Source organism: Stutzerimonas sp. Brlt_14, from assembly GCF_051948915.1.
Classification (GTDB): Bacteria; Pseudomonadota; Gammaproteobacteria; order Pseudomonadales; family Pseudomonadaceae; genus Stutzerimonas; species Stutzerimonas stutzeri.
On record NZ_JAYJLM010000008.1, the window covers coordinates 1 to 57054 of the forward strand.

Annotated in this window: 53 protein-coding genes (1 of these 53 only partly in view); 33 read left to right on the top strand and 20 right to left on the bottom strand. The window is 65.2% G+C overall.

Annotation, left to right across the window (positions count from 1 at the left end):
- Positions 1-44: 44 nt before the first annotated feature.
- From VF716_RS18790 to VF716_RS18810, 5 genes are all read right to left on the bottom strand, one after another.
- Positions 45-497 carry a PA2169 family four-helix-bundle protein gene (locus tag VF716_RS18790; protein WP_017245850.1) on the bottom strand — a complete coding sequence of 151 codons (453 nt, stop codon included), beginning with the start codon at positions 495-497 and terminating at the stop codon, positions 45-47.
- A 135-nt stretch (positions 498-632) separates the two neighbouring features.
- Positions 633-1886, bottom strand: coding sequence for a sensor domain-containing phosphodiesterase (locus VF716_RS18795; protein WP_017245851.1), 1254 nt, complete (start codon positions 1884-1886; stop codon positions 633-635).
- A gap of 136 nt (positions 1887-2022) precedes the next feature.
- Complete coding sequence (xth, locus tag VF716_RS18800) at positions 2023-2814, bottom strand: exodeoxyribonuclease III (protein WP_013983700.1); 792 nt, start codon at positions 2812-2814, stop codon at positions 2023-2025.
- Between the two features lie 75 nt (positions 2815-2889).
- Positions 2890-4248: a heavy metal sensor histidine kinase gene (locus VF716_RS18805; RefSeq protein ID WP_125921219.1), complete on the bottom strand. Its 1359-nt coding sequence runs from the start codon at positions 4246-4248 to the stop codon at positions 2890-2892.
- A complete protein-coding gene (locus VF716_RS18810) occupies positions 4245-4919 on the bottom strand; it encodes a heavy metal response regulator transcription factor (protein ID WP_049325683.1) in 675 nt (224 codons plus the stop codon). Before VF716_RS18810 ends, VF716_RS18805 begins: the two co-directional genes overlap by 4 nt.
- Positions 4920-5059: 140 nt before the next feature.
- On the opposite strand from VF716_RS18810, the gene VF716_RS18815 reads away from it, so the two are divergent.
- On the top strand, positions 5060-5563 hold the full coding sequence (locus VF716_RS18815; RefSeq protein WP_045633289.1) for a GlcG/HbpS family heme-binding protein: 504 nt from the start codon (positions 5060-5062) through the stop codon (positions 5561-5563).
- 16 nt (positions 5564-5579) lie between these two features.
- The gene (gene uraH, locus VF716_RS18820) at positions 5580-5990 is read left to right on the top strand and encodes a hydroxyisourate hydrolase (protein ID WP_125921218.1); all 411 of its coding nucleotides are present in this window, start codon (positions 5580-5582) and stop codon (positions 5988-5990) included.
- A 5-nt stretch (positions 5991-5995) separates the two neighbouring features.
- On the opposite strand, the gene VF716_RS18825 is transcribed toward uraH, so the two are convergent.
- Complete coding sequence (locus VF716_RS18825) at positions 5996-6904, bottom strand: LysR family transcriptional regulator (protein WP_013983705.1); 909 nt, start codon at positions 6902-6904, stop codon at positions 5996-5998.
- Positions 6905-7018: 114 nt separating this feature from the next.
- Between VF716_RS18825 and gcl the strand changes: the two genes are divergently transcribed.
- From gcl to VF716_RS18855, 6 genes are all read left to right on the top strand, one after another.
- Positions 7019-8800: a glyoxylate carboligase gene (gene gcl / locus VF716_RS18830; protein WP_014597455.1), complete on the top strand. Its 1782-nt coding sequence runs from the start codon at positions 7019-7021 to the stop codon at positions 8798-8800.
- A 173-nt stretch (positions 8801-8973) separates the two neighbouring features.
- Positions 8974-9756 (top strand): hydroxypyruvate isomerase, encoded by a 783-nt coding sequence (gene hyi / locus VF716_RS18835; protein WP_011914205.1) that lies wholly within the window; start codon positions 8974-8976, stop codon positions 9754-9756.
- 72 nt (positions 9757-9828) lie between these two features.
- A complete protein-coding gene (locus VF716_RS18840; protein ID WP_049325681.1) occupies positions 9829-10719 on the top strand; it encodes a 2-hydroxy-3-oxopropionate reductase in 891 nt (296 codons plus the stop codon).
- A gap of 328 nt (positions 10720-11047) precedes the next feature.
- A complete protein-coding gene (locus tag VF716_RS18845; protein ID WP_125877119.1) occupies positions 11048-12319 on the top strand; it encodes a glycerate kinase type-2 family protein in 1272 nt (423 codons plus the stop codon).
- Positions 12320-12375: 56 nt separating this feature from the next.
- Complete coding sequence (gene pyk / locus VF716_RS18850; protein ID WP_020308775.1) at positions 12376-13791, top strand: pyruvate kinase; 1416 nt, start codon at positions 12376-12378, stop codon at positions 13789-13791.
- A gap of 93 nt (positions 13792-13884) precedes the next feature.
- Positions 13885-14733 (top strand): urea transporter, encoded by an 849-nt coding sequence (locus tag VF716_RS18855; protein ID WP_125877121.1) that lies wholly within the window; start codon positions 13885-13887, stop codon positions 14731-14733.
- Between the two features lie 13 nt (positions 14734-14746).
- On the opposite strand, the gene VF716_RS18860 is transcribed toward VF716_RS18855, so the two are convergent.
- Positions 14747-14971, bottom strand: a complete 225-nt coding sequence (locus VF716_RS18860; protein ID WP_041755667.1) for a DUF2188 domain-containing protein — start codon at positions 14969-14971, stop codon at positions 14747-14749.
- A gap of 253 nt (positions 14972-15224) precedes the next feature.
- Here VF716_RS18860 and hmpA point away from each other — a divergent pair, with 253 nt between their 5' ends.
- From hmpA to pncB, 4 genes are all read left to right on the top strand, one after another.
- Positions 15225-16403, top strand: a complete 1179-nt coding sequence (gene hmpA / locus VF716_RS18865) for an NO-inducible flavohemoprotein (protein ID WP_095461018.1) — start codon at positions 15225-15227, stop codon at positions 16401-16403.
- 49 nt (positions 16404-16452) lie between these two features.
- Positions 16453-16683 carry a hypothetical protein gene (locus VF716_RS18870; protein WP_049338962.1) on the top strand — a complete coding sequence of 77 codons (231 nt, stop codon included), beginning with the start codon at positions 16453-16455 and terminating at the stop codon, positions 16681-16683.
- 240 nt (positions 16684-16923) lie between these two features.
- The gene (locus VF716_RS18875; RefSeq protein ID WP_003290130.1) at positions 16924-17094 is read left to right on the top strand and encodes a general stress protein; all 171 of its coding nucleotides are present in this window, start codon (positions 16924-16926) and stop codon (positions 17092-17094) included.
- 403 nt (positions 17095-17497) lie between these two features.
- Positions 17498-18697: a nicotinate phosphoribosyltransferase gene (gene pncB, locus VF716_RS18880; protein ID WP_013983717.1), complete on the top strand. Its 1200-nt coding sequence runs from the start codon at positions 17498-17500 to the stop codon at positions 18695-18697.
- A 28-nt stretch (positions 18698-18725) separates the two neighbouring features.
- Here pncB and VF716_RS18885 read toward each other — a convergent pair whose 3' ends face one another.
- On the bottom strand, positions 18726-19922 hold the full coding sequence (locus tag VF716_RS18885; protein WP_440552847.1) for a diguanylate cyclase: 1197 nt from the start codon (positions 19920-19922) through the stop codon (positions 18726-18728).
- A gap of 356 nt (positions 19923-20278) precedes the next feature.
- Between VF716_RS18885 and VF716_RS18890 the strand changes: the two genes are divergently transcribed.
- Entirely contained in the window at positions 20279-22189 is a 1911-nt protein-coding gene (locus VF716_RS18890; protein WP_440552848.1) for an autotransporter domain-containing protein, read from the top strand.
- A 57-nt stretch (positions 22190-22246) separates the two neighbouring features.
- Here VF716_RS18890 and VF716_RS18895 read toward each other — a convergent pair whose 3' ends face one another.
- Positions 22247-23146, bottom strand: coding sequence for an ATPase (locus VF716_RS18895; protein WP_125882596.1), 900 nt, complete (start codon positions 23144-23146; stop codon positions 22247-22249).
- 360 nt (positions 23147-23506) lie between these two features.
- Between VF716_RS18895 and VF716_RS18900 the strand changes: the two genes are divergently transcribed.
- On the top strand, positions 23507-23779 hold the full coding sequence (locus VF716_RS18900) for a hypothetical protein (RefSeq protein WP_049326092.1): 273 nt from the start codon (positions 23507-23509) through the stop codon (positions 23777-23779).
- A 10-nt stretch (positions 23780-23789) separates the two neighbouring features.
- On the opposite strand, the gene VF716_RS18905 is transcribed toward VF716_RS18900, so the two are convergent.
- Positions 23790-24680 (bottom strand): LysR family transcriptional regulator ArgP, encoded by an 891-nt coding sequence (locus VF716_RS18905; protein WP_049326093.1) that lies wholly within the window; start codon positions 24678-24680, stop codon positions 23790-23792.
- Between the two features lie 92 nt (positions 24681-24772).
- On the opposite strand from VF716_RS18905, the gene VF716_RS18910 reads away from it, so the two are divergent.
- From VF716_RS18910 to VF716_RS18925, 4 genes are all read left to right on the top strand, one after another.
- A complete protein-coding gene (locus VF716_RS18910) occupies positions 24773-25381 on the top strand; it encodes a LysE/ArgO family amino acid transporter (RefSeq protein WP_049326094.1) in 609 nt (202 codons plus the stop codon).
- Between the two features lie 401 nt (positions 25382-25782).
- Positions 25783-26364, top strand: coding sequence for a superoxide dismutase (locus tag VF716_RS18915; protein WP_003299885.1), 582 nt, complete (start codon positions 25783-25785; stop codon positions 26362-26364).
- A 290-nt stretch (positions 26365-26654) separates the two neighbouring features.
- Positions 26655-28715, top strand: a complete 2061-nt coding sequence (locus VF716_RS18920; RefSeq protein WP_013983724.1) for a putative bifunctional diguanylate cyclase/phosphodiesterase — start codon at positions 26655-26657, stop codon at positions 28713-28715.
- A 105-nt stretch (positions 28716-28820) separates the two neighbouring features.
- A complete protein-coding gene (locus tag VF716_RS18925) occupies positions 28821-29504 on the top strand; it encodes a spermidine synthase (RefSeq protein WP_011914222.1) in 684 nt (227 codons plus the stop codon).
- Between the two features lie 5 nt (positions 29505-29509).
- Here VF716_RS18925 and VF716_RS18930 read toward each other — a convergent pair whose 3' ends face one another.
- Both VF716_RS18930 and VF716_RS18935 read right to left on the bottom strand, forming a co-directional pair.
- Positions 29510-30403, bottom strand: a complete 894-nt coding sequence (locus tag VF716_RS18930) for a GIDE domain-containing protein (protein WP_049326095.1) — start codon at positions 30401-30403, stop codon at positions 29510-29512.
- 1 nt (position 30404) lies between these two features.
- The gene (locus VF716_RS18935) at positions 30405-30977 is read right to left on the bottom strand and encodes a LemA family protein (protein WP_019406971.1); all 573 of its coding nucleotides are present in this window, start codon (positions 30975-30977) and stop codon (positions 30405-30407) included.
- Between the two features lie 167 nt (positions 30978-31144).
- Here VF716_RS18935 and VF716_RS18940 point away from each other — a divergent pair, with 167 nt between their 5' ends.
- The 7 genes from VF716_RS18940 to VF716_RS18970 all read left to right on the top strand — a co-directional run bounded on the left by VF716_RS18940 (position 31145) and on the right by VF716_RS18970 (position 42482).
- On the top strand, positions 31145-32479 hold the full coding sequence (locus tag VF716_RS18940) for an imelysin family protein (protein WP_011914225.1): 1335 nt from the start codon (positions 31145-31147) through the stop codon (positions 32477-32479).
- Between the two features lie 168 nt (positions 32480-32647).
- Positions 32648-34066: a di-heme oxidoreductase family protein gene (locus VF716_RS18945; RefSeq protein WP_049326096.1), complete on the top strand. Its 1419-nt coding sequence runs from the start codon at positions 32648-32650 to the stop codon at positions 34064-34066.
- 68 nt (positions 34067-34134) lie between these two features.
- Positions 34135-35211, top strand: a complete 1077-nt coding sequence (locus VF716_RS18950; protein ID WP_049326110.1) for an imelysin family protein — start codon at positions 34135-34137, stop codon at positions 35209-35211.
- A gap of 1 nt (position 35212) precedes the next feature.
- On the top strand, positions 35213-36307 hold the full coding sequence (locus tag VF716_RS18955) for a DUF1513 domain-containing protein (protein ID WP_049326097.1): 1095 nt from the start codon (positions 35213-35215) through the stop codon (positions 36305-36307).
- Positions 36308-36392: 85 nt separating this feature from the next.
- Positions 36393-38015 carry a methyl-accepting chemotaxis protein gene (locus tag VF716_RS18960; RefSeq protein WP_095461020.1) on the top strand — a complete coding sequence of 541 codons (1623 nt, stop codon included), beginning with the start codon at positions 36393-36395 and terminating at the stop codon, positions 38013-38015.
- A gap of 222 nt (positions 38016-38237) precedes the next feature.
- Positions 38238-39371, top strand: a complete 1134-nt coding sequence (locus VF716_RS18965; RefSeq protein ID WP_049326099.1) for an efflux RND transporter periplasmic adaptor subunit — start codon at positions 38238-38240, stop codon at positions 39369-39371.
- A gap of 54 nt (positions 39372-39425) precedes the next feature.
- Positions 39426-42482, top strand: a complete 3057-nt coding sequence (locus VF716_RS18970; RefSeq protein WP_049326100.1) for a multidrug efflux RND transporter permease subunit — start codon at positions 39426-39428, stop codon at positions 42480-42482.
- Between the two features lie 11 nt (positions 42483-42493).
- Here the strand turns inward: VF716_RS18970 and VF716_RS18975 are convergent, their stop codons facing one another.
- The 5 genes from VF716_RS18975 to VF716_RS18995 form a co-directional block, all read right to left on the bottom strand.
- The gene (locus tag VF716_RS18975; protein WP_049326101.1) at positions 42494-42715 is read right to left on the bottom strand and encodes a hypothetical protein; all 222 of its coding nucleotides are present in this window, start codon (positions 42713-42715) and stop codon (positions 42494-42496) included.
- Between the two features lie 158 nt (positions 42716-42873).
- A complete protein-coding gene (groL, locus tag VF716_RS18980) occupies positions 42874-44514 on the bottom strand; it encodes a chaperonin GroEL (RefSeq protein ID WP_049326102.1) in 1641 nt (546 codons plus the stop codon).
- Positions 44515-44561: 47 nt separating this feature from the next.
- Positions 44562-44855, bottom strand: a complete 294-nt coding sequence (locus VF716_RS18985; protein ID WP_011914234.1) for a co-chaperone GroES — start codon at positions 44853-44855, stop codon at positions 44562-44564.
- 248 nt (positions 44856-45103) lie between these two features.
- Positions 45104-45562 (bottom strand): FxsA family protein, encoded by a 459-nt coding sequence (locus VF716_RS18990; RefSeq protein ID WP_020308760.1) that lies wholly within the window; start codon positions 45560-45562, stop codon positions 45104-45106.
- 131 nt (positions 45563-45693) lie between these two features.
- Positions 45694-46401: a HugZ family pyridoxamine 5'-phosphate oxidase gene (locus VF716_RS18995; protein ID WP_126526162.1), complete on the bottom strand. Its 708-nt coding sequence runs from the start codon at positions 46399-46401 to the stop codon at positions 45694-45696.
- Between the two features lie 100 nt (positions 46402-46501).
- On the opposite strand from VF716_RS18995, the gene VF716_RS19000 reads away from it, so the two are divergent.
- On the top strand, positions 46502-47260 hold the full coding sequence (locus VF716_RS19000; RefSeq protein ID WP_434758188.1) for an SDR family oxidoreductase: 759 nt from the start codon (positions 46502-46504) through the stop codon (positions 47258-47260).
- A 184-nt stretch (positions 47261-47444) separates the two neighbouring features.
- Here VF716_RS19000 and VF716_RS19005 read toward each other — a convergent pair whose 3' ends face one another.
- A complete protein-coding gene (locus tag VF716_RS19005; protein ID WP_440552849.1) occupies positions 47445-48449 on the bottom strand; it encodes a DUF481 domain-containing protein in 1005 nt (334 codons plus the stop codon).
- 135 nt (positions 48450-48584) lie between these two features.
- Between VF716_RS19005 and VF716_RS19010 the strand changes: the two genes are divergently transcribed.
- Both VF716_RS19010 and VF716_RS19015 read left to right on the top strand, forming a co-directional pair.
- Positions 48585-48944, top strand: a complete 360-nt coding sequence (locus VF716_RS19010) for an MGMT family protein (RefSeq protein WP_026012566.1) — start codon at positions 48585-48587, stop codon at positions 48942-48944.
- Between the two features lie 38 nt (positions 48945-48982).
- Positions 48983-50683: an AmpG family muropeptide MFS transporter gene (locus VF716_RS19015; protein WP_440552850.1), complete on the top strand. Its 1701-nt coding sequence runs from the start codon at positions 48983-48985 to the stop codon at positions 50681-50683.
- Between the two features lie 49 nt (positions 50684-50732).
- Here VF716_RS19015 and VF716_RS19020 read toward each other — a convergent pair whose 3' ends face one another.
- Together VF716_RS19020 and VF716_RS19025 are read right to left on the bottom strand one after the other, a co-directional pair.
- Positions 50733-51557 carry a mechanosensitive ion channel family protein gene (locus tag VF716_RS19020; protein WP_011914240.1) on the bottom strand — a complete coding sequence of 275 codons (825 nt, stop codon included), beginning with the start codon at positions 51555-51557 and terminating at the stop codon, positions 50733-50735.
- A gap of 89 nt (positions 51558-51646) precedes the next feature.
- Positions 51647-52126, bottom strand: a complete 480-nt coding sequence (locus VF716_RS19025) for a YajQ family cyclic di-GMP-binding protein (protein WP_011914241.1) — start codon at positions 52124-52126, stop codon at positions 51647-51649.
- Between the two features lie 150 nt (positions 52127-52276).
- On the opposite strand from VF716_RS19025, the gene VF716_RS19030 reads away from it, so the two are divergent.
- The 5 genes in view from VF716_RS19030 to VF716_RS19050 are tightly spaced (at most 46 nt apart) and all read left to right on the top strand, a layout consistent with a single transcriptional unit that may run on beyond the window.
- Positions 52277-53242 (top strand): response regulator, encoded by a 966-nt coding sequence (locus VF716_RS19030; protein WP_014597479.1) that lies wholly within the window; start codon positions 52277-52279, stop codon positions 53240-53242.
- Between the two features lie 4 nt (positions 53243-53246).
- Positions 53247-54158, top strand: a complete 912-nt coding sequence (locus VF716_RS19035) for a putative 2-dehydropantoate 2-reductase (RefSeq protein ID WP_014597480.1) — start codon at positions 53247-53249, stop codon at positions 54156-54158.
- Between the two features lie 46 nt (positions 54159-54204).
- Positions 54205-56220, top strand: coding sequence for a sensor histidine kinase (locus tag VF716_RS19040; RefSeq protein WP_108242211.1), 2016 nt, complete (start codon positions 54205-54207; stop codon positions 56218-56220).
- 13 nt (positions 56221-56233) lie between these two features.
- Entirely contained in the window at positions 56234-56824 is a 591-nt protein-coding gene (locus VF716_RS19045) for a cob(I)yrinic acid a,c-diamide adenosyltransferase (RefSeq protein ID WP_019406959.1), read from the top strand.
- Positions 56817-57054 carry the 5' end (the start) of a hypothetical protein gene (locus tag VF716_RS19050; protein WP_026012565.1) on the top strand. 791 nt of this gene lie beyond the right edge of the window, so the window shows 238 of its 1029 coding nt (coding positions 1-238); its start codon is at positions 56817-56819; its stop codon lies off the right edge, out of view. Before VF716_RS19045 ends, VF716_RS19050 begins: the two co-directional genes overlap by 8 nt.

The window sequence follows — 57054 nt, forward strand, 5'->3', positions numbered from 1 at the left end:
ACGCCAGCAAGGGCTGGCGTTTCGTGCAGACGGGTAACGCGCGATCAGCCGCGTGCGCGAGCGGCGTCACGCAGTGCCTTGACCTGATCATGGTTGCGTTGCACGCCCTGGTACTGGCGTTCCACAACGATCCGCACCTCGGCTGGCAGATCTTTTTCCAGCGCCTTGCGGTAGCTCTTCACCGCCACGTCCTCGCCACGTTCGCATTCGTTGAGAATCGCCTCGTCGTCCTTGCCGGTGATCATCGCCTTGAGGTTGACCCAGCGGCGGTGCATGTCGGCCGAGAGGCTGGTGCTGGTCTCCGGATCGCCACCCATCGAGCGCACCAGTTGCTGCAGTTCCGCTGCGGCGGTGGCGCAATCGCGCGAGCGCTGGTTCATGGTGCTCTTGAGCTGCGGGTCGCGCAGATCCTCGGCACATTCGAGAAAGCCCTTTTCCCCATCCTTGCAGGTCTCTATCAGATCGTTGAGCACGGAAATCGTCTCTTTCGTATCCATCTTGTACCTCCTGGCAAGTCGACTCGAAGGGCCAAAAGCAATGGCCCGTGTTAAAAATCGACTGCCCGCGCACCATAAAGGTTCAGCGAAACCGCCCGAAGGCGCAGGCACGCCGAGACAGTGCGGAACAGCCGCTCAGCCCGTTGCCACGCGAGCGCTGAGTGCGGACGGTCGGCCGAGCAGATAGCCCTGGGCCTTGTTCACTGCCAAACGCCGCAGCATCGCCAGCTCCTCCTGCGTCTCGACACCCTCGGCGACCACCTTGCAGCCAGTCTCCTCGGCGAAGCGGATCAGCGCCGCGGCCAGGGCGCGACAGCCGGTGTCGCTGTCGACGTTGCGGATCAGACTGGCGTCGAGCTTGATGACGTCCGGCTTGAGTTTGAGGATGTGGCGGAAGCTCGCGTAGCCGGCGCCGGCATCGTCCACGGCGAGCCGCAGGCCCTCGCGGCGCAGCGGTTCCAGTGCCTCGGCGAGCCGCTCGTAGTCCTGCACCAGGGCATGTTCGGTGACTTCCAGCATCAGCCGGTCCAGTGGCTGGCTGGCGAGCACCTCGCCGACCGCCCCGGCCAGGATGGTTTCGGGCGAGACATTGAGCGACAGGTAGCTGTCGGCCGGTAAACGGTCGAAGCCCTGCAGCGCGGCCTCGATCAGGGCGATCTCCAGTTCCTTCTGCAGCCCGACCTGACCCGCTTCATCGAACCATTTGTCCGGCGTGCGCTGCGGGTCGGCGCGGAAGCGCGCCAGCGCCTCGTGGCCGACGATGCGGTTCTCCACCAGATGCACGATGGGCTGGTAGACCACCCCATAGCTCCGCTCGGCCAGCACGCTCTCGATCCGGCTGCGCTTGCTGGCGCAGCTCTGCTGGCTTTTCGCCTGAGTCTCCAGCAGCCGCCCGGCGAAGGCGGCGAACAGCCGCAGCGTGTTGAGATCGCGCTCGTTCAGGCTGCCATCCGGCCGCGTGCTGAAGCAGCAGAAGGTGCCGTACACACCACCGTCGCTGAAACGGATCGGCACACTCAGGTGCGCACCGACCGGCAGTTCCCGGGTAACCGGCAGCTCCAGCGCCGCAGGCAGCTGGGTGGCGTCGTTGATCAATTCCGGCAGGCGGCCATCGACGACGCGCTGGCAGTAGCTCTCTTCCAGCGGATTGGAGTCGCCGACACACAGCACCAGGTGCTCGGTCCGCCCATCGACATGGCGGAACACCCGGGCCCCCTCGCTGAACTCGGCGATAAACGCAACTTCCATTCCGAGGTGGCTGCGCACCGCATGCAGCGCCTCGCACAGCATGGAGCCGATCGGCACATTGCCGGCTTCGAGCTTCGCCAGCACGGCAACCGGGTCGATCAGGTCCTCAACGGCCGCAACCGGCCTCAAATGTCCGAGCATCCATACCTCCGGGGTCTACGCCTGCAACATAACCCGCCGGCCCTGACGACCGGCCGGCCACAACCGCTGCGCGCCAGCCAGCGGCCGCGCAGCCTCACCTCCAGCGGTCACACGCACGTCGCGACCGCCTTGGCCATCAGTCCGCCTCGCGCGCCAGGCTGACCCAGGTCGGCGCATGGTCGCTGGCGTGCTCCTGACCACGCACCCAACGATCGACACCGGCCGTCTGCAGGCACGGCGCAAGATCGGGGCTGAGCAGCAGATGGTCGATGCGCAGCCCGGAATTCTTCTGCCAGTGCTGACGGAAATAGTCCCAGAAGGTATAGACCGGTTCGTCCGGAAACTGGGCGCGCAAGGCATCGGTCCAGCCCTGAGCCAGCAGGCGCTCGTAGCACGCGCGGCTTTCCGGCTGCAGCAGCGCATCCTTGCGCCAGGAGCGCGGGTTGTAGATGTCTTCGTCAGTGGGCACCACGTTGTAGTCGCCGGCGAGCACCACCGGATGCCCGCTGGCGAGCAAGCCTGCGGCGTGCTCGATCAGCCGCTCGAACCAGGCCAGCTTGTAGTCGAACTTCGGCCCGGGCTGGGGGTTGCCGTTGGGCAGATAGAGGCTGGCGACGATCACCCCGTGCACCGCGGCCTCCAGATAGCGGCTGTGGCTGTCGTCCGGGTCGCCGGGCAGGCCGCGGCGGATCTCCAGCGGCTCGCTGTCACGGGCGAGTATCGCTACGCCGTTCCAGGACTTTTGCCCGTGCCAGATGGCGCCATAGCCGGCGCCGCGGATGTCGTCGATGGGGAAGTCGGCATCCTGCGCCTTGAGTTCCTGCAGACAGACCACGTCGGGCTGCTCGCGCTCGAGCCATTCGAGCAGGTTGGGCAGGCGCGCCCGGATGCCGTTGATGTTGAAGGTGGCGATTTTCAGACGATCCACAAGCGCCTCTCTGCTCAGCTGGTGATATTCACCTTAGCTGTGACCTCACGGGCCGGCATCCGTCCTTGGGCGCCGTCAGTCGGGATCAGCCGGCAAGCACAGGGTGAAGCGGGTCGCGCTGGCGTCGCTGTGCACCTCCACCTCGCCGCCATGCAGCTGCGCGATCGAACGTACGATGGCCAGCCCCAGTCCACCGGAGTCGCCCGGCTCGGCGCGCGAAGGGTCGCAGCGGTAGAAGCGGTCGAACAGGCGTGGCAGATGCTCCGGGGCGATGGGCGAGCCCTGGTTGATCACGCTGACGCGCCGCCAGCCGTCCCCCGTAGCGCTGACGATGCGCACCGGGCTGTCGGCCGCGCCGTAGCGCAGCGCGTTGGCGACGAGATTGGCCAGCGCCCGGCGGATCAGTTCGGGGTCGCCGCACAGCTCGCCCTCGGTCTCGTCGAGCAGCTGGATGCCGCGCTCTTCGGCGACGCCTTCGAAGTAGTCGCACAGTTGCTCGACCAGTGCCGGCAGTGCAAAGCGCTGCCGCTCGATGGCCGCCGCCGGCTGCTCGGCACGCGCGATGAACAGCATGTTGTCGATCATCCGCGCCAGGCGCTCGTACTCCTCCTGATTGGAGACCAGCAGCGCCTGGTAATCCTCCACCGAGCGGGCACGGTGCAGCAGCTGCTGGGTCTGGCCCATGAGGTTGCCCAATGGCGTGCGCATCTCGTGGGCCAGGTCCTCGCTGAAGCGCGACAGGCGGGCGAAACCCTGCTCCAGCCGGGCCAGCATCTGGTTCAGCGCCGCACGCAGCGGTTCCAGCTCGCTCGGCACGGTCGAGTCGTCGAGGCGCAGGTGCAGGTGTTGCACGTCGATCGCCAGGGCCTGACGCGTCAGCCGGCGCACCGGGCGCAGCGCACGCCGGCTGATCAACCAGCCGAGCACGGATGCCAGCAGCGCGCCGACACTCAGCGCCCACCACAGCTTGGTGCGATAGGCACCCAGCATCTGTTCGCGCTCGCTCAGCAGGCGCCCGGCCACCAGCGTCAGCCCCGCCTCGCCGGGCAGCTGCCGCCAGGCCAGACGCGCCTCGCCGATATCCTGCAGCGCCACCGGATCGGCGGCCGGCAGTGGCGGAATCGCCAGACGGGTCGGGTTGATCTCGATCAGTGCACGCCCCTGGGCATCCAGCAGCCAGAGCAGGCTGTCGCGGTTGCCCAGCATGTTCTCGTACAGCTGCGGCCGCTGGCGCAGCGCGTCGACGCTGGCGCTGTCGTCCAGCAGCGCCTGCATGCGCTCCAGCCGGCCGAGCAGCGCCTGGTCGTCGCGCCAGACGATCTCGCGTTCCAGCGAGCGGTAAAGGTAGAGGCCGATGGCGCCGAGCAGCACCACCGCGACGAGGGCGAAGGCCAGTGCCAGGCGCAGGCTGAGTGAGCGTGGCAACAGACTCATGCCGAGATGTCCAGCACGTAGCCCATGCCGCGCACGGTGTGGATGAGCTTGAGCGGGTACGGATCGTCGACCTTGGCGCGCAGCCGGCGGATCGCCACGTCGACCACATTGGTGTCGCTGTCGAAGTTCATCTGCCAGACCTGCGAAGCGATCTGCGCACGGGAAAGCACCTCGCCCTGACGACTGAGCAGCAGGTGCAGCAAGGCGAACTCCTTGTTGGTCAGGTTGATGCGCTCGCCCTGACGGGTGACGCGGCGGCGCAGCAGGTCCAGCTCCAGGTCGGCGACGTGGAAATGCTCGACTTCCCGCGGCGGGCCGCGACGCAGCAGCGTGCGCACCCGCGCCAGCAGCTCGGCGTAGGAAAAGGGTTTGATGAGGTAGTCGTCGGCGCCCAGTTCCAGACCGCGCACCCGGTCTTCCACCGCATCGCGGGCGGTGAGGAACAGCACCGGCGTGTGCGCCGAACGCTGGCGCACCACCTGCACCAGCTGCCAGCCATCGAGCCCGGGCAGCATGACGTCGAGGATTACCAGATCGAACGTTTCCTCCTCGATCAGGTGTTTGCCGTCGACGCCGTTGCGCGCGACCTCCACCCGGTAGCCGGACTCCTCCAACCCACGCTTGAGGTAGTCGGCCGTCTTGGCCTCGTCCTCCACCACCAGAATTCGCATCGGATCACCTCATTGATGGCGCATAGGTTATGGGGCCGTCGGCTTCGCAGCCATTACAAAAGCGTAATGCGCAGGCAACGGTTCTGACGGTCGGCGGGCGGCAGCATGCGCCTCGAAATCCAGCCACCGGAGAAATCGATATGCGTATCGCCGCCACACTGTCACTGCTGGCCCTGGCAGTGCTTACCCCGGCCCTGAGCGCCAACGCCGCCACGCCGACACCGATCACCCAGCAGAACGTCTCGCTGGCGCTGGCCGACGGCCTGATCCAACAGACCCTGGATGCCTGCCACGCACAGAACCGCACCGCGGTAGTCGCCGTGGTCGATCGCGGCGGCAACCTGGTCGCCCTGCGCCGCGACGACAACGTCGGTCCGCACAACACCCTGGCCGCGCAGCGCAAGGCCTACACCGCGCTGTCGAGCAAGACGCCGACCCGGCTGTTCGCCGAACGCGCCGCCAGCACGCCGGATGCCGCCAACCTCAACAGCCTGGACGAACTGCTGCTGCTCGGCGGTGGCGTGCCGCTGAAGGTCGGCGACGAGGTGATCGGTGCCATCGGCGTGGCCGGTGCCGGCGGTGCCAAGAACGACGAGGCCTGCGCCGTGGCCGCCATCGAGAAACTGCTGCCCTCCTCCCACTGAAGAAAAGGAAAACACCATGAAAGCACTACGTTCAATCGCCGCCGGCTTGATGCTCAGTGGCCTGTCCGGTCTCACCCTCGCAGCTGGCAACCCGCTCAGCGTGCACGTGCTGAACCTGGAAAACGGTCTGCCCTCGCCGGATGTGCGCGTCACCCTGGAACAACGTCAGGGTGACACCTGGAAATCACTCAACAGCGGCGAGACCAACGCGCAGGGTCGGATCACCGCGCTCTACCCGGAAGGCAAGGCGCTGGAGAAAGGCACCTACCGCGTCACCTTCAAGACCGGCGACTGGTTCGCCACGCAGAAGACCAGCACCTTTTTCCCCGAAGTTCCGGTGATCTTCGAAGCCGATGGCAGCGTCGAGCACTACCACATCCCGCTGCTGCTGAGCCCCTACGGCTTCTCCACCTACCGCGGCAACTGAGCCGCTCAGCGCACTTCCCAGTAGCCCGGTGCGTTGTAGATGTCCTTCAGGTAGTCGATGAAGAAACGCACCTTGGCCGGCAGGTAGCGCTGCTGCGGGTAGACGGCCTGGATGTCGTAGGCCGGCAGCGCGTACTCGTCGAGTACCGTGACCAGCTCGCCGCGCTTGAGCTCGGCCTGGATCTCCCAGGTCGAGCGCCAGCCGATGCCCAGGCCCTGCTTGACCCAGTCGAACAGCAGCTCACCGTCATTGCAGTCCAGATTGCCAGCCACGCGGATGGCCACCTGCCGACCGTCGCGCAGAAAGGTCCAGCCGCGCTGCTGACCGCCCTGCAGGTTGAAAGCCAGGCAGTTGTGCTCGGTCAGTTCCTCCAGCGTCGTCGGCGTACCATGGCGGGCGAAGTACTCGGGCGAGCCGCAGACCACCCGCCTGTTGGGGAACAGCCGCACCGCCACATAGTTGGGGTCGGTCACCTCGCCGATGCGAATGCCCATGTCGTAACCGTGACGCACCAGGTCGACCACGCTGTCGGTGAAGTTGAACGACAGTTGCAGGTCCGGGTAGCGCGCCTGGAACGCCGGTGCGTGCGGGCCGATATGCCGCCGCCCGAATGCCGCCGGCGCCGACACCACCAGGTGGCCGCGTACCGAGGTGCGGTCGTGGCTGATGCTGGCATCCACCTCATCGAAGTCCTTGAGCAGCCCGCGGGCGCGCTCCAGATACTGCTCGCCCAGATCAGTCAGCGACAGGCCGCGGGTGGAGCGGTGCATCAGCTTGACGCCCAGATGCCGCTCCAGCGCATCCAGCCGCCGCCCCATCACCACCGGGGTGACGTTCTCCTTGTGCGCGGCGGCGGCGAAGCTGCCGCAGTCGGCCACCAGCACGAAGCTGCGCAGGGTCGTATAGCGATCCATTCGATACTCCTGATATCGACAGAAGTGAAGTCTCGGCCAATTCCGCCACGGAATCCAGGTCGGCATGCTTGCGCCACGTATAAAAACTATCGAGTTACCCAGGAGGAACGATCCATGGCCCGAATGAGAGCAATCGATGCCGCCGTCGCGGTGTTGCGCAAGGAAGGCATCGACACCGCCTTCGGCATCCCCGGAGCCGCGATCAATCCGCTGTATTCCGCCCTGCGGGCCGATGGCGGCATCCGTCATATCCTCGCCCGCCACGTCGAGGGTGCCTCGCACATGGCCGAGGGCTATACCCGTGCCAAGCCAGGCAACATCGGCGTGTGCATCGGCACCTCCGGCCCGGCCGGCACCGACATGATCACCGGCCTGTACTCGGCATCCGCCGACTCCATTCCGATCCTCTGCATCACCGGGCAAGCGCCGCGTGCCCGCCTGCACAAGGAAGATTTCCAGGCCGTGGACATCGAGTCCATCGCCAAGCCTGTCACCAAGTGGGCGGTCACGGTACTCGAGCCGGCTCTGGTCCCGCGCGTGTTCCAGCAGGCCTTCCACGTGATGCGCTCCGGCCGCCCCGGCCCGGTGCTGATCGACCTGCCGTTCGACGTGCAGATGGCCGAGATCGAGTTCGACGTCGACACCTACGAGCCGCTGCCGGTCTATAAGCCGGCGGCAACCCGCAAGCAGATCGAGAAAGCCATCGACATGCTCTGCGCCGCCGAGCGCCCGCTGATCGTCGCCGGTGGCGGCATCTACAACGCCGCGGCCGAGGCCTTGCTGGTGGAATTCGCCGAGACCGTGGGCGTGCCGGTGATCCCGACGCTGATGGGCTGGGGCTCGATCCCCGACGACCATCCGCTGATGGCCGGGATGTGCGGGCTGCAGACCAGCCACCGCTACGGCAACGCGACCCTGCTCGAATCCGACTTCGTGCTCGGCATCGGCAACCGCTGGGCCAACCGTCACACCGGCTCCGTGGAGACCTATACCAAGGGCCGCACCTTCGTCCACGTCGACATCGAGCCGACCCAGATCGGTCGGGTGTTCGCGCCGGACTACGGCATCGTCTCCGATGCCCGCGCCGCACTGGAGCTGTTCGTCGACGTGGCCAAGGCGCGCAAGGCCGAAGGGCGTCTGCCGGATCGCCGCGCCTGGGCCGCCGACTGCCTGGAACGCAAGCGCACGATGTTGCGCAAGACCAACTTCGACAGCGTGCCGATGAAGCCGCAGCGCGTGTACCAGTGCATGAACAACGCCTTCGGCAAGGACACCTGCTACGTCAGCACCATCGGCCTGTCGCAGATCGCCGCCGCGCAGTTCCTGCACGTCTACCAGCCACGCCACTGGATCAACTGCGGCCAGGCCGGTCCGCTCGGCTGGACAATTCCGGCGGCGCTCGGTGTGGTTGCCGCGGACCCGACCCGCAAGGTGGTGGCGCTGTCCGGCGACTACGACTTCCAGTTCATGATCGAGGAACTGGCCGTCGGCGCGCAGTTCAAGCTGCCCTACCTGCACATCCTGGTGAACAACGCCTACCTCGGGCTGATCCGCCAGGCGCAGCGCGGCTTCGACATGGATTACTGCGTGCAGCTGGGCTTCGAGAACATCAATGCCGACCAGAGCGGCATGGAAGGCTACGGCGTCGATCACGTCGCGGTGGTCGAGGGACTGGGCTGCAAGGCGCTGCGCGTGTTCAAGCAGGAAGACCTGCGCCCGGCCATCGAGCAGGCCCAGGCGTGGATGGCCGAACACCGCGTGCCGGTGGTGATCGAGGTGATCCTCGAGCGGGTGACCAACATCGCCATGGGCACCGAGATCGACGCGATCAACGAGTTCGAGGCGCTGGCCGCAGGTCGGGAAGATGCCCCGACCGCGGTCGGATTGCTGGACTGATTCAACCGTAACCAGACGCGTGGAAGACGCTTCGCGGTCTTCCATCCTACGAACACTTCGGACCGTAGGGTGGCTGTCGCGAAGCATATCCACCGCAAACGCAACACCCAGGGTGGCCACCACACCACCGCAATGCGAAACCGAATGCGATCCCTACAGATCAGGAGAAAACCATGCCCCGCTTTGCCGCCAACCTGTCGATGCTGTTCACCGAGCAGGACTTCATGGACCGCTTCGCCGCTGCCGCCCAGGCCGGCTTTTCCGGTGTCGAGTACCTGTTCCCCTATGACTTCCCTGCCGAGCAGATCAAGGCTCAGCTGGATGCCAGCAAGCTGACCCAGGTGCTGTTCAACCTGCCGGCCGGTGACTGGGCCGGCGGCGAACGTGGCATCGCCATCCTGCCGGAGCGGGTCGAGGAGTTCCGCGCCGGCGTGGACAAGGCCATCGCCTACGCCAAGGTGCTGGGCAACACCCAGGTCAACTGCCTGGCCGGCATCGCCCCGCGTGGCGCCGATCTCGGCCAGCTGGAAATCACCTTTATCGAAAACCTGCGCTACGCCGCGCAGAAGCTCGAGGAGGCCGGCATCCGCCTGGTGATGGAGATGATCAACACCCGCGACATTCCGCGCTTCTTCCTCAACAACACCTCCCAGGCGCAGGAGATCCGCGGCAAGGTCGGTCACGCCAACCTGTTCCTGCAGTACGACATCTACCACATGCAGATCATGGAGGGAGACCTGGCGCGCACCATCGAGAACAACCTGGCGGCGATCAACCATATCCAGCTGGCGGACAACCCCGGACGCAACGAGCCAGGCACCGGCGAGATCAACTATCGCTTCCTGTTCGAGCATCTGGATCGCATCGGCTACCAGGGCTGGGTCGGCTGCGAATACAAGCCGGCCACCACCACCGAAGCCGGCCTTGGCTGGCTGAAAAGCCACAACGCCATCTGATCAACAGCGCGCCGCCCAGGCAGCAACGCGGGCCGCACAGCGGCCTGCACCACAGAATCGAGGAGAACACTCATGGCTAAAATCGGATTCATCGGCACCGGCATCATGGGCAAGCCCATGGCAATCAACCTGCAGAAGGCCGGCCACCAGATCTTCCTGTCCCAGCACCACGACCAGGCACCGGCCGAACTGACCGAAGCCGGCGCCATCGGCCTGGCCAATCCGCAGGAAGTCGCCCAGGAAGCCGAGTTCATCATCGTCATGGTGCCGGACACCCCGCAGGTCGAAGACGTGCTGTTCCGTGCCGATGGCGTGGCCGCCGGCGTCGGCGCCGGCAAGGTGGTGATCGACATGAGTTCGATCTCCCCAACTGCCACCAAGCAGTTCGCCGAGAAGATCAAGGCCACCGGCGCTGACTACCTCGACGCCCCGGTATCCGGTGGTGAAGTCGGCGCCAAGGCGGCCACCTTGTCGATCATGGTCGGCGGTAGCGAAGCGGCCTTCGAACGCGCGCTGCCCCTGTTCCAGGCGATGGGCAAGAACATCACCCGTGTCGGCGAGAACGGCGATGGCCAGACTGCCAAGGTGGCCAACCAGATCATCGTCGCGCTGAACATCCAGGCGGTCGCCGAGGCACTGCTGTTCGCCGCACGCAACGGTGCCGACCCGGCCAAGGTGCGCGAGGCGCTGATGGGCGGTTTCGCCGGCTCGAAGATTCTCGAGGTACACGGCGAGCGCATGATCAAGGGCACCTTCGACCCGGGCTTCCGCATCAGCCTGCACCAGAAGGACCTCAACCTCGCCCTGGCCGGTGCCCGCGAGCTGGGCCTGAACCTGCCCAACACCGCCAATGCCCAGCAGGTGTTCAGCACCTGCGCGGCAATCGGCGGCAGCGGCTGGGACCATTCGGCGCTGATCAAGGGCCTGGAGCACATGGCCAACTTCTCGATCCGCAAGGAGTAAAGCCTTCGAGCACGCTGCAATGGGCCAGCGACCCCACCTTCAGGGACAGACAGACCGGGTGGTGGGTCATCGCAACGCCCGCGCAGCGCCGCTCAAAGGGCCGGGCCAGAGGTGCGTCAGGTCGGAATCATCGCGTCTCCCCACGACCAGCATGACCTGCGCATCTCAGCCCGACCGCCGTCACCAGACGGCACCTTTTCGATTCGCCCGGCACAAGGAGTCACGGCCCGACTGCCGGGCGGGTCGATTTCAATTGCAGACCTTAGCGCTTGCATTGGCGAGCCCTAAGGTCTGGAATCGGTTGCAGACCTCATACAAGGAGCTTCAGATGACCCTCGACCCGCAAGCCCTGCTGCGCCAGTTGTTCGATAGCGCCATCGAGGCCGCCCATCCACGCCATGTACTCGCCGACCATCTGCCCGAAGACCGCAGCGGCCGTGCCATCGTCATCGGCGCCGGCAAGGCGGCCGCGGCCATGGCCGAAGCCATCGAGAAGGTCTGGGAAGGTGAACTGTCCGGACTGGTGGTGACCCGCTACGAACACCACGCCGACTGCCGGCGTATCGAAGTGGTGGAAGCCGCACACCCGGTCCCGGACGACGCCGGCGAGCGCGTCGCCCGCCGTGTGCTGGAGCTGGTCAGCAACCTCGAGGAAAGCGATCGGGTGATCTTCCTGCTCTCCGGCGGCGGCTCGTCATTGCTGGCATTGCCGGCCGAAGGCATCTCGCTGGCGGACAAGCAGGCGATCAACAAGGCGCTGCTGCGCTCCGGCGCGCACATCGGCGAGATGAACTGCGTGCGCAAGCACCTCTCGGCGATCAAGGGCGGCCGCCTGGCCAGAGCCTGCTGGCCGGCCAGCGTGTACACCTACGCGATCTCCGACGTGCCCGGCGACGAGGCCACGGTGATCGCCTCCGGCCCTACCGTCGCCGACCCCACCACGTCGGCCGAGGCGCTGGCGATTCTCGAGCGTTACCACATCGAGGTGCCGGCCAATGTGCGCGCCTGGCTCGAGGATCCGCGCTCGGAAACCCTCAAGCCGGGCGACCCGATGCTCTCGCGCAGCCACTTCCAGCTGATCGCCACGCCGCAGCAGTCCCTCGATGCCGCGGCCCAGGCGGCCCGTGACGCCGGTATCACCCCACTGATCCTCGGTGATCTGGAAGGCGAAGCACGCGAAGTGGCCAAGGTGCATGCCGGCATCGCCCGCCAGGTGGTGCTGCACGGCCAGCCGATCGCCGCGCCCTGCGTGATCCTGTCCGGCGGCGAGACCACCGTCACCGTGCGCGGCAACGGACGCGGCGGGCGCAATGCGGAGTTCCTGCTCGCCCTGACCGAAGCGTTGCAAGGCCTGCCCGGCGTTTACGCCCTGGCCGGCGACACCGATGGCATCGACGGCTCGGAGGACAACGCCGGCGCGCTGATGACCCCGAACAGCTTTGCCCGCGCCGAGGCGCTGGGCCTGCGTGCCGCCGACTCGCTGGCCGACAACGACGGCTATGGCTACTTCGCCGCGCTGGACAGCCTGATCGTCACCGGCCCGACGCGCACCAACGTCAACGACTTTCGCGCCATCCTGATCCTGCCGTCGTCGGATTGACGGCCTCCACCTCGTACAGGCGCGCATCAGAACAACAACTGCCCCAGAGCACCGCCATGACACACGACAAGAAGGTCAAGATTCTCGCCACCCTCGGCCCGGCCACCCGCAGCGTCGACGACGTGCGCGCACTGGTCGAGGCCGGCGTGAACCTGTTCCGCCTGAACTTCAGCCACGGCGAGCACAGCGACCACGCCGAGCGCTTCGCCTGGATTCGCCAGGTCGAGCAGGAGCTGAACCAGCCGATCGGCATCCTCATGGACCTGCAGGGGCCCAAGCTCAGGGTCGGCCGTTTCGCCGCCGGCAAGGTCCGCCTTGAGCGTGACCAGGCCTTTCGTCTGGACCTGGACCCGACACCGGGCGACAGCCGGCGCGTGAACCTGCCGCACCCGGAGATCATCGCCGCGCTGGAACCGGGCATGCAGCTGCTGATCGACGATGGTCGCCTGCGCCTGACGGTCGTCGAGCGCCATGCCGACGCCATCGAGACCCGCGTGGTGGCCGGCGGCGAGCTGTCCGACCGCAAGGGCGTGAACGTGCCGGAGGCGGTGCTGGAGCTTTCGCCGCTGACGGCGAAGGACCGCCAGGACCTGACCTTCGGCCTCGAGCTGGGCGTGGACTGGGTGGCGCTGTCGTTCGTGCAACGCCCGCAGGACATCCAGGAGGCGCGCAAGCTGATCGGCGAGCGGGCCTTCCTCATGGCCAAGATCGAAAAGCCTTCCGCGGTGCAGCACCTGCGCGAGATCGCCAGGCTGTCGGACGCGATCATGGTGGCGCGTGGCGACCTGGGCGTGGAGGTACCGCCGGAAAACGTGCCGCGCATCCAGAAGAACATCGTGCGCATCTGCCGCCAGCTCGGCCGCCCGGTGGTGGTTGCGACGCAGATGCTCGAATCCATGCGCTTCGCCCCGGCCCCGACCCGTGCCGAAGTCACCGACGTGGCCAACGCCGTGGCCGAGGGTGCGGACGCGGTGATGCTGTCGGCTGAAACCGCCTCCGGCGATTACCCGCTGGAAGCGGTGAGCATGATGAGCAAGATCATCCGCCAGGTGGAAAGCGGCCCGGACTTCCAGGCGCAGCTCGACGTGCACCGGCCCAACGCCGAGGCGACCCTGCCGGATGCCATCAGCTGCGCAATCCGCCGCATCAGCGGCATCCTGCCGGTGGCGGTGCTGGTCAACTACACCGAATCCGGCCGTTCCAGCCTGCGCGCCTCGCGCGAGCGGCCGGCCACGCCGATCCTCAGCCTGACGCCCAGCACCGCCACCGCACGCAAGCTGACGGTGGCCTGGGGCGTGTACTCGGTAGTGGATGCGCCGATGCGCGACATGGAGCAGGTCAGCGGCCACGCCGTCGAGCTGGCACGGGCGCAGGGCATGGCCGAGAGCGGCGATACGGTGCTGATCACCGCCGGTGTGCCACTGGGCCAGCCGGGTACCACCAACTCGCTGCGCATCGAAGTCCTGCCCTGAATGGAGCCGGGCGCAAGCCCGGCCCACCTCCCCACGACAGCGGTCGTCGACCCCTTGCGGGTCGGCACCCTTGCGCTCGCCTGGATTTCGCCGATGCCCGACTCTTCGCACCTGCGCGCCGTGCTGCATGCCTTCGCCCAGATTTTTTTGCAGCGCCATGCCGGCTGCGGAGCGCTGGTCATGCTCGCGCTGGCCAGTGGCGCCCCGGCACTGCTCGTCGGCGCCTTGAGCGGCGTGCTGGTCGCTCACCTAGGCGCCACCTGGCTCGGCTATCCACCGGCTGATCGAGACGACGGTCTCTACGGTTACAACGCCGCGCTGCTCGGCGCGCTGCTGGTGACCCAGCTGGGCCTGTCAGGCGCCAGCCTGGTGCTGGTCGGCGTGGCGGCGCTGGCCAGCTGTCCGCTACAGGCCTGGCTGCTCGCTCGACTGCGCCACCACGGCGGCCTGCCGGGCTTCACCCTGCCCTTCGTGCTGATCGGCCTGCTCGCGCTGTTGTGCATCGCGCCGGTGTCGGTTTCATCGCCCGATGTCCCCGCACCCGACGCAACGACGCTGCGCGACGCCTGGCTGCTGGGTATCGGCCAGGTGGTCTTTCTCCACCAGCCGCTCGCGGCCGCCTGCCTACTGGCGGCCGTGGCCCTGGCCTCCTTGCGCGATGCCCTGTGGCTGCTGGCGGGCTCGGCGATGGGGTTGTTGGCTGCGGGCCTGTTTGGCGCACCCTGGGCGGACGGCCAGGCCGGTTTCAACCCGGCCCTCGCCGCGCTGGCCCTGGTGCAATGGCGTGGCGGTTGGCGCCTGCCGCTGCTGGGCATGATTGCCGCAGTGGCGATCTGGCGGGTGTGCATCGAACTGGGGCTGCCGGCCCTGACCCTGCCGTTCCTGCTGGCGACCTGGCTAGGCCTGGCGCTGCGCGCACCCCATCCCAGCCGGGTCGATTAGCCAGCACAAAGCCTCACCCTCCGGTTGTCAGCGGGTCCTGTTCCTGCGGGTAGCGGTGCTCTTCGGCGACGTCGCCACCCTCGGCGTGCACCTTGACTAGCGCCGTGCGCAACTTCATGTAATCCCGGGTTTCGTCGAGGATGTCCTGCCGGTTCGCCGCTTCGAGCAGGGCGCGCTGGTCGCCCTCTTCGCGCAGCACCCAACGATCGTCTTCATGGGTGATGTGATAGATCTCCATGCCTTTCTCCAGCTAATGAAATGTTCGGGCTCTCCCATAGGAAAGCCGGACGGCGACGAAGGTTCGGCACGCAAGCGGAGTGTACATTCCACCCTCATGGGTTCGGATGACCCGTGCAGATCAGGGTTAATTTCACCAGTAGCACCCCGAAAACCTTGATTCAAGTCAATTTCAGAGCTGGAACGATTGTTGAAAGCCCTCTGCATGACGTTCGCCACGGCGACGTCGGTTTTTCCCACCAGAGGAATATTCGATGCTTTGCGCTGAACAGATCGCCCTTATCAAAGCCACCGTGCCATTGCTGGAAAGCGGTGGCGAAGCCCTGACCAACCATTTCTACAAGCTGCTGCTGAGCGAGCATCCCGAGGTTCGCCCGCTGTTCAACCAGGCGCACCAGGCCAGCGGCGAGCAACCGCGCGCCCTGGCCAACGGCGTGCTGATGTATGCCCGGCATATCGACCGGCTGGACGCCCTCGGCCCGCTGGTGGCACAGATCATCAACAAGCACGTCGCCCTGCAGGTGCTACCCGAGCATTACCCGCTGGTCGGCAATTGCTTGCTGCGCGCCATCCGCGAGGTGCTTGGCGAGGCCATCGCCACCGATGCGGTGATCGAGGCCTGGGCGGCGGCCTATCAGCAGCTCGCCGACCTGCTCATCGGCCAGGAAGAACGCCTCTACCAGGCCAAGGCCGAAGCGCCGGGAGGCTGGCGTGGCGCGCGCCCGTTCCGCATTGCGCGCAAGGTCAAGGAGAGCGAGGAGATCACCTCGTTTCACCTGCAAGCGGAGGATGGCGGGCCGCTGATGGAGTTCCTGCCCGGCCAGTACATCGGTCTGAGGCTGGAGATCAATGGCAAGGAAGAGCGCCGCAACTACTCGTTGTCCGCTGCCGGCAACGGTCGCGAGTATCGCATCAGCGTCAAGCGCGAGCCTGGCGGCGTGGTCTCCAATGCGCTGCACGACATGCCGGAGGGCGCGATCGTCGAGCTGTTCGCGCCGGCAGGCGAGTTCACCCTTGCGCCCGGGAACAAGCCGTTGGTGCTGATCAGCGGCGGCGTGGGGATCACCCCGACCCTGGCGATGCTGGAGCAGGCGCTGGCGACGTCCCGGCCGGTGCACTTCATCCACTGCGCGCGCAATGCCGGGGTGCACGCCTTCCGCCGCGCCGTGGACGCACTCGCCGAGCGCCACACGCAGCTCCAGCGCTTCTACTGCTACGAGGAGCACGACGGCTCGGCTGACGCACCGGATGCCATCGGCCGGCTGACCGAACAGCAGTTGGCGGACTGGCTACCGCAGAGCCGCGATGTCGACGCCTACTTCCTCGGCCCGAAACCATTCATGGCGGCCGTGCGCCGGCAACTCAAGGCCATTGGCGTGCCGGAGCAGCAAACGCGCTACGAGTTCTTCGGTCCCGCATCAGCCCTCGATTGACCCATTCGAGGCTCGCGCCACGCGAGCCTCCTCCAGAGGAGATTCAGTCATGCCGTTCCAGCCCGGTTGCTTCCGAAACCTGTGGTTCATGGCCAACAGCTTCATGGTGGGTGGCGTGCTGCTGTTGCTGCTCGGCATCAGCGGTGCCTATCTGTTCGATCATCGGCTGGCGATGGGCAGTGTGGTCGCTGCTCACGCTCTGGTCATACTTGGCCCGACGGCGCTGAAGATCGGATACGTCATGCGCCTGCTCGCCGAGCGAAACGCGCGCTTCGCATAGCAGGCCAAGCTGACCGGCTGCAATTAACAGAACTCTTTTCTACGCCAATAAGCCCATTTACCGCTTCGCTTGTAATTTCATCACGCCATAGTCCTACTGCATATGAGGAAAACCATTCGTCTGCACTTTGAAACAGGGCGAAACTCCTGTGGCGATACCCCCTCTGAGACAGTGAAGGCTGATTGATCTCTCTCTTTCAGCCGTTTGTGAAAGTGTCTATCCAATCGAGGAGAAAAACACATGGCAAATAACAACCCTGGCAACTTCGCCAACGATCGAGAGAAAGCTTCCGAAGCCGGCCGCAAGGGCGGTCACAACAGTGGCGGCAACTTTGCCAATGACCGCGAGAAGGCCTCCGAGGCCGGCCGCAAGGGTGGCCAGAACAGCCACGGCGGTGGCCGCAGCAGCTAACTAACGCTACGGCAAAACAGAAAAGGCAGGCGCTTCGGCACCTGCCTTTTCTTATTTAACAAAGGCCGCTACCCGTCACCGACAGATATTATTATCTTTTACCGTATGCATTAAAAAATCTGCGCTAAGTTGCTATCGAATAGATATCAAATCGATACACTAAACAATGGCGATCGATATATATTTGCCAGCCCGTTAATATCAAAAACCCGCAACGAGCGCTACGTGACGATAATATTCCGACCAACTGCACGACCGCACATGTTCGCCTTTCGAATTCTTGATCGACAGCGCGAGTCGACCAATGGCAGCACCCGCTCGGCAACACGCCAAAGGCCTTCGGGCAGCGCCTTGCTCGCCATTTGCCGCTACCATCACCCGATGTCCAGAACGGAACGACCCGATGAGCAGCGCATTTTCGGACCGCATCATCCAGAGCCTGCTGGATACCGACTTCTACAAGCTCACCATGATGCAGGCGGTCCTGCATCACTACCCCAATGCGGAAGTGGAATGGGCCTTTCGCAGCCGCTCCGGCGAAGACCTGAGCCCTTACCTGAGCGAGATCCGCCACCAGATCGAAGCGCTGGCCGAGCTGCAGATGTCCGCCGAGGAATTGGCCTTCCTCGAGCGCGTCCCCTATATGCAGCCCGACTTCATCCGCTTTCTCGGGCTGTTCCGCTTCGACCTCCGCTACCTGCGGGTGGATGTCGAGGACGGTGAGCTGGTGATGTACCTGCGCGGGCCCTGGCTGCATGTGATCCTGTTCGAAGTACCGCTGCTGGCCATCGTCAGCGAGGTGCGCAACCGCGCGCGCTATGCGCAGGTGACGCTGGAACAGGCGGGCGCCAGGCTGGACGAAAAGTTCGCCTGGCTGCGCAGCCAGGCGACTGCCGAGGAGCTGGCCAGCTTCACCCTGGCTGACTTCGGCACCCGGCGACGATTCTCCTTCGCGGTTCAGGCCATGGTGGTCGAGCGCCTGCGCTGCGACTTTCCCGGCCGTTTCGTCGGCACCAGCAACGTGCATCTGGCCCGCACGCTGGACGTGAAACCCATGGGCACCATGGCCCACGAATGGATCATGGCGCACCAGCAGCTCGGCCCGCGCCTCATCGACAGTCAGGTCGCGGCGCTCGACTGCTGGGTTCGCGAATACCGTGGCGCACTGGGCATCGCGCTGACCGACTGCATCACCATGGATGCCTTCCTGCGCGACTTCGATCTGTACTTCGCCAAGCTGTTCGATGGCCTGCGCCACGACTCGGGCGATCCCTTGGAATGGGCGGAGAAAGCCATCGCACACTACCAGCGCCTCGGCATCGATCCGAAAAGCCGTCAGCTGATCTTTTCCGACGGTCTGGATTTCGCCAAGGCACTGCACATCCACCGCGCCCTGATCGACCGCAGCAGACCCAGCTTCGGCATAGGCACCGGGCTCACCTGCGACATTCCGGGAGTGGAGCCGACCAACATGGTGATCAAGATGACCGCCTGCAACGGCCAGCCGGTGGCAAAGATCTCCGACTCGCCGGGCAAGACCATGTGCCGCGACGAAGCCTTCGTCAGCTACCTGCGCCACGTGTTCGGCGTCGCTGCCGGCTGACCCGGACGCGCCGCACGCTACCCTGCGGCTAGCCGCTCAGCGCGAGCGACCCCTGCTGCAGCACCGCATCCGGCTCCATTGCGCAGAGCCGATTGCGCCCGCCGGTCTTGGCGTAGTACATGCGTTTGTCCGCCAGCTCCAGCAGATCCCGGTAGTCGTCCACCTGATCGCAACGCCGCTCCGCCAGGCCGATGCTGGCGGTCAGCGGTGCGCCGTCCGGGCGCAGGCCGAGGCCTTGCCCGACAATACGCTCGAGCGCCAGGTGCGCCTGCTGCATGTCGGTATCCGGCATGATCAACAGGAACTCCTCGCCGCCCCAGCGCAGCAGGCTGTCGGACGCGCGCAGGGTCGTCACCAGACGCCGCGCCGCGCAGCGCAGCACCTGGTCGCCGGCTTCATGCCCGTGGTTGTCGTTGATCGACTTGAAATGATCCAGGTCGATGAAGGCCAGCGCCAGCGCGCCATCCTTGCGCTGCGCGCTATCCCACTGCAGGCGCAGGATCTCCTCTCCGCTGCCACGGGAAAACACCCCCGTGAGCGGATCACGGATCGCCTGGCGCACCAGCGCGAACATGAATGCCAGCTGACTCATGCTGGCCAGGCTGGTGACACCGGCAATGAGGATCAGCAACCAGAACGCCCCTGCGAACGACGGCCAGTTGAGCGTGGCCCAGCTGAGATAGCCGGCGAACGCCTGGGCCAGCAGCAGCAGGCTGGCCAGCACCAGATTCTCCACCAGGGTCAACGGGAAGATGGTCAGCCCGGCCATCAGCACGAACGGCAGGAAGGCATAGCCCGCACCGACCACGGCCGAGAACTGCGCCAGCTGATAGCTGCCGAGCAGGGCATGTGACGCGATGTAGAAGATCGTAGGTATCGCGAAGAGGATGGCGATCGCGCGGTAGGCATCCAGCAGGTTGCCACTCGGCCGGTAGAACAAGAGCAGTCCGGTGAAGGCGAGGCAGGCCATCATGCGCAACCCGGCCAACGCCAGCCACAGCCGCGGCTCGAACACCATCAGGTCGATCAGACTCCACAGGGGCGTCAGCACCGCGAAGAGAAAAGCGAACAGGCGGACACGGTTGACGATCAGCGTCGCCCGGCGCTGGCAGAGCAGCAACGGATGGCGACCCGGCGTCAGCAGATGGCGCAGTTCATTGGGCTTGAGTTCGCTGGGCAGCAGCGTTGTCAGGCGGTTGAGCAGCAAATCGAGGGGCGATGGCATCTTATTGTTGTGCTCCCAACTGGGACGGTCTATTCGCAGCAGGCACGCCTCCGGCGACTCCCGAATACCGATGGCGGCTCTTCAATCCATTTCAAAGCGGCGACTACTCGGCAGGGCGAAAGCATCACCCCAGGCGCAAGCGGAGCCGATGGTAGCCAGTTGACCCCAGCATTCCCTTGAGCCAGGACAATGAATTGATTGCAAACAGCCATTACTTCCTTAGAGGTAGCGCCACTGAGGAACAATCGCCCTTTTGAGCGCTTATCGGCACGGACACCAGCCAGTAGCGTGACCGGGTCGCCCGCCCCGTCTGCGAGTCGACGTATCCACAAAAAGAACAATAAGGAGATACCCCCGTGCAAAGCGCTCTCAAGCCGCTTGCGGCAGCCGTTCTGCTCACCTGCGTGTCCAGCGTCGCTACTGCCGATAGCGGGCCGTTCAGCCAGTTCATCGTATTCGGCGACTCGCTGAGCGATGCGGGCAATTTTCCGGATCTGCAAAGCCCGACGCTCGGCGGCAACCCCACCGGGGGGTTGCGCTTCACCAACCGCACCGGCCCCACCTACGGACCGGGCGAATACATCGGCGAGGTCGGCACCCAACGACTGGCCGGCATGCTGGGTCTGCAGTCCCTGCCATCCACACCGCTGCTGCCGGCGCTGCTGACTGGCAACCCCGACGGGACCAACTATGCAGTGGGCGGTTACCGTACCGATCAAATACTCGACTCGATAAACGGCGACTCCATCGTCGAGGTAGGCGGCCTTAGCCGTACCCGACCCGGTTATCTGCGGGAAAATCCGCGAGTCGACAGCAATGCCCTGTATTACCTGAACGGTGGCGGCAACGACATCTTCCAGCTCAACACCAACCCGGTGACCATGGCCCAAGCCGCGAGCAATCTGGTGGCTGGCGTCGGCGCCCTGCAGGCAGCAGGAGCGCGCTACATCATCGTTTCCGATCTGCCCGACGTCGGTACCACGCCGTTGGGCGCCTTCACCGGGCAGGCTGCGACGTTCAACTTCCTGAGCGACCAGTTCAATGCCGAGCTGGCCAGCCAACTGCAAGCCCAGGGCGGCAACTACGTACTGGTGAACAATCGCCTGCTGCTCGCCGAGGTGCGCGCTGATCTGGCGGCGTTCGGCTTCGACCCCAACGTGGCGCAGACCGCAGTGTGTTTCGACGCGTCGGCCGGCAACTGCCAGGCTGATCCGGTTTACAGCCTCGGCGGCAGCGCGCCGGACCCAAGCCGCCTGCTGTTCAACGACGCCGTGCATCCCACCACCGCGGTTCACCAGATCAGCGCTGACTATCTCTACTCCATCATCTCAGCACCGTGGGAAGTGTCGTTACTGCCGGAGATGGGCCGCTCCGCATTGCGCGCCCACCTGCAGCAGCTGGATACCGAGCTGGCCGCTCTGCGTGGCGATTGGCAACCGGTCGGCGCGTGGCGCACCTTCGTTCAGGGCGGTTACAACCGACCTGAGTACGACGGTTACGGTGGTGGAGACGGACATGGTCTGAGCCTGTCGCTGGGTGTTACCCATCGACTGAGCGAAGCCTGGCTGGCCGGCGTCAGCCTCGGGCTGGCGGAAAACTCGCTGGAGCTGGGTCGAAACGACTCCGACTACGACATGCGCAGCTATCTGGCCACGGCGTTCGCCCGTTACGAGTATCAGCGCCTGTTCGCTGACTTCAGCCTCAGCGCAGGCTACCTGGACTACCACGACCTGAAGCGCACCTTCGCCCTCGGCATCACCGAGCGCACGGAAAAGGGCGACACCGAGGGAACCCTCTGGGGCGCCGCGGTGAAGACCGGCTTCAACCTGATGCAGCCGGGCGATCGCCTGCAGTTCGGGCCGTTCATCGGTGCCAGCTACCAGAAAGTGGACGTCGACGGATACAGCGAGAAAGGCGCCCGTTCTACCACCCTGAGCTATGACGATCAGGAACTGGACTCGCTACGCCTGTCGCTCGGCCTGTTCGGCGACTATGCCCTGACCGAACGCACGCGACTGTTCGGCGAGGTGGCACGGGAGGTGGAGCGCGAGGATGAGGACCGCCGCGACTTGCGCATGTCCTTGAACAGCGTGCCGGGCAACAGTTTCGAACTGCCCGGAGCGGTGCCGACCGGCGACCAGACACGTTTCAGCGTCGGCCTGACGCACCGCCTGACGCCCGGCCTGGCGCTGCGTGCCAATTACCATTACCGCGGAAACGACAACCGCGACCACGGGCTCGGACTGTCGCTGGCCTTGGATCTGTAGAGGGAGACGCTCAAAGGCCGCCGCCGCGAATGCGCGCGGCGGCCGAGCGAGGTGAACTCAGCGCCCGTCGATCTGCCCTTGCAGGTTGGCAATCTGCCCCTGCATGGCGTTGATGGTGCGAGTGACCTGGGCGCGGAAGGAATCGAATTCGGCGGTATTGGTATTGTTGACAGGCGCCGGACGGTTTTCCAGTTCGCTGCGCAGCACCAGGATGTCCTGCTCCAGACGGCTGATCGCCTGACTCTGGTTACCACCCTGCTTGAGCGCCGCCACGTCCTTGCTCAGGCTGTCGATCCGTCCGGCCAGCTTGGCCTGCTCGTCCAGCGCAGACTTCAGCGTGGCCTGCTCGCTACCGAGGGTCTTGACCGTCTCGGCCAGCGATGCGGTGGTGCTCTGCTGGCTCTGCACGTCGGACCCCAGCCGCTCCAGGCGCTTGCCCTGCTCTTCCATGCGCTGATCCTGATTGCCTTGCCGGCCGGCCAGGCTCTGCTGCTCGGTGGCAAAGGCCTGCTGTTGGCGAGCGAGGTCGATGGCCTGCTGCTCGAGTTGCTTGATCCGCAGTTTCACCGCCTCGCTCTCGGTGGTGACGTTGGACTCGGTCGCCACCACCTTGCCGGAAATGTCCTGCAGCCTTCCGGCGGCGTCCTCGCTGATCCGCGCGAAGCTTTCCTGTGTGGCGACCAGCTGCATCTCCAGCATCGCGATCTTCTGATAGCTCCACCAGCCCAGGGCGCCGAGGCTGATCAGCAGAGCCAGCACCACGACCCACAGCGGCGCCGTGCTCGCCTTGCCACCGCTGGCCGGGCGGCGCTTCTGCCGCGGACGGGTGTCGTCGGCGTAATCGCCCGAGCCCTTGCGAATCGGCTCCAGATCCGGCGCCGGGTAGGGCTCCACACGGTCACGGCCTGCGGTCAGGCTGGGGATGTTGTCCAGTTCGTCGTGAGCATCGTTGCGCATGGGTTACCTTCGATGGCGCGGTGCGAAAAACAGCGCGCAGTATAAACGGTTCGGGGCGCGGCCATCAGCGACTCGCGTCTGCCGCCCTGGATGCACCGCGGTAGAGCATCGCGACGGCGGTGACGCGCATCACGGTGCAGTGAAAGCCAGCACCGGATCGGCCGCCGACAGCTGCCGGGCCTGGTTCGGCGATGGCTCGACAGTCTGCACGCCTCGCCAGCCGGGCGTTTCGCTTGCCCGTCACATTCCTGATGAGACGCAGCCAGCAAATTGGTACGCCGCTTGCTCCATCACCCGTGCCAGCGGATAGACACTTCTGACAGGGATGTCGGGCCTTAGGGCAATCACGAGGAACACAGCATGGAGCTGAACAAGGCAGTGATCGACTGCATGCGCAGCCTGCGTCGCAGACTTCGCGACGAACAGCAACTGGACATCCACCTCAACCAGCCGGACGCCGTGACCGCCATGCTTGCCGGCTGCATGCGTTCGAACGATGAACTGACGCGCGAACTCGGGCGCCAGCTCGCCGCCTTCAGCGACCAGCTACCGCCCGCTCCGCCGCAGGTATCCCACGCGGCCAGCAGCGGCGGCAGCGTGCGCATCTATCGAGGCCAGCGAGTGCTCGCCTGAGCCAGAACCATCACTCGACCAGCAACCAGTCGCTGGCGCAGCGCACCAGATGCCGAGTCAGCTCGTCGAGCAGCTGTCCGCCGTTACGCCAGTGGTGCCAGTACAGCGGCACGTCGATCGGCGGCCCGGACAGCACATCGACCAGCTCACCACGCGCAAGTTCGCCACGCACCTGAAGCTCCGGCGCCAGGCCCCAGCCGAGCCCGCTTCGTAACAGGCGCACAAAGCCTTCCGACGATGGGCATAGGTGGTGAATGAGGATCTCCCCGCCGCCGACCGCCGCCATGTAGCGATGCTGCAGCTGGTCGTCCGGGCCGAACACCACGGCAGGAACACGTCCCAGGTCCGCAGCACCCGCACCCCGCTGGAAATGTCGCTCGATGAACGCCGGGCTGGCCAGGGCGCGATAACGCATCGCCCCGAGAAACTGGCTGCGCGCACCCGCCACCGGTCGCTCCGCAGCGCAGACGCAGGCCGCAACCTCCCCTGCGCGCATGCGCTTGAGCCCGACCGCCTGATCTTCCACCACGTGATCGAGCAGCACCCGGTTCTCGGCGCAGAACGGCGCCACTGCACCCGCCCACCAGGTCGCCAGGGTGTCGGCATTGAGGGCGATACGCAGGCGTTCCGGCAGGCGGTTTTCATCCAGCGCCGGGACCTGTCCCTGCAAGTCGCGTTCGAGCAGCCGTACCTGCTGCACATGGTTGAGCAGGCGCTGGCCCAGTTCGGTGGGCCTGGGCGGCGTGTCACGCAGCAATACCGGCTGACCGACGCGTGCCTCGAGCAGCTTGATCCGCTGCGATATCGCCGACTGCGACAGCCCCAATGCCTGGGCGGCGCGCTCGAAACCCGCCTGTTCCACGACCGCCGCCAGCGCAGCCAGCAATTTGTAATCGAACATCAGTTTTCCTAATGCCACCTGAGCATAATTGGTTTCTCTTATAGCTTGCCGATGCCCAGACTCGCCAGCAGAAAACGAACGAGGCGTGCGGCATGAATGCGATCTGGCAGAGCTATATCAACGGACTTCTGGTGGCAGCGGGGCTGATCATGGCGATCGGCGCCCAGAACGCCTTCGTGCTCGCCCAGAGCCTGCGCCGCGAACACCACCTGCCGGTCGCAGCGCTGTGCATCGTCTGCGATGTCCTGTTGGTCAGCCTCGGAGTGTTCGGGCTGGCCGCACTGCTGGCGAGCAGCCCGCTGTTGCTGGAGACCACCCGCTGGGGCGGCGTGGCCTTTCTGCTCTGGTACGGCACGCTGGCCCTATGCCGCGCGGCCAGACCGCAGAGCCTGCGCAGCGAAGATGCACAGCCTCGCCCCCTGCGCGCCGTGCTGTTGGCAGCGCTGGCGGTGACGCTGCTCAACCCACATGTCTACCTGGATACCGTGGTGCTGATCGGCACGCTCGGCGCGCAGCAACCGGAACCGGGCGCTTACACGCTCGGCGCGGCCAGCGCGTCGACCCTCTGGTTTCTCACGCTGGCCCTGGGCGGTGCCTGGCTGTCGCCTTGGCTTGCCCGCCCGCTGACCTGGCGCCTGATCGACCTCGGCGTGGCCGCCATGATGTTCGCCATCGCCGCGCAACTCGCATTCGCCGGCTGAACTGGCGGTACGCTGCGGCGCCAAGCCACGTCCATTTTTTGCACTGACCAAGGAACGCCATCGCCTGCCCTGCGGTCCACGCAAGGCACAGCCGATCGCCGCAACCGAGGCGCCGCGCCGCAACCGCTCTGGAACCAATAGTCCATACAGTTGCCGCGTGGTTTTGCCGCAGGTCGGGTGCTATGATCGCTGGCTCGCAGACATGGAGCGGAAGGCTTCAGTCTGTCTGTTCGGCCGACCGTGAACGGCCAGAGATTGCGCAAGCATGTAGCGAGCGAAGGGAACGACAGAGGCAAGAGCAGGACGCGATGCATCGCCTGCTCACCGGCAACGCCGGCAAACCCCGCACGTCCCTCCGAGCTGGCCGCATCAATCCTCGACACCTGAGTAGGAGATACATCATGGCTTTCGAATTGCCGCCGCTGCCTTACGAAAAGAACGCCCTCGAGCCACACATGTCCGCCGAGACGCTCGACTACCATCACGACAAGCACCACGCTGCCTACGTGACCAATCTGAACAACCTGATCCCGGGCACCGAGTTCGAAGGCAAGGATCTGGAATCCATCATCAAGACCTCTTCCGGTGGCATCTTCAACAACGCCGCCCAGGTCTGGAACCACACCTTCTTCTGGAACTGCCTCGCGCCGAACGCCGGTGGCCAGCCGACCGGCGCCCTGGCTGATGCCATCAACGCCTCCTTCGGCTCGTTCGACAAGTTCAAGGAAGAGTTCACCAAGACCGCCATCGGCACCTTCGGCTCCGGCTGGGCCTGGCTGGTCAAGAAGTCCGACGGCAGCCTGGGTCTGGCCAGCACCATCGGTGCCGGCAACCCGATGACCGCAGGCGACAAGCCGCTGCTGACCTGCGATGTCTGGGAGCACGCCTACTACATCGACTACCGCAACGCCCGTCCGAAGTTTGTCGAAGCGTTCTGGAACCTGGTGAACTGGGACTTCGTCGCGAAGAACTTCGCAGGCTAAGCCCAAGCCCCAGCAGTGAATCAAAATGCCCGCGCTCATGCGGGCATTTTCATTTAAGGCTCGGGCACGGCCTGCCGCTATAAAGATGCAGGGCAGGACGCCGTAGCGCTACTGCATGCGCGCCCGATGTGCAATGTTTCCTTCGGATGACGGGTCGCGCTTGCATCACGCAAGGCACTGCCTGCACAGTCGCCGCTGCTGACTTACCGGTGTAAATTGCCTCTTTGACGATTGCAGAATGACTATCAATACTTCCGCAACCGCGCGTCGGCACGGAAAAGGACCTTCATTTGAAGCTGGAAATGCGCAATAGCCTGTCACGGAAGCTCCTGCGTGTAGTCCTACTATCGGCGCTGGCGGTAGGGCTGGTGCTCAGCTGCGCGCAGATCATCTTCGGCGCCTACAAGACGCGCCAGCTGATCGAGGCCGATGCCCAGCGCATCCTGCGCATGACGCGCGATCCTTCCACCCAGGCCATCTACAGCCTGGATCGGGAAATGGGTGCGCAGGTGATGGAAGGCCTGTTCCAGCACGAATCGATTCGCATGGCCTCGATCGGCCACCCGGACGAAGGCATGCTGGCACTGAAGATCCGCCCGCCCATCAGCCTGCCGACCCGCTGGCTGACCGACCCGATCCTTCACCAGGATCGCCAGTTCTCCATTCCGCTGATCGGCAAGCCGCCCTACAACGAGTATTACGGCGAACTGCGGATCACCCTGGACACGGCCCAGTACGGCCAGGAATTCGTCAACGACTCCATCGTCATCTTCATCGTCGGTATTCTGCGCGCCCTCACCCTGGGGCTGGTGCTCTTCCTGATCTACCAGTGGCTGCTGACCCGCCCGCTGACCAAGCTCATCGAGCACCTGGCGCAGATCAATCCGGACCGCCCCGGCGAGCACAAACTGCCGATGATCCGAGGACATGAGCGCAACGAGCTGGGCCTCTGGGTGGAAACCGCCAACGGCCTGCTGGCCTCCATCGAGCACAACATGCACCTGCGCCAGGAAGCCGAGAGCAGCCTGCATCGCATGACCCAGTACGACTCCCTGACCGGCCTGCCTAACCGGCAACAGCTGCAAAGCCAGCTGGACCATATCCTCGACGAGGCGCGCCGCCTGCAACGACGGGTCGCCGTACTCTGCCTGGGGCTCGACGACTTCAAGGGCATCAATGAGCAGTACAGCTACCAGGCGGGCGACTGCCTGCTCAAGGGGTTGGCGGATCGCCTGCGCGAATCGGCGGGTCGCCTGGGTGCACTGGCGCGGCTGGGCGGTGACCAGTTCGTGCTGGTGCTCAGCGGCATCGAACAACCCTATGAGGCTGCCGAACTGGCCCAGGCCGTGCTCGACGACCTGGATAATCCGATCGACCTGGACGGCCACCCGATTCGTCTGCGCGCCACCATCGGCATCACGCTGTACCCCGAGGATGGCGACAATACCGAGAAGCTGCTGCAAAAGGCCGAGCAGACCATGACGCTGGCCAAGAGCCGCTCACGCAACCGCTATCAGTTCTACGTCGCCAGCATCGACAGCCAGATGCGCGCGCGGCGGGAGCTGGAGAAGGATCTCAGCGAAGCCCTCAAGCGCAACGAGTTCCACCTGGTCTACCAGCCACAGGTCGACTACCGGCAGAACCGCATCACCGGGGTCGAGGCGCTGATTCGCTGGAAGCATCCGCAGGGCAAGCTGGTACCGCCGGACCTGTTCATACCTCTGGCCGAGCAGAACGGCAGCATCATCGAAATCGGCAAGTGGGTGCTCGACCAGGCCTGCAGCCAGCTGCGCCAGTGGCACGCCGAGGGGCATACCGGGCTGCGTGTGGCGGTGAACCTGTCCACCGTGCAGCTGCGTCATCCGCAGCTGCCGGCCATGATCGGCGAGCTGCTGCAGGCCCATCAGTTGCCCGCCGAGACCCTCGAACTGGAGGTCACCGAGACCGGCCTGATGGAAGATATCGACGCGGCGGCGCACAACCTGCACAGCCTGCGACGCTCCGGCGCGCTGATCGCCATCGACGACTTCGGCACCGGCTATTCCTCGCTGAGCTATCTGAAAAGCCTGCCACTGGACAAGATCAAGATCGACAAGAGCTTCGTGCAGGACATCGGCCAAGACGAGGGCGCAACCATCGTCCGGGCGATCATCCAGCTGGGCAAGAGCCTCGGCATGACCGTGATCGCAGAAGGCGTCGAAACTCCTGAGCAGGAAGCCTACCTGATCGCCGAAGGCTGCCAGGAAGGCCAGGGCTACTACTACAGCAAGCCCCTGCCGGCGCGGGATCTCGACCTGCTGCTGCGCCAGTCGGCGCCCTTCGATCGAGCGGGCAACTCCGAGCTGCGCTAGTCGCGCGGCCACTTCGGCATGCTGCGCCCAAGCGCTGGCCAGCGCCAGCGACTTGCGCCACACTCGGCGCCCTTCTGGCCCATCGCGGCCGACGACGAGCCGCCCATGAAACGCTTCGTACTGCTGGATACCGCCGCCATTCCCGCCGGGGGCGCCTTGTGTCTGTTCGAATATGGCGACGATTTCGTCATCAAGATCCAGGGTGGCAACGGCAACCAGCTGATGAACACTCGCACGCACGGTTCGGAAGACGCGCTGGCAGAAATCCCCTGCAAACGGATCGCCAGCCGAGCGCAGGTTCGGGTATTGATCGGCGGGCTGGGGATGGGCTTTACCCTCGCCTCGGCCCTGCGCCAGCTGGGCGCGGACGCCGAGGTACTGGTCGCCGAGCTGGTGCCCGGGGTCATCGAATGGAACCGCGGCGCGCTCGGCGAGAAGTCCGGCCATCCGCTGCGCGATGCCCGCACCCGGGTACTGAACCAGGATGTTGCCGAGCTGCTCCGGGCTCAGCCAGAGGGCTTCGATGCGATCATGCTGGATGTCGACAACGGCCCCGAGGGCCTGACGCAGAAGCGCAACAGCTGGCTCTATTCGCTGGATGGCCTCGATGCCTGCGCCCGCGCCTTGCGACCGGGCGGCGTACTGGCGGTGTGGTCGGCCAGCGCTGACCGGGCCTTTTCCGAGAAGCTCGCCAGAGCCGGCTTCAAGGCCGAGGAGGTGCAGGTGTACGCCCATGGCAACCGCGGCACCCGACACACCATCTGGATTGCCGACAAGCGCAAGCGCTGAGCGGCCTACCAGGCCGTCACCCCCAGCTGCAACGCCAGCCACAGCGCACCTGCCAGACACATCAGCGCGCCGCCCGCCGCCTGCCAGTGGAAGCGTCGCGCCAGCACGTCCTCGCCATGGCTGGACAGCACGAAAGGCAATGCCTCCGCCGGCCGCGTAAGGTGATGCAACGCCGGCGCCGTGCTCTGCTGGCGATGCCGGTCTTCGGCCTCGAGCCGCGCCGCCAGGCGCACCCGGCTCCATTCCTGCTCGTCCAACTGGCCGTCGGCGTTGCTGTCGAAACGCTGCAGCAGACCGGCGAAATCACCCTTCCACTCGCGAATCACCTCGCGCTTGGCGGCGGGCAGATCCAGCCCGTGCCGACCGCCACCACGGGTGCGGAAATCGCCGATGGCGTAAAGCGGCTCGCCTTCGTGCAGCCGCTCTTCGGTATAGCGGTAGCGTTTGCCACTGCTGAACAGGCCCAGCCAGCCGCTCGGCGCAATGCCACGAGGGTGGCGCAGATCGCCGGTCCAGACCCGGCGAAAGGCTGGATGGACGTCCGCGCCGCGCGGATCGATCAGGCATTCGCCGGTGGCGTCGGCCAGACGCAGCCAGGCTTCGCTGGTGCCGCGCTCCACCACGTTCCAGCTGCTGCGCTTGCCATTGGAGCGGTACTCCTCGATACGGTAGCGCCACCACAGACAAGGCTCGCCGGTCAGCGGCGCCACCGGCTGTGGTACCGCCAGCTCGCGCAGCATTCCGACCAGCTCGACATAGCCTTGGGCCGCCGACCGAATGCGCGATGTCGGGGTGTCCAGCAGATGGCGCGCACGCGACCAGCGATCGATGCATATCCATGCGCCGCCGACGCAAAGGGCTGCCGCCAGGACGTAAGTGAACAGCTGACCGGGATCCATCTCAGCCAAACAGCGCCTTGAGGTTCACGTCGGCCTTCTCCGCCTCGCTGAACTGCAGCAGCGCCGCCTCCTTGAAACCGAATGCACGGGCAAGGACGACATCGGGAAATTGCTCGATGCGCACGTTGTTCAGGTTCACGGCCTCGTTGTACAGCTCGCGGCGATCGGCGATGCCGCTCTCCAGGCCGCTGATACGCTGCTGCAGATGCCGAAAGCTGTCGTTGGCCTTGAGCTCGGGATAGTTCTCGGCCAGCGCGAAGAGCCGCCCAAGCCCGGCCCGCAGTCCGGTCTCGGCCTGCCCCAGCGCGCCGACATCGCCCAGCTCGCGCGCACTGGAAACCGCGTTGCGGGCACTGATCACCTGCTCCAGCGTGTTGCGCTCGTGCTGCATGTACTGGCGGCAGGTCTCCACCAGTTTGGGCAGTTCTTCATGGCGCTGGCGCAACAGCACGTCGATGTTCGCCCAGGCCTTGCCGACGCCATGCTTCAGACGCACCAGACCGTTGTAGAGGATCACCCCATAGGCGGCGACGAGAAACAGCACCACCAGCACAACCACCATACTCAAGCTCATCCCTTTCTCCAGGCAGTTCCAGAATGCCAGCATTCTATCGGCAGCTGTGTAACGCGATAGAGAGCCGGCGCACGCATTGGCTTTGCACAAAATGAAAATCTTTCGCATTATTGACCGCTTCCGAGCAGTCCTCGGCTTCGTTCACTCGCACGCAAAGGAACCCGCACATGCTACGCACCCCCATCTGGGCAACCGCCAGCCTTCTCGCCGTGGCCATCTCCCTCGCCGGTTGCGGTGAAGACAAGACGCCCACGAACCAGACCGCGGCCCCGCAGAGCACGACCGAAAGCGTGCCGGCCGAGCAGGCGCAGAAGCCTGACGAGAAGGCCGCCAAGGCTGTGGTCAGCCACTATGCCGATCTGGCGCTGGCCGTGTTCAGCGATGCCCATGCCACCGCAGTGCAGCTCCAGCAGGCCATCGACGCCCTGCTCGCCAACCCCAGCGAAGAAACCCTGCAGGCCGCTCGCCAGGCCTGGCTGGCCGCCCGCGTGCCCTACATGCAGACCGAGGTGTTCCGCTTCGGCAACCCGGTGGTGGACGAGTGGGAGGGCCAGCTCAACGCCTGGCCGCTGGACGAAGGCCTGATCGATTACGTCGAAGGCGACTACCAGCATGCGCTGGGCAACCCGGGCGCCAATGCCAACATCATCGCCAACACCGAGCTGCAGGTCGGCGAAGACAAGATCGACACCAGCGAGATCACCGCGGAGCTGCTGACCAGCCTCAACGAGCTGGCCGGCTCCGAGGCCAACGTTGCCACCGGCTACCACGCCATCGAGTTCCTTCTCTGGGGCCAGGACCTCAACGGCACCGGTCCCGGTGCGGGCGAGCGGCCGTACACCGACTACGTCGAAGGCGAAGGCTGCACCGGCGGCAACTGTGACCGTCGTCGTACCTATCTGAAGGTGGCCACCGACCTGCTGGTCAGCGATCTGCAGGAGATGGTCGAGCAGTGGCAGCCGGGCGCCGAGAACTATCGCGCCAGCCTGGAAGCCGAATCGGCGGAGAACGGCCTGCGCAAGATGCTGTTCGGCATGGGCAGCCTGTCGCTCGGCGAACTGGCCGGCGAGCGCATGAAGGTCGCTCTGGAAGCCAATTCCACCGAAGACGAGCACGACTGCTTCAGCGACAACACCCACAACTCGCACTTCTACAATGCCCGCGGCATCCGCAACGTCTATCTGGGCGAGTACAAGCGCGTCGACGGCAGCACCCTGACCGGCCCGAGCCTGGCCTCGCTGGTCCAGGGCGTGAGCCCGGAGGTGGACAGCACGCTGAAGACCGACCTGGAAAGCACCGAAGCCAAGCTGCAGGTGCTGGTGGAAAGCGCCAACAACGGCGAAGCCTTCGACCAGCTGATCGCCGCCGACAATGCCGAAGGCCAGGAAAAGGTGCGCAACGCGATCGCCGCACTGGTCAAGCAGACCGCGTCCATCGAACAGGCCGCTGCTGCCCTCGGCATCAGCGACCTCAACCCGGACACCGCCGATCACGAATTCTGATCGGGAGCGGCACGGGCGCCGTGCACTGGCGCCCGTGTCTCCGTTCGGCGAACAGCCGGCGGCGGAGCCTGCAATCCGCCGCATCCTCAAATGCAAATCCCTCTTATTCCATTTCGATTAGGCTGCTAAGATTGCGCGGCTTAATCCAACGCTCCGCAGGTATCCCCGATGCGCCCGTCGTTTCGCCGCTTCTTCCCGCTGCTGGCCGTGTTTCTGGCTGCCTGCGGCAACGACGAAACCCCGCGCTTCGAGCAGCCCGAGTCCGGCGAAGCCCTCTCGGGCGGTAGCGCCACGGTGATGAAGTTCGACCAGAACGCGTTCTCCATGCCATCGGCCAACCTGGCACCGATGCGCCGACTCGACTTCAGCGTCGGCAACAGCTTCTTCCGCAATCCCTGGGTCATCGCCCCCGCGTCCACTACAGCACGCGACGGTCTCGGCCCGCTGTTCAACACCAACGCCTGCCAGAACTGTCACATCAAGGACGGGCGCGGGCATCCGCCGGCAGCCGATGCCGCCAGCGCCGTCTCGATGCTGGTACGTCTGTCCATTCCGGCCGGCCCGGAACACGCCGAAGTCGTCCGCGAGCGCGGCATCGCACCGGAGCCGAGCTATGGCGGCCAGCTGCAGGACATGGCGATTCCCGGCGTCGCGCCGGAGGGCAAGGTGCGCCTGCGTTACTCCACCGAGCGCGTGCGTTTCGCCGATGGCAGCGAAGTCGAGCTCCGTAGACCGGAGATCGAACTGAGCGAGCTGGGGTACGGCGACATGCACCCCGACACCCTGATGTCGCCGCGCATCGCACCGCCGATGATCGGCCTCGGGCTGCTGGAAGCCATCCCAGAGGAAGCGCTGCTGGCCAATGCCGACCCCGACGATCGCAATGGCGACGGCATTTCCGGCCGACCCAATCGGGTGTTCGACCAGACCAGCCGGCAGACCGTCATCGGCCGTTTCGGCTGGAAGGCCGGCCAGCCGAGCCTCAACCAGCAGAACGCCGACGCCTTCTTCAACGACATGGGACTGTCCACCAGCCTGTTCAGCGGCAGCAGCTGCACCGAGCGGCAGGTCGAATGCCGGGCGATGCCCGACGGCGGCGAGCCTGAGGTAAGCGACAACATCCTCGCCCAGGTGCTGTTCTACACGCGCAACCTCGGCGTACCGGCACGGCGCAACGTTGGTGATCCGCAGGTACTGGCCGGCAAGACACTGTTTCACCGCGCCGGCTGCCACGGCTGCCACGTACCACAGTTCACCACCGCCGCCGATGCCGCGGAGCCCGAGCTGGCCAATCAGGTGATCCGCCCCTATACCGACCTGCTGCTGCACGACATGGGCGAAGGCCTGGCCGACCACCGCCCCGAGTTCGAAGCCAGCGGCCGCGAGTGGCGCACCCCACCGCTGTGGGGCATCGGCCTGACCAAGACGGTCAGTGGACATACCCAGTTCCTGCATGACGGGCGCGCCCGCAACCTGCTCGAAGCCATTCTCTGGCACGGCGGCGAAGCGGAGCGATCGCGCCAGATCGTGCTGGGCTTCGATCAGGACGAACGCAACGCACTGCTGAGCTTCCTCGAGTCGCTCTGAGTGAACACATGTATCCATGCTTTCCCGGCGCGAGAGCGCTGCAAACCGGCAATGCCGACGAGGACACCATGATTCGTTCCAACACCCTGCGCATGGCCAGCGGCGGTCTGTTGACCGCCCTGCTGCTGAGCGCCTGCACGCCTGCCGATCCGCAGGTCGAAACCAGCAAGGCGCTGACCGATGGCGTCCTGCTGCCCGCCTACACCCACTGGGCCGAAACCGACCGTCGCCTGGCGGCCAGCGCCATCGCCTACTGCGCCGACAACCAGACCCTCGAAGAGGCGCGCGAAGCCTTCGTCCATGCGCAGACGGCCTGGGCCGGCCTGCAACCCTTGCTGATAGGCCCGATGGGCGAAGGCAACCTGGCCTGGCAGGTGCAGTTCTGGCCGGACAAGAAAAACCTGGTCGCGCGTCAGGTCACGGCCCTGCTCGGGGCCAAGCCCAACCTCACGCAGGCCGATCTGGACGGTGCCAGCGTCGTGGTACAGGGCCTCAGCGCCTACGAGTACGTTCTCTTCGACAAGACGATCGATCTCGGCGACAGCGCAACCAAGGCCCGCTACTGCCCGCTGCTGACATCCATCGGTGAACACCAGCAGCAGCTTGCCGCCAGCGTGCTGCAGCAGTGGGAAGACAAGGACGGCATGGCCGACCAGCTGCGCAGCTTCCCCAACGAGCGCTATGCCGAGCCAAGCGAGGCGATCGCCGAGCTGCTGCGAGTCCAGGTCACCGCCCTCGATGGCCTGAAGAAGAAGCTCGGCGCCCCGCTCGGTCGACAGACCAAGGGCCATCCGCAGCCTTACCAGGCCGAGGGCTGGCGCAGCGACACCACGCTGGCCAGCATCGCCGCAGCGGTCAAGGGTGCCGAAAGCCTCTGGCTAGGCGCGGACAACAACGGCCTGCGTTCGCTACTGCCTGCCGAGCAGGCGGACCTGGCCCAGCGCATCGACGCCGCTTACGCCCAGCTGCTGCAGCACCTGGGCGGGCTGACGCAACCATTCGGCGTGCAGCTGGCGGACAAACAGGGCCGCAGCGAACTGGATGCGCTCTACCAGGGCATCGATCGTCTGCATCGCCTGCACCAGCAGGAGCTGGCCCGCGCCCTCGGCGTGCAGATCGGCTTCAACGCTCACGACGGGGACTGAGATGAAACGTCGAACCCTGCTCGGTCTGGGTGGCGCCGTGCTCGCGGCAAGTGGTATCGCGGGCTGGAGCCTGAGCCGTCATGGCGGGCAGCCGGTGCTGCTCTCCGCACGCAACGATCAGGAGGGGCGACACTATGCCGTCGGCTATCGGCTCGACGGAAGCCAGGTGTTCGCCACCCCGGTCGCCGAGCGCTGCCATGACGTGTATCCGCATCCCTACCTGCCGCTGGCGGTGTTCGTCGGTCGGCGCCCTAGCCGCGAGAGTTACCTGATCGACTCGCGTGACGGACGCCTGCTGCAGGTGCTGGCGTCGCCACCCAACCGACACTTCTACGGCCACGGCGTGTTCCACCGCGATGGCGAATGGTTCTACACCACCGAGAACGACACCCGCGACGCCGGCCGTGGCGTGCTTGGTGTCTACCGCCTGCAAGGCCGAGAGCTGGTGCGCGTCGGCGAGCACGCAACCCATGGCATCGGCCCCCACCAGCTGCTGTGGATGCCGGATCACGAAACCCTGGTGATCGCCAACGGCGGCATCCGCACCGAGGCCGACAGCCGCGAGATGATGAATCTCGACGCCATGGAGCCGAGCCTGGTGCTGCTGCGCCGCGATGGCAGCCTGGTGAGCAAGGAACAGTTGCCCGAGCAGATGAACAGCGTGCGTCACCTCGCGGTTGCGGCGGACGGCACCATCGTCAGCGGCCAGCAGTACGAAGGCGACGCCATGGACCGCATCCCGCTGTTGGCGATCAAGCGTCCGGGTCAGCCGTTCCAGCATTTCCCACTCGGCGAGGCGCAGCGGCAGAGCATGAACCAGTACACCGCGAGCCTGGCCATTCACGATGAACTACGCCTGTTGGCCGTCACCGCACCGCGTGGCAACAAGGTGTTCTTCTGGGACCTGGACTCCGCAGAGCTGCGTCAGGAGACCCATCTGCCCGACTGCGCGGGTGTCGCTGCAGTTACCGAAGGCTTCGTCGTCAGCTCCGGACAGGGCCGCTGCCGCCTGTTCGACTGCCGCGGCGAGCGTTTCACCAGTACGCCGCTGCAGATGCCGGCAGGGCTCTGGGACAACCATCTGCGCATCGTCTAGCTCAAGAAAAACGTCACCCTGCCGATGATGCTGGGCAACGGGCAGGGATGCTCATTGACGTTTTCTCAACTAACGAGACTTGCCCATGCTCCAGAAATCCCTGCGCGCGCAGATCCTCGCGCTGATCGGCGGCAGCCTGCTGCTGACGCTGCTCATCGCCCTCGCCTGCATTCGCCTGCTCAGCAACAACATCGACCACTTCCAGGCGCTGCTCGACGGCCCGTTGGCCGCAGTGCAACTGATCGACGAGGCCAACCTCGAGTTCAAGGTGCAGGTCCAGGAATGGAAGAACGTACTGCTGCGCGGCAAGCAGCCCGAGCAGCGCAACCGCTACTGGAGCCAGTTCGAGGCCCAGGAAGCCAAGGTACAGAAGATTCTCGGCGACCTGCTGGTATTGAGCGCCGATGAGCCGGAGTTGGCAAAGCAGATCGAAAGTCTGCGCAACGAGCACCGCACTCTCGGCGCTGCCTATCGCAAGGGCCTGGATGCCTACATTGCCGCCGACAGCGACCCGCTCGCCGGGGACGCCGCGGTCGCCGGTATCGACCGGGCGACCAGCGCTCAGCTGAGCGAGCTGGTCGAACAGCTGGGAGATGCCGCCGCGCAGCGCTCGGAGACCATCCGTGCCGACGCACAGAGCACCGCATCCTTCGGCCCGAACATCATGATCCTCGCCAGCGTGGTGGTGGCGCTGTTCAGCCTGTGGCTGGTCAATCGCCGGATCATCGAACCGATTCGCAACCTGATCGAGCACATCGCGCGTCTCAGCCAGGGCAAGTTCGCCGAGCGGGTGGACGCCAGCCGCGCCGACGAGCTGGGCCGCCTGGCCGCTGCCGCCAACGTGCTGCGCGACTTCCTCGCCGATACTTTCACCCGCCTGCAGCAGAGCACCTCGAATCTGGACAGTGCCAGCGGCGAGCTGAACGCCATCGCCAGGCTGATGGCCGAAGGCGCCCGCGAGCAGTTCTCGCGCACCGATCAGGTCGCCACGGCGATGCACGAGATGTCCGCGACCGCTCAGGAAGTCTCGCGGCATGCCGCCGAAGCCGCGCAGGCTGCCGACGACGCTGACCATTCCGCCCAACAGGGTGAAGAGGTGATGCGCGGCACCATCGCCACGATCACCGATATGAGCAACGAGATCGCCAGCACGGCAGATGTCATCCGCCGCCTGGAGGGTGACAGCGGGCGCATCGGCAAGGTGCTGGAAGTGATCCGCGGCATCGCCGACCAGACCAACCTGCTCGCGCTCAATGCCGCCATCGAGGCCGCTCGCGCGGGCGACGCCGGCCGCGGCTTTGCCGTGGTCGCCGACGAGGTACGCACGCTGGCCCAGCGCACCGCGGAATCCACCGCCGAAATCCACCAGATCATCGACACCGTGCAGGCCGGCGCGAGCAACGCCGTGCGCGCCATCGAGAGCGGCCAGGCGCGCAGCGAACAGGGCGTCGGCCAGGTGACCGAAGCAGGCCAGATGCTTCAACGCATCACTGAAGCGGTAGAAGCGATCCGCGACATGAACCGTCAGATCGCCACCGCAGCCGAGGAGCAGACCGCCGTGGCCGAGGATATCTCGCGCAACCTCACCGAGATCACGTCCATCGCCACCACCAACCAGCAGAACGTCGAACGCACCGAAACCGCCAGTCAGAACCTGCACGGCCTGTCGGCGCAGCTTACCGAGGTTACCCGCCGCCTCGCAGGCTGACGATCAGCGGGGCGGCTCGACAGTCTGTCGCCCGCCCCGCATTTCAGCAGTCATGCGCCCTCTCTCCCCCTTTACTTGCCTCCGATTCGGGGCTAAGTTCCTCCCTCCCCGGTCTGGCTGCGCCAGTGCAGCCATCGTCCAAGCGACGCTGACCGGACGTTCGAACGGCTGCCTCGATCACGGCAGTAGACAGCCGGCTCACATCTCCAAGGAAATCGGAAAATGTTGCGCCGCATGCTGTTCATGCTGGGCGCGGTGGTCGTCGTCGTTGCGATCCTCGCCGCCTTCAAGTTCAACTCGATCTATCAACAGATTCAGCAGTTCCAGGCGCCCAAGCCGGCGATCAACGTCGAGGCGGAGGTCGCCCGGCGCATGGACTGGCAGAGCCGCCTGCCGGCGATCGGTACGCTCAAGGCATCGCAGGGCATCGACCTCAGCGTCGAGATCGCCGGCACCATCAGCGACGTGCAGTTCCAGTCCGGCGAGAAGGTCAGCAAGGGCCAGGCCATCGTGCTGCTGGACAGTGAAGTGGAGCAGGCCAGCCTGGCCAGCGCCGAGGCCGACCTGAACCTGTCCCGCCTGGAGTTCCAGCGCGCCCGCAGCCTGCTCGACCGCCAGGCCATTTCCCGCAGCGAGTACGACCGCCTCAACGCCCAGTCGCAGAAGGCCGAGGCCAGCGTCGCCCAGTTGCGCGCCAGCCTGGCGAAGAAGCGTGTGCTGGCGCCCTTCTCCGGCACCATCGGCATCCGCCAGGTGGATGTCGGCGACTACCTCGCTGCCGGTACGCCGATCGCCACGCTTCAGGACCTGTCCAAGCTGTACGTCGACTTCTTCCTGGCCGAACAGCATGTGCCGCTGCTGAAGCTCGGGCAGAAAGTGCAGCTGCGCGTGGCGGCCTACCCGGACGAGCGTTTCGAAGGCGTGATCAGCGCGCTGAACCCGAAGGTGGAAACCACAACGCGCAACGTGCAGGTGCGCGCCGAACTCGGCAATCCGGATGGGCGTCTGCTGCCCGGCATGTTTGCCGACCTGCAGGTGCTGCTGCCGACCGAGACCGCCCAGGTGGTGGTCCCGGAAACCGCCATCACCTACACCCTGTACGGCAACTCGGTGCTGCTGGTGACCGAGGGCACGCCGCCGGAAGGCGTCAGCAGTGACGAGCCGTACCTGGTGGTCGAGCGCCGCTTCGTCACCACCGGCGAGCGTCGCGACGGCCTGGTGGTGGTCCTCGACGGCCTGGAAGGCGGCGAACAGGTGATCACTGCCGGCCAGCTCAAGCTCGACAGCGGCACCCATGTCGCCATCGCCGAGAGCCGCACGCTCAAGCTGGACGGCGCCGAGCCGGCGTCCGAATAAGCGGCCTGCCGCTCCGGCGGCAGCGCCACATCGAACAGTTCCAGGGACTTGCCCATGGCCTTCACCGATCCCTTCATCCGCCGCCCGGTACTGGCGAGCGTCATCAGCCTGCTGATCGTGCTGCTCGGCATCCAGGCCTTCAACAGCCTGACCATTCGCCAGTATCCGCAGATGGAAAGCGCGCTGATCACGGTGACCACCGCCTACCCCGGCGCCAACGCCGAAACCATTCAGGGCTATATCACCCAGCCGTTGCAGCAGAGCCTTGCCAGCGCCGAAGGGGTGGACTACATGACCTCGGTCAGCCAGCAGAACGCCTCGGTGATCTCGGTCTACGCGCGCATCGGTGCCGACACCGATCGCCTCTACACCGAGCTGCTCAGCCAGGCCAACTCGGTGAAGAACCAGCTGCCGCAGGACGCCGAGGACCCGGTGCTGAACAAGCAGGCGGCCGACTCCACCGCGCTGATGTACATCAGCTTCTACAGCGACCAGCTGAGCAACCCGCAGATCACCGACTACCTGTCGCGGGTCATCCAGCCCAAGCTGGCGACGCTGCCGGGCATGGCCGAGGCGGAGATCCTCGGCAACCAGGTGTTCGCCATGCGCCTCTGGCTAGACCCGGTAAAGCTCGCGGCCTATGGGGTTTCCGCCAGCGACGTGAACGAGGCGGTGCGCAAGTACAACTTCCTCTCCGCGGCTGGCGAAGTGAAAGGCCAGTACGTGGTCACCAGCATCAACGCCGACACCGAGCTGAAGACGCCGGAAGCATTCGCCGCCATCCCGCTCAAGACCCAGGGCGACAGCCGCGTCCTGCTGGGCGACGTGGCACGGGTGGAGATGGGCGCCGAAAGCTACAACTCGATCAGCTCGTTCGACGGCATTCCGTCGGTCTATATCGGTATCAAGGGCACGCCCAGCGCCAACCCGCTGGACGTGATCAAGGAAGTGCGCGCGGTCATGCCGCAGATCGAGGCGCAGCTGCCGCCGGGCCTGAAAGCGACCATTGCCTACGACGCCACCGAGTTCATCCAGGCCTCCATCGACGAGGTGGTAAAGACCCTGGCCGAGGCCGCGGTGATCGTGATCGTCGTGGTCTTCCTGTTCCTCGGCTCGCTGCGCACGGTGCTGATTCCGGTGGTGACCATCCCGCTGTCGATGATCGGCGTGCTGTTCTTCATGCAGGCGATGGGCTACTCGATCAACCTGCTGACGCTGCTGGCCATGGTGCTGGCGATCGGCCTGGTGGTGGACGATGCCATCGTCGTGGTGGAGAACATCCACCGGCACATCGAGCAGGGCAAATCGCCGTTCCAGGCGGCGCTCGACGGCGCCCGGGAGATCGCCATGCCGGTGGTCTCGATGACCATCACCCTGGCCGCGGTCTATGCTCCCATCGGCTTCCTGCAGGGGCTGACCGGTGCGCTGTTCCAGGAGTTCGCCCTCACCCTGGCCGGCGCCGTGCTGATCTCCGGTGTGGTGGCACTGACGCTGTCGCCGATGATGTGCTCGAAGCTGCTGCGCCACGAAGAGAACCCCAGCGGATTCGCCCATCGCCTGGACGAGCTGTTCGAGCGCCTCAAGCAGCGCTATCAGCGCGCCCTGCACGGTACCCTGAACACCCGCCCGGTGGTCCTGGTGTTTGCCGTGCTCGTGCTCGCGCTGATTCCGGTGCTGCTGATGTTTACCGAAAGCGAGCTGGCGCCCGAGGAGGACCAGGGCATCGTCTTCATGATGGCCAGCGCACCGAAGACCGCCAACCTGGACTACCTGAACGCTTACACCGATCAGTTCCTGGAGATTTTCCAGAGCTTCCCGGAGTACTACTCCTGGTTCCAGATCAACGGCTTCGACGGCGTGCAGAGCGGCATCGGCGGCTTCCTGCTCAAGCCCTGGGACGAGCGCGAGCGCTCGCAGATGGAAATCCTCCCCGAGGTCCAGGCCAAGCTCGATCGCCTGCCCGGCCTGCAGATCTTCGGTTTCAACCTGCCTTCGCTGCCCGGCACCGGCGAAGGCCTGCCATTCCAGTTCGTGATCAACACCGCCAACGACTACGAGACGCTGCTGCAGGTGACCGAGCGCATCCGCAAACGCGCCGAGGAGTCCGGCAAGTTCGCCTTCCTCGACGTGGATCTCGCCTTCGACAAGCCGGAGATCGTGGTCGATATCGACCGCGAGAAAGCCGCGCAGATGGGTGTTTCCATGGAAGACCTGGGTCTGACCCTGAGCACCCTGCTCGGCGAAGGCGAGATCAACCGTTTCACCATCGAGGGCCGCAGCTACAAGGTCATCGCCCAGGTCGAGCGCGCCTACCGCGACAATCCCGGCTGGCTGAGCAACTACTACGTACGCAATCAGCAGGGCCAGATGCTGCCGCTGTCGACCTTGATCAAGGTACGCGACCGCGCCCGCCCGACTCAGCTCAAGCAGTTCCAGCAACTCAATGCCGCGATGATCCAGGGCTTCCCCATTGTCAGCATGGGCGAGGCGATCGAGACGCTGCAGGGGATCGCCCGCGAGGAAGCGCCGGAGGGCTTCAGCTTCGATTACGCAGGCGCTTCGCGCCAGTACATTCAGGAAGGCAACGCGCTGTACCTGACCTTTGCCCTTGCATTGGCGGTGATCTTCCTGGTGCTGGCCGCGCAGTTCGAGAGCTTCCGCGATCCGCTGGTGATCCTGGTCACCGTACCGCTTTCGGTGTGCGGGGCGCTGGTGCCACTGTTCCTCGGCCTGTCGAGCATGAACATCTATACCCAGGTGGGCCTGGTGACGCTGATCGGCCTGATCAGCAAGCACGGCATCATGATCGTCGAGTTCGCCAATCAGCTGCGCCGTGAGCGCGGCCTGAGCCGCCATGAAGCGGTGGAGGAAGCGGCAGCGATTCGCCTGCGACCGGTGCTGATGACCACCGCGGCGACGGTGTTCGGCATGGTGCCGCTGATCATCGCCAGTGGGGCCGGTGCGGTCAGCCGGTTCGACATCGGCCTGGTGATCGCCACCGGCATGTCGGTCGGCACGCTGTTCACCCTGTTCGTGCTGCCTGCCGTCTATGAACTGCTGGCCAGGCCGGACAAGGCACCGCAGCCGGCTAGCGCGCCCGGCGTCGCCTGACGCCAGAGGCGTTAGCGCATGCCTTGCGACAGGCCGTAGAGAAGCAAGAGCAGATCCTGATCGGGACGCACCGCCTCGAAGCGGGACTTGCCGCCTGGCGGCAACGGGCAGTAGCTGCGGCTTTCGCTGCTCTGCACCAGTGTCGCTCCGGGCTCATTCCATGCCGCTACGCAAAGCGTGGTCACTCCGAGCGCGCCGATGAGGAACAATCCTCGAGCGATTTCCAGCTTCATGGCGTAAACCCTTGATTAGGCGGTGGTTAACTGACCGTAGCTCAGCTAGTTAATTCCTGCGTTGTTTTTGACGAACGGTCGAGGATGCACTGAACGGCACGCAAAAAAAACCCCGCACGAGGCGGGGTTCTTTTTATGGTGCCAAGGGGCCGGTCGGCTTACATCATGCCGCCCATGCCACCCATGCCGCCCATGTCCGGCATAGCCGGGGCCGGCTTGTCTTCTACCACTTCGGCAACCATGGCTTCGGTGGTGACCATCAGACCGCCGATGGAGGCAGCAGCCTGCAGCGCGGAACGGGTGACCTTGGCCGGATCGAGGATACCCATCTCGATCATGTCGCCATAGGTGTCGGACGCAGCGTTGAAGCCGTAGTTGCCCGAACCCTGCTTGACCTTGTCGACCACCACGCTCGGCTCGCCACCGGCGTTGGAGACGATCTGGCGCAGCGGCGCTTCGACAGCGCGACGCAGCAGCGCGATACCGACGTTCTGGTCTTCGTTGTCGCCCTTGAGCTCGGAGATGGCCTGCAGAGCGCGCACCAGGGCAACGCCACCGCCAGGCACCACGCCTTCTTCGACGGCTGCACGGGTGGCGTGCAGGGCGTCTTCGACACGGGCCTTCTTCTCTTTCATCTCGACTTCGGTACCGGCACCGACCTTGATCACGGCAACACCGCCAGCCAGCTTGGCCAGACGCTCTTGCAGCTTTTCCTTGTCGTAGTCGGAGGTGGTGTCTTCGATCTGCTTGCGGATCTGCGCCACACGAGCTTCGATGTCGGCCTGGGCACCAGCGCCGTCGATGATGGTGGTGTTTTCCTTGTTCAGCACGACGCGCTTGGCGTTACCCAGGTGCTCCAGGGTAGCGGTTTCCAGGCTCAGGCCGACTTCTTCGGAAATCACGGTACCGCCGGTCAGGATGGCGATGTCCTGCAGCATGGCCTTGCGGCGATCGCCGAAGCCCGGTGCCTTGACCGCAGCGACCTTGACGATGCCGCGCATGTTGTTGACGACCAGGGTGGCCAGGGCTTCGCCTTCCACGTCTTCGGCAACGATCAGCAGCGGACGACCGGCCTTGGCGACGCCTTCCAGCACCGGCAGCAGTTCGCGGATGTTGGAGATCTTCTTGTCGACCAGCAGCAGCAGCGGGTTGTCCAGCTCGGCAACCATGGTGTCCGGCTTGTTGATGAAGTACGGCGACAGGTAGCCGCGGTCGAACTGCATGCCCTCGACGACGGACAGCTCGTTCTCGAAGCCCGAACCTTCCTCAACGGTGATCACGCCTTCCTTGCCCACGCGCTCCATGGCCTCGGCGATGATCTGGCCGATGGACTCGTCGGAGTTGGCGGAGATGGTGCCGACCTGGGCGATGGCCTTGGAGTCGGTGCACGGCTTGGCCAGCTGCTTCAGCTCGGCGACGATGGCGATGGTCGCCTTGTCGATGCCGCGCTTCAGGTCCATCGGGTTCATGCCGGCAGCGACAGCCTTCAGGCCTTCGTTGACGATGGCCTGGGCCAGGACGGTGGCGGTGGTGGTGCCGTCACCGGCCTCGTCGTTGGCCTTGGAGGCAACGTCCTTGACCAGCTGGGCGCCCATGTTCTCGAAGCGGTCCTTCAGCTCGATTTCCTTGGCGACGGAAACGCCGTCCTTGGTGATGGTCGGAGCACCGAAGCTCTTCTCCAGCACCACGTTGCGGCCTTTCGGGCCGAGGGTCGCTTTTACCGCATCAGCCAGGACGTTCACACCGACCAGCATCTTCTTGCGTGCGGAGTCGCCGAATTTGACTTCTTTAGCAGCCATGTTGATTGATCCTCAATTCGTGAATTATGTACGGAGATTCGCGGTAATCAGGCTTCGATGACGGCGAGGATTTCGTTCTCGCTCATCACCAGCAGGTCTTCGCCGTCGACCTTGACGGTGTTGCTGCCGGAGTACGGGCCGAACACCACCTTGTCGCCGACCTTAACGGCCGGAGCGCGCACTTCGCCGTTGTCCAGCACACGTCCGGTACCGACAGCAACGACTTCGCCACGGTTCGGTTTCTCGGCAGCGGAGCCCGGCAGGACGATGCCGCCTGCGGTCTTGGTTTCTTCTTCGCTGCGACGAATCACGACGCGGTCATGCAGAGGACGAAGCTTCATTGTCGATCTCTCCTAGTAGAGTGGTTCCATGCCGATGACCCTTCATCGGCGGGTTGGGCAAATCCGGCTGTGCCGGTTGCGGCCCGCAGTGCGAGCCGCAGAAGACGGACTGTCGAACACGACAGCGACCTTGCGGTGTCCGCTACATGCGGGCGTTCAAGAGCATTTCAAGGGGCGCGGATGAAATTTTCATGGCCGCAAATGAAAAACGGCATGCCTGCTGGCATGCCGGTTATCGCGCGAGCGGATCATTTGTCCTGGTCGCGTCGCTCCCATTCGCCCTCGATCACATTGGGCCGTTGCGGGTTGGCGCGGGCCTGCAAGTCGTCGGCGAAGGCGCGCTGACGGCGCATCTGCGCCTCCATGCGGCGGTTGATCTGGCGGAACAGGAAGTTGCGTGTCGGCGGGAAGAGTACGATCAGCGCCAGCACGTCACTGATGAACCCGGGCAGGAACAGCAAGCCGCCGCCGATTGCCATCATCAGCCCCTGCAGCATTTCACGCTCGGGCAACTCGCCCCGCGCCAGGCGCTCGCGGGCGCGCCAGGCTGTGGCGAAACCGGCCAGACGCAGCAGCAGAACACCGGCAATGCCGCTGAGCACCAGCAGCAGGATGGTGGCCAGCGCACCGATGGAGCTGCCGACCTTGATCAGTACGAACAGCTCGGCCAGCGGGAACAATAGAAACAGCACAAAGAAGATTCGCATCGATGGTCCTTGGCGGAAGATCAGCTTCCAGTCCTCTGTAGATGGCGGCATCCCGGGCCTAATTCAACCCGGGAGAGAAAAGGCCTGTAACCGGATTATGCGCAGCGCCGCTGAAGCCAAGCTGAACCGCGTCAGCGCCGCGCCATCGCCACCAGCGCCTGGCGCACCGCCCCCGGCGTCGAGCAGGGCTCGGGAAAGGCTATCCAGTGCAGTGCCTGGCCGACACGCAGGTGGAAGCCTTCACTGTCGATACCGGCCATTTGCGCTAGCGCACCCTGCGACAGCCCGGCCTGCTCGACATAGTGGGCGATGGCCGCTGCATGATCATCGTTCATGTGCTCGACCATGCCCCGCTCCACCTCGCCATTCTCGGCAGCGAAGGGATTGGCCAAGGCGACGTCGTCCAGCCAGTGAATTGCACCGAAACCACCGATGTAGCGCCAGCGCACCGGTTCCAGCACCCAGAAGTCGAAGTCATGGACGCGGTGGTAGTCCTGCGACTCGGGGAAGTAGCGGTAGTAGCGTTGCGCAGCCGCCTCGATCGCCGCCCCATCGTCGAGCTGGCGGGCCTCGGCCAACAGCGTGAGCCGGCCCGCTGCCTGGACGTCCTCGGCGGCGCGCTCACCGACCAGCAGCGAACAGCGCGCATCGGCCTTGAGATTGCGGGTGTGCTGGGCGATCCGACTGATCAGCAGCAGCGGCCAGCCACGCGCGTCCAGGCAATAGGGCACGACCGAGCCGAACGGAAAGCCGGGCATGGCCTGGGAATGCGTGGAGAGCATGCCGCGGTATTCCTTGAGCAGAAGTTGTCGGGCATGCTTGCGGGCTTCGGCGCTCACCTGTGGCTCCTCGATACGGTCCGGGACGACGGAGCGCCCAGCATAACGATTTCCCTGGCGGGCGTCGTTCCCGCTTAACAAGGACAACAAGGAGACGCGCATGCAACTGCAAGACAAGGTCATCATCGTCACCGGCGGCGGCCAGGGCCTCGGCCGTGCCATGGCCGAGCACCTGGCAGGCAGGGGCGCGCGACTGGCGCTGGTGGACCTCAACCAGGAGCGTCTGGACGAGGCCGTCGCCGCCTGCAAGGCCGCCGGCGGCGATGCACGCGCCTACCTGTGCAACGTCGCCAGCGAGGAGCAGGTCAGCGACATGGTCACGCGCGTGGCCGAAGACTTCGGCGGCCTGCATGGGCTGGTCAACAATGCCGGCATCCTGCGCGACGGCCTGCTGCTCAAGGTCAAGGACGGCGAGATCAGCAAGATGAGCCTGGCGCAGTGGCAGGCGGTGATCGACGTCAACCTCACCGGCGTGTTCCTCTGCACCCGCGAAGTTGCGGCGAAGATGATCGAATTGAAGAGCGAAGGCGCCATCATCAACATCTCGTCGATCTCCCGCGCCGGCAACATGGGCCAGACCAACTACTCCGCGGCCAAGGCCGGCGTGGCCTCGGCCACGGTGGTCTGGGCCAAGGAGCTGGCGCGTTACGGCATCCGCGTGGCGGGAATCGCACCGGGTTTCATCGAGACCGAAATGGTCGCCAGCATGAAACCCGAAGCGCTGGAGAAGATGACCGCCGGCATTCCGCTCAGGCGCATGGGCAAGCCGGAGGAGATCGCCCACTCGCTGGCCTATATCATCGAGAACGACTACTACACCGGACGCATCCTGGAGCTGGACGGCGGCCTGCGGCTGTAAAGCTCGATATGAGGTAGGTTGGGTTGAGCCAGCGAAGCCCAACGGGGATCGGCAGGAACGTGTTGGGCTTCGTCGCTTCGCTCCTCAACCCAACCTACGGCACTGCGGCGACAAGCTCCAAGCCATAAGAGGAGCCCGATCCGCCTCCTCTTGCAGCTTGAAGCTTGCGGCTTGCAGCTGCTTTTTACCAGCCCACCCCGAAGCCGATGCTGTAGCGGGTTTCGTCGAGGTCGCTTTCGGCGCCACTGATGATGTCCTTCTCGGCCTTCATGTTCAGCGAGGCCCAGTCGGTCACCTTGTAGCGCAGCCCGATTTCGGCATCCAGCGCATAATCCGCCACGCCCTCCAGCGGCTTGCCGACTTCGCCGGCGCTGAACAGCTCGAACGTCTTGCCGATCAGGTAACGGTTGTAGTCCCACTTCAGCGCAGCCAGGTAGAAATTGTCCTTGTCGCCATCGGCGTACTCGTAGTCGCTGCGGTTGATCAGCGAGGCCAGCGAGAACGCACCCAGCTCGTTGTCCCAGAACTGGTAGCCGGGACCGGTACCGATGGTCCGCTGCCGACGCACGTCCTCGATCTGGTCGCGCTTGTAGTTCAGGCGCCCCTGCCAGAACCAGTGCTGGTCGATGAAACGGTCGAGCGCGTACTCGACGTCCCAGTTGTCGGTGACCGTCGCGCCGTCGCGGTACTCGCGGTTGTAGTTGCCGGTGCCGTTGTGCCGCCAGAGCCCGTGGCGGGCCTTGGTATCGAAGGAGACGTCATAGTCGTCGGTATCGGTCTCGGCCCGCTTGTAGTCCATCGCCACGTCGACATTGCCCTTCCAGATGAAATCCTGGATCAACGGCTTGGGATGGATGATCTGCGAGATGCTCGCCAGCTCCACGGTGCGCGGCTCGGCACCGTTGGCGAGGACGACCTTGCCCTCCTCAGCCGCCTGCAGCGACTGGGCCAGCTCGCCGGTGACGTCGTCCTGCTTGATCAGCAGCTTCTGGTCGCTTTCCAGCGTCGCGATCTTGTTCCATTGCAGCGGGATCGAGCCGCCGTAGTCGGTCTCGATGAGCAGCTTGCCGCCGTCGAGCACGCTGATCTTGCCGGTCAGGCGGTCGCCGTTCTTCAGCCAGACGGTATCGGCGAGCGAAGGCAGGGCAACGGCGGAAAGGGTCGCGCAAAGCAGGGTTCTGGTGAGCATAAATGTGCTGGGATTATGGTCGAAGTCGGTTGAAAGGCTGGCATTATCCCTATGCATTCAGCTACAGCAAGCACAGACCGCCGAATGGATCACGAGTTCGGCGAGCCGACCTTCACCACCGACCGGAAGCTCTGCATGAATGACCACGCACCGCTGTTACCCCCCGGTGCCGATGCCGAAACGCGGCGCACCGCCGTTTACCTGGTGATGTCACAGATCCCGCCGGGCAAGGTGGTGAGCTACGGCGAGCTGGCCGCCATGGCCGGCCTCGGCCGCGCCGCGCGCTGGGTTGGCCGCCTGATGTCGCAGCTGCCGGATGACACCAGCCTGCCCTGGCACAGGGTGATCGCCGCCGGCGGCCGCCTCAGCCTGCCAGCCGGCACAGCGGCCGGGCACGAGCAACGCATGCGGCTGCGCGCCGAGGGGCTGACCATCGTCAACGACCGCGTGGACATGCGTCGGCACGGCTGGCATTCGACGGAGCTCAACGGTTAGAGTGCGCCCTTCGTCCCATCAGCACAGAACCTTGATGTATGTCCCGTGATACCTGGCGCGATGCGCTAGCCGCCTACGCCAGCCCCGCCTCGCTGGCCCTGTTGTTGCTGGGGTTCGCGGCCGGTCTCCCTGCCGTTCTGGTGTTCTCCACGCTGTCGGTGTGGCTGCGCGAAGCGGGCGTCTCGCGGGAAACCATCGGCTTCGCCAGCTGGATCAGCCTGGCCTACGCCTTCAAATGGGTCTGGTCGCCGATGCTCGACCAGTGGCGCCTGCCATGGATCGGCGCGCTCGGCCGCAGACGCTCCTGGCTGGTGCTGTCGCAGGCGCTGATCGCCATCGGCCTGGTGGGCATGGCGCTGTGCAATCCGCAGTACAACCTGACCATGCTCATCGCCCTGGCGGTGGTGGTGGCCTTCTCCTCGGCGACCCAGGACATCGCCATCGACGCCTACCGCCTGGAAATCGCCGAGGACAAGCTGCAGGCGACCCTGGCGGCAAGCTACATGACCGGCTATCGCGTCGCCATGCTGCTGGCCAGCGCCGGCGCACTGTTTCTCGCCGAATGGCTGGGCTCGAGCAGCCTCGACTACAACCAGGCGGCCTGGACCGCCACCTACCTGGTGTTCGCCCTGCTGATCCTGCCCGGCCTCATCACCAGCCTGGTGATCCGCGAGCCGGACGTCGCCGCGCCGCTACCCAACGAACCCTCGCGCTACACCTTCAATCATCAGCTGGCCGCGGTCGGGCTGCTGCTGGTGCTGCTGATCTCGGTGCCGGCGATGATCAACGCGCTGATCGCCCAGGCCTGGCCGCGCGCCACACTGTACGCACTGTTCATTCTCGGCAGCGTATCGCCGGTGGGCCGCGCGCTGTTCGTCCCGGTGCGCCACATTCTCGGTCAGGCCAAGGCGCGCCAGCGGCCGACACGCTTCGACTTCGCCCACCAGGCGGTATCGGTGATCGTGCTGATCATCCTGATGGTTTCCACCACCGGCATGTTCCAGTCCTACTGGGGCGGCTACTGGCCGCGCGGCACCATGTACCTGCTGATCTGCTGGGGCTGCCTGTCGGCGCCCGGGCGCATCCTGATGGGGCCGGTACTGACGCCGATCACCGACTTCATCGTGCGCTACCGCTGGCAGGCGCTGCTACTGCTCGGGCTGATTGCCACCTACCGGATGTCGGACACGGTGATGGGCGTGATGGCCAACGTCTTCTATATCGATCAGGGCTTCTCCAAGGACGAGATCGCCAGCGTCAGCAAGCTGTTCGGGCTGGTGATGACGCTGCTCGGCGCGGCCTTTGGCGGCCTGTTGATCGTGCGCTTCAGCATCCTGCCGATCCTGTTCATCGGCGGTGCGGCATCGGCCGCCACCAACCTGATGTTCATGCTGCTGGTGGAGATGGGCGCCAACCTGCAGATGCTGATCGTCACCATCTCCTGCGACAACTTCAGTGGCGGTCTGGCCTCCACCGCGTTCGTCGCCTACCTGTCGAGCCTGACCAACCTGAAGTTCTCGGCGACCCAGTACGCGCTGCTCAGCTCGCTGATGCTGCTGCTTCCGCGCCTGCTCGGTGGGTATTCCGGCGTCATGGTGGAGCACCTGGGTTACAGCAACTTCTTCCTGGTCACCGCCCTGCTCGGCATACCGACGCTGGTATTGATCGCCTGGCAATGGACCCGAACTCGCCAGCAGCCGCTTGACGGCGAGGGCGAAGGCGCCTCGGAGCGCAGCTGAAAACGACGAAGCCGGCAGATGCCGGCTTCGCTTCGTTTGCAAAGGGTGATCAATGCTGCACGAGGTGCACCACGCGCTGCGGGAATGGAATCCCGACGCCCGCGGCGGTCAGGCGCTCCTTGGCCTGCTCGGTAAAGCTGAAGGTCACCGGCCAGAAGTCAGCGGTCGCCACCCAGACGCGCAACGACAGGTTCACCGAACTGTCACCGAGCCCCGTCACGAATACCACCGGCTCGGGCTCGCGCAACACTCGCGGGTCCTCGGCGATTTCCAGCAGGATCTGGCGGGCCAGCTTGATGTCGCTGCTGTAATCGATGCCGATGTTGATATCGGCACGGCGGCGCGGCTCACGGGAAAAGTTGGTGATATGGCCATTGGAGAGCGCGCCGTTGGGCACCACCACGGTCTTGTTGTCTCCGGTCTTGAGCACCGTATGAAAGATCTGGATGGAGTTGACGGTGCCCGCGATACCTTGCGCCTCGATCCACTCGCCAACGCGAAACGGACGGAACAGCAGGATCAGCACGCCACCCGCGAAGTTCGCCAGGCTGCCCTGCAATGCCAGGCCGATGGCCAGACCCGCGGCGCCGATCACGGCGATGAACGAGGTGGTTTCGACGCCGATCATCGATGCCACGCTGACCAGCAGCAGCACCTTGAGCACCACGCTGGCCAGGCTGCCAATGAAGCCATGCAGGGTCGGGTCCACCTGACGGCGCTGCAGCAGACTGCTGACTTTGGCGGTGAGGGTGTTGATCAGCCACCAGCCGAACAGGAAGGTCAGCAGTGCCAGCGTGACCTGGGCGCCGTACTGCAGTGCGACCGGCAGCCAGGCTTCGGAAAGATCGACCAGATAGTCGACGGAGAGGTCCATGGAGATACTCCTTCGAAGGATCGGTGTCCGCGCAGCCGGGACACCGAGGAAAGCGGGGGGTTGATGCGTGCGCCGAAGCGCGGCGGGAATCAGTCGCGGAAGTTGTTGAACTGCAGCGGCATGCCGAACTCGTGGCCACGCAGCAGGGCGATGGCCTCCTGCAGATCGTCGCGCTTCTTGCCGGTCACGCGGACCTGTTCACCCTGAATCGCTGCCTGCACCTTGAGCTTGGCATCCTTGATATGGGCGACGATCTTTTTCGCCAGCTCCTTGTCGATCCCTTCGCGCAGCACCGCTTCCTGTTTCATGGTCTTGCCGGAAGCGTAGGCATCCTTGACTTCGAGGCACTGGATATCGATCTTGCGTTTGACCAGGCTCAACTTGAGGATCTCGAGCATCTGCTCCAATTGGAACTCGGCTTCTGCCGTCAGCTGCACGGTCAGGTCCTTCTGCTCGAAGCTGCCTTTGCCGCGCAGGTCGTAACGTCGATCCAGTTCCTTGATCGCGTTGTCGATCGCGTTGGTGACTTCGTGCTTGTCCAGTTCGGACACCACGTCGAACGAGGGCATGGGATTCCTCCACTATGTTGCGCGACGGGCCGCATGAGCCGAGCGCGCGTGTCTTGACGGGTAAGAAAGCGCGGTCATTATAGCGATTCGACGTGTCAGCGCCCGCCCCCGGAGTGACAGGACGTCCCCCTCCAACTCATTGAGCTCGCCATGCCCAACCCCCAGCTGAGCATCCTCGTCGTCGACGATGCCAAATTCTCCAGCGTCATGATCGGCCGCGCGCTGAGCAAAGCCGGCTATCAGGACGTACGCTTCGCCAGCAGCGCTGCCGATGCCCTCGCGCAGCACGCCCAGCGTCCCGCCCACGTTCTGCTGGCGGACTGGCTGATGCCGGAAATGGACGGCCTGGAGCTCACCGGCCAGATTCGTCAGCGCGACGCCAGCAGCGGCCACTACAGCTACATCATCCTGCTCACCGGTCGCGAGAGCGAAAATGCCCTCGGCGAGGCCTTCGACCACGGCGTGGACGACTTCATCAGCAAGTCGACGATGAACGAGCAGCTGCTGCCGCGCATCTACGCAGCCGACCGCCTGTGCGCCTCCCTGCAGCGCCTGAAGCAGGAAAATCACCAACTGGCGGAAAACGTCGCCAGCCTTGAACAGCAGAGCCTGTTGGACCCGCTGACCGGACTGGGCAATGCCCGCTATCTGCACCAGCAGTTGGCCGCCAGCCTGCGTCAGGTGGAAAGCCGCGGCACGGCACTGTGCTACCTGCAGATCGGCCTGCCCGACGCCGGAGTGCTGAACGAACGTTACGGCGAAGCCGGTTATGCCGAGATCCTGCGTGCCATCGCCGGGCGTTTGCAGCAGCTGGTCCGGCCGCTGGATGTGGTGTGCCGGATCGACGAAAAGCAGTTCGGGCTGCTGGCGCTGATCGACGATCTGAAAGGCTGCTCGCCGAGCAGCTTCAAGCGCCTGCACGAAGGGCTCAACCTGCGGGCGCTGAAGACCAGCGAAGGCTTCGTCTCGATCAAGGCCGGCATCAGCCTGGTCAGCCTCGACGCCGAAGCGCTGCCGGTGACGCCCCAGGCCATCATCGAACGTGCGGCAACCCTGCTGCCCAGCGCTTACAGCACCGGGCGTATCGTTCCGCTGCGCCTGAAGCAGCCGGCCTGAGGCGATGACCTGGCACGTTCTCGGCGCAGGCGCGCTCGGCAGCCTCTGGGCTACCCGTCTGGCCAGAGCGGGGCTGCCGGTACGTATCATCCTGCGTTCGGCCGAACGCCTCGCCGATTACCGGCAGGCCGGCGGCCTCACCCTCGAGGAGGCAGGCCAGACCAGCCGGCAGGCGATCACGGCGGAACTGCCGGACGCCCCCATGCCTATCCAACGCCTGCTGGTCGCCTGCAAGGCTTACGATGCGGAGCCCGCCATCGCGCAGCTGGAAGCCCGCCTGGCGCCCGGTTGCGAGATCCTCCTGCTGCAGAACGGCCTGGGCAGCCAGCAGGCCATTGCCGAGCGGTGGCCGTTGGTACGCTGCATATTCGTCTCCAGCACCGAAGGCGCCTACCGGGACGGACCGACGCGCGTCGTGTTCGCCGGCCGCGGACAGAACTGGCTGGGCGACCCCGATGGCGGCTGCGCCCCCGGATGGTTGGGTGAACTCGACCGGGCCGGCATCCCCAATGCCTGGAGCGACGACATCCTCGGCCGACTGTGGCGCAAGCTCGCGCTGAACTGCGCGATCAATCCGCTCACCGTCCTCCACGACTGCCGCAATGGCGAGTTGCGCCAGCACCGCGCTCTGCTCACCGCGCTCTGCAACGAACTCTCGCGGCTGCTCGCTGCCTGCGGCCAGCACGCGGCAGCCGAGGAGCTGGAAAGCGACGTGTGGCGAGTAGTCGAAGCGACCGCCGCCAACTACTCATCGATGCACCAGGATGTCCGGCTCGGCCGCCGCACCGAAATCGCCTACCTGCTTGGCCATGCCTGCACAACCGCCGATGCGCTGGGCGTCGCCGTTCCGAGGCTGCACGATCTGCATGACCGTCTGAGCGAGTACCTCGGCCTGCGCGGATTGCCCACGGACTGAGCGACGGCTACCCTGCTGAAACCCTCCGCCAAGCCGTGCCCGTTCCATGAAGCTGCGTCAGCGCCTCGAAAATCTCCCGGTCGGCCGCAAGCTGCTGCTCGCCCTGCTCGTCCTGCTCGCCGCCGTGCTGCTGGTATCCAACCTCACCTTCATCAGTGCCGCCTACTGGATCTCGCGGCAGAGCGTCGCTCCGCAAGCCATGCACACGCTTGGCGAACTTTTCGCCACCGAGGAGCTGAGCAGCCGCGCCCTGTCCTCGCCCGAGGCAGCCAGCGAGTTGCTCAGGCGCCTGGACGGCTATGCTCCGCTGCGCGCAGCAGTGATCTACGACCGCGACGGCAACAGCCTTGCGCAGCTGCAGCAGGGTGAGCGGCTGCGGCTGCCGGAGCGGATCGACAAGGTCGCCGACTGGCGTGCTGGCGAAATCCGCGCCAACCTGCTGGTCAGGCTACCGCAAGCGGACGGCAGCGCCGGGCATCTGCTGATGGTGGCCAGCAGCGAACTGCCAGGCGCGTTCTACACCGGCACGCTGACGGCGAGCCTGGCCATCCTGGTAGCCAGTCTGCTGCTCTGGATTCTGGTGGCGCGTCAGATCCGCCAGCTCATTACCCGGCCGATTCGCGATCTGGAGGCGCTGTCGCGCCAGGTCACCCGCGAGGAGGACTATTCCCTGCGCGCCAAGCCCGGCAACCAGGACGAGATCGGTCGCCTCGCCGATGCCTTCAACACCATGCTGTCGCGCATGGAAGCCCGTGAGCAGCAGCTCAAGCGCGCCCGCGACGATGCCCAGGAAGCCTTCGACCATGCCCAGGGTCTGGCCGAGGAAACGCGCCACTCCAACCGTAAACTGGAGCTGGAAGTGCAGGTGCGCAGCAAGATCGAACAGAAGCTCACCGGCTTCCAGAAATACCTCAATAGCATCATCGACTCGATGCCCTCGGCGCTGATCGCCCTCGACGAGCAGCTCTACGTCACCCAATGGAATCAGGAAGCCAGCGCCCTTTCCGGCACGCCGCTGGACGATGCGCTGAATCAGCCGGTATTCGTCGCCTTCGAGCCGCTCAAGCCCTTCCTCACGCAGATCCGCCGCAGCTCCGAGCAGCATGTGGTGGAAAAGATCGAGAAAGTGACCTGGCTGCGCAACGACGAGCCACACCACTACGCGCTCACCTGCTATCCACTGACCGGCGGCGGCGGTCGTGGCGTGGTGATCCGCATCGACGACATCACCCAGCGCATCAACATGGAAGAAATGATGGTGCAGTCGGAGAAGATGCTTTCGGTGGGCAGCCTGGCAGCCGGCATGGCTCACGAGATCAACAACCCCCTCGGCGCCATCCTGCACAACGCCCAGAACATACGTCGCCGGCTCTCCGCCGAGCTCGAGCGCAATCGCGAGGCGGCGGAAGAAACCGGGGTGCGCCTGGAAGCAGTCAACCAGTACCTGCAGCGCCGCGAGGTGCCGCAGCTGCTCGATGGTATCCAGCAGGCCGGCTCGAGGGCCGCGAAGATCGTCAGCCACATGCTCAGTTTCAGTCGCATGAGCAACCGCCAACTGGCCGACTGCCATTTGCCGGTGCTGATCGACCAGGCACTGGAGATCGCCGGAAACGACTTCGCCCTGATGGAAGGCTTCGACTTCAAGGCCATCGATATCGTCCGTGACTTCGACCCGCGCGTGGATCGGGTGCCCTGCATCGCCAACGAGCTGGAACAGGTCCTGCTCAATCTGCTGAAGAACGCCGCCCAGGCAATCCACCAGAACCAGGCTCAGGAGCGTGGACGCATCATCCTGCGCACTCGACTGAACCCGCCATGGGCGGAAATCCAGGTGGAGGACAACGGCGGCGGCATCCCCGAGAACGTGCGCAAGCGCATCTTCGAACCTTTCTTCACCACCAAGGAAGTCGGCCAGGGAACCGGACTGGGCCTTTCCGTTTCGTATTTCATCATCACCAACAATCACCAGGGTCAGATGGAGGTGCAGTGCCAACCCGGCCACGGCACCACCTTCACCCTGCGACTGCCGCTAAGCTCGCCCGTCGAGCCGACTGCGACCTGAACAAGGAAAAACCATGGGCAATCGACTATCCAAGATCTACACCCGCACCGGCGACAGCGGCGAAACCGGCCTGGGCGACGGCCGTCGGGTCGCCAAGGATCACCCCCGCGTCGAGGCCATGGGCGAGGTCGATACGCTCAACAGCCAGCTCGGCCTGCTGCTTGCCGAGCTGGCCGATGCGCAGGTGCAGTGGCCGGCGCTCGATGAGCTGATCAGCGTGTTCGGCCCGTGCCAACACCGCCTGTTCGATCTTGGCGGCGAGCTGGCGATGCCCGACTACCAGGCGCTGCAGGAAAGCGAGATCGAGCGCCTGGAGCAGGCCATCGACCGTTGGAACCAGGAGCTGGGCCCGCTCAAGGAGTTCATCCTGCCGGGCGGTTCGCGACTCATCGCCCTCGCCCACCTGTGCCGCAGCGTGACGCGCACTGCCGAGCGCCGCTGCCAGCAGCTCAATGCCAGCGAAACCGTGCGCCCGGTGCTGCTGGCCTATCTGAACCGGCTGTCCGATGCGCTGTTCGTCGCCGCCCGCCTGATTGCGCGGCGCCAGGGGTGTGGCGAGATCCTCTGGCAACCCGCCGCCGCGGCAGCCGGCGCGGATGACTGAGCACCGCGTGGATCAACAGGCGCGACGGCGCGACGGGCTGCATGCCGCCTGGGAAGCCTTCATCGTCCTGCTGGTCTGCGTGAACCTGGCGCTGATCCTGTTCGATAGCCTGTTCGCGCTGCAGCCGGTCAACACGGCCCTTGCCAGCCTGGTGCCGCAGCTCCACGAGCGTTATCAGCAAAGCATCCATGCCAACTTCCAGTACATCGATCTGGCCTTCGTCGCGGTCT

Bases quoted from the DNA above. Each gene is read 5' to 3' on its own strand.
- VF716_RS18975 (WP_049326101.1), bottom strand. From the start codon at position 42,715: ATGAAGCTGGAAATCGCTCGAGGATTGTTCCTCATCGGCGCGCTCGGA.
- VF716_RS18790 (WP_017245850.1), bottom strand. From the start codon at position 497: ATGGATACGAAAGAGACGATTTCCGTGCTCAACGATCTGATAGAGACC.
- VF716_RS18875 (WP_003290130.1), top strand. From the start codon at position 16,924: ATGGCAAATAACAACCCTGGCAACTTCGCCAACGATCGAGAGAAAGCT.
- VF716_RS18970 (WP_049326100.1), top strand. From the start codon at position 39,426: ATGGCCTTCACCGATCCCTTCATCCGCCGCCCGGTACTGGCGAGCGTC.
- VF716_RS18965 (WP_049326099.1), top strand. From the start codon at position 38,238: ATGTTGCGCCGCATGCTGTTCATGCTGGGCGCGGTGGTCGTCGTCGTT.
- VF716_RS19005 (WP_440552849.1), bottom strand. From the start codon at position 48,449: ATGCTCACCAGAACCCTGCTTTGCGCGACCCTTTCCGCCGTTGCCCTG.
- VF716_RS18855 (WP_125877121.1), top strand. From the start codon at position 13,885: ATGCCCGACTCTTCGCACCTGCGCGCCGTGCTGCATGCCTTCGCCCAG.
- VF716_RS19035 (WP_014597480.1), top strand. From the start codon at position 53,247: ATGACCTGGCACGTTCTCGGCGCAGGCGCGCTCGGCAGCCTCTGGGCT.
- VF716_RS18905 (WP_049326093.1), bottom strand. From the start codon at position 24,680: ATGTTCGATTACAAATTGCTGGCTGCGCTGGCGGCGGTCGTGGAACAG.
- VF716_RS19000 (WP_434758188.1), top strand. From the start codon at position 46,502: ATGCAACTGCAAGACAAGGTCATCATCGTCACCGGCGGCGGCCAGGGC.
- VF716_RS18885 (WP_440552847.1), bottom strand. From the start codon at position 19,922: ATGCCATCGCCCCTCGATTTGCTGCTCAACCGCCTGACAACGCTGCTG.
- VF716_RS19025 (WP_011914241.1), bottom strand. From the start codon at position 52,126: ATGCCCTCGTTCGACGTGGTGTCCGAACTGGACAAGCACGAAGTCACC.
- hmpA (WP_095461018.1), top strand. From the start codon at position 15,225: ATGCTTTGCGCTGAACAGATCGCCCTTATCAAAGCCACCGTGCCATTG.
- VF716_RS18985 (WP_011914234.1), bottom strand. From the start codon at position 44,855: ATGAAGCTTCGTCCTCTGCATGACCGCGTCGTGATTCGTCGCAGCGAA.
- VF716_RS18960 (WP_095461020.1), top strand. From the start codon at position 36,393: ATGCTCCAGAAATCCCTGCGCGCGCAGATCCTCGCGCTGATCGGCGGC.
- VF716_RS18910 (WP_049326094.1), top strand. From the start codon at position 24,773: ATGAATGCGATCTGGCAGAGCTATATCAACGGACTTCTGGTGGCAGCG.
- VF716_RS18815 (WP_045633289.1), top strand. From the start codon at position 5,060: ATGCGTATCGCCGCCACACTGTCACTGCTGGCCCTGGCAGTGCTTACC.
- VF716_RS18955 (WP_049326097.1), top strand. From the start codon at position 35,213: ATGAAACGTCGAACCCTGCTCGGTCTGGGTGGCGCCGTGCTCGCGGCA.
- VF716_RS18795 (WP_017245851.1), bottom strand. From the start codon at position 1,886: ATGCTCGGACATTTGAGGCCGGTTGCGGCCGTTGAGGACCTGATCGAC.
- VF716_RS18950 (WP_049326110.1), top strand. From the start codon at position 34,135: ATGATTCGTTCCAACACCCTGCGCATGGCCAGCGGCGGTCTGTTGACC.
- VF716_RS18925 (WP_011914222.1), top strand. From the start codon at position 28,821: ATGAAACGCTTCGTACTGCTGGATACCGCCGCCATTCCCGCCGGGGGC.
- VF716_RS19030 (WP_014597479.1), top strand. From the start codon at position 52,277: ATGCCCAACCCCCAGCTGAGCATCCTCGTCGTCGACGATGCCAAATTC.
- VF716_RS18860 (WP_041755667.1), bottom strand. From the start codon at position 14,971: ATGGAGATCTATCACATCACCCATGAAGACGATCGTTGGGTGCTGCGC.
- pncB (WP_013983717.1), top strand. From the start codon at position 17,498: ATGAGCAGCGCATTTTCGGACCGCATCATCCAGAGCCTGCTGGATACC.
- VF716_RS18870 (WP_049338962.1), top strand. From the start codon at position 16,453: ATGCCGTTCCAGCCCGGTTGCTTCCGAAACCTGTGGTTCATGGCCAAC.
- VF716_RS18990 (WP_020308760.1), bottom strand. From the start codon at position 45,562: ATGCGAATCTTCTTTGTGCTGTTTCTATTGTTCCCGCTGGCCGAGCTG.
- VF716_RS18930 (WP_049326095.1), bottom strand. From the start codon at position 30,403: ATGGATCCCGGTCAGCTGTTCACTTACGTCCTGGCGGCAGCCCTTTGC.
- pyk (WP_020308775.1), top strand. From the start codon at position 12,376: ATGACACACGACAAGAAGGTCAAGATTCTCGCCACCCTCGGCCCGGCC.
- VF716_RS18845 (WP_125877119.1), top strand. From the start codon at position 11,048: ATGACCCTCGACCCGCAAGCCCTGCTGCGCCAGTTGTTCGATAGCGCC.
- gcl (WP_014597455.1), top strand. From the start codon at position 7,019: ATGGCCCGAATGAGAGCAATCGATGCCGCCGTCGCGGTGTTGCGCAAG.
- VF716_RS19040 (WP_108242211.1), top strand. From the start codon at position 54,205: ATGAAGCTGCGTCAGCGCCTCGAAAATCTCCCGGTCGGCCGCAAGCTG.
- VF716_RS18805 (WP_125921219.1), bottom strand. From the start codon at position 4,248: ATGAGTCTGTTGCCACGCTCACTCAGCCTGCGCCTGGCACTGGCCTTC.
- VF716_RS18810 (WP_049325683.1), bottom strand. From the start codon at position 4,919: ATGCGAATTCTGGTGGTGGAGGACGAGGCCAAGACGGCCGACTACCTC.
- VF716_RS18900 (WP_049326092.1), top strand. From the start codon at position 23,507: ATGGAGCTGAACAAGGCAGTGATCGACTGCATGCGCAGCCTGCGTCGC.
- hyi (WP_011914205.1), top strand. From the start codon at position 8,974: ATGCCCCGCTTTGCCGCCAACCTGTCGATGCTGTTCACCGAGCAGGAC.
- VF716_RS18945 (WP_049326096.1), top strand. From the start codon at position 32,648: ATGCGCCCGTCGTTTCGCCGCTTCTTCCCGCTGCTGGCCGTGTTTCTG.
- VF716_RS18935 (WP_019406971.1), bottom strand. From the start codon at position 30,977: ATGAGCTTGAGTATGGTGGTTGTGCTGGTGGTGCTGTTTCTCGTCGCC.
- VF716_RS19045 (WP_019406959.1), top strand. From the start codon at position 56,234: ATGGGCAATCGACTATCCAAGATCTACACCCGCACCGGCGACAGCGGC.
- VF716_RS18940 (WP_011914225.1), top strand. From the start codon at position 31,145: ATGCTACGCACCCCCATCTGGGCAACCGCCAGCCTTCTCGCCGTGGCC.
- VF716_RS18840 (WP_049325681.1), top strand. From the start codon at position 9,829: ATGGCTAAAATCGGATTCATCGGCACCGGCATCATGGGCAAGCCCATG.
- groL (WP_049326102.1), bottom strand. From the start codon at position 44,514: ATGGCTGCTAAAGAAGTCAAATTCGGCGACTCCGCACGCAAGAAGATG.
- uraH (WP_125921218.1), top strand. From the start codon at position 5,580: ATGAAAGCACTACGTTCAATCGCCGCCGGCTTGATGCTCAGTGGCCTG.
- VF716_RS18825 (WP_013983705.1), bottom strand. From the start codon at position 6,904: ATGGATCGCTATACGACCCTGCGCAGCTTCGTGCTGGTGGCCGACTGC.
- VF716_RS19015 (WP_440552850.1), top strand. From the start codon at position 48,983: ATGTCCCGTGATACCTGGCGCGATGCGCTAGCCGCCTACGCCAGCCCC.
- VF716_RS19020 (WP_011914240.1), bottom strand. From the start codon at position 51,557: ATGGACCTCTCCGTCGACTATCTGGTCGATCTTTCCGAAGCCTGGCTG.
- VF716_RS18895 (WP_125882596.1), bottom strand. From the start codon at position 23,146: ATGCGCAACGATGCTCACGACGAACTGGACAACATCCCCAGCCTGACC.
- VF716_RS18915 (WP_003299885.1), top strand. From the start codon at position 25,783: ATGGCTTTCGAATTGCCGCCGCTGCCTTACGAAAAGAACGCCCTCGAG.
- VF716_RS19010 (WP_026012566.1), top strand. From the start codon at position 48,585: ATGAATGACCACGCACCGCTGTTACCCCCCGGTGCCGATGCCGAAACG.